Here is a 51062-nt window from a genome sequence, read left to right as displayed (position 1 = left end):
TAGGTGCTAGGTGCTAGGTGCTAGGTGCTAGGTGCTAGGTGCTAGGTGCTAGGTGCTAGGTGCTAGGTGCTAGGTGCTAGGTGCTAGGTGCTAGGTGCTAGGTGCTAGGTGAACAAGATTTTATTGGGGGTGGGATAAAGCAAGTGGTTAAAAGCAATTTACTAACTTCTAACCACTAAATTCTGACATCTAACTTCTGAAGTCTTATATCTATCGTCTGACCTCTGAAATCTAATATCTAACCTCTAATATCTAATATCTTCTTTTTAAACCGCTTTTAAATGTCGCTCTGCTGGCGCTACCATTTCGGTTACAAAATCAGTGAATTCTTCACCTAAGTTTTCGTCACGCATGCTGTATTCAACAATCGCCTTTAAGTAGCCAAGTTTGTCACCGCAGTCGTGAGCACGACCACTCATGTGGAATGCCTCAACGATTTCGTGCTTCATTAACTCATCGATAGCATCGGTAAGCTGAATTTCGCCACCTGCACCCGCTGGTGTTTTAGCAAGTAATGGCCAAATCGCTTTAGAAAGAACATAACGGCCTACAACTGCAAGGTTAGATGGTGCTTCTTCAGCTTTAGGCTTTTCGACCATGGTTTTAATTGGCGCACTCTCGCCCGCTTTAATTTTAACGCCGCCGATGTCAGCAATACCATATTTATGTACGTTTTCTTGTGGTACTGGCTCTAGCATGATTTGGCTTGCTTTAACTTCATTAAAGCGCTTAATCATAGCAGCAATATTTTCGGTTTTTTGATCTGCTGTATAGCTATCTAAAATAACATCTGGCAGTACTACAACAAAATCGTCATCGCCAACAATTGGTTTTGCACACATAACAGCATGGCCTAATCCTTTAGCCTCGCCTTGGCGTACGTGCATAATGGTTACATCTGATGGGCAGATAGAACGTACTTCTTCAAGCAAGGTACGCTTTACGCGCTTTTCTAGGGTTGCCTCAAGCTCAAAGCTCGTATCAAAGTGGTTTTCAATAGCATTTTTTGAACTATGAGTAACCAATACAACTTCTTTAATACCCGCAGCAACACATTCGTTTACTATGTATTGAATAAGTGGTTTATCAACCAGTGGCAGCATTTCTTTAGGAATAGCCTTTGTCATCGGTAACATACGCGTACCAAGGCCTGCAACAGGAATGACAGCTTTCATAATGTTTAGTCCCTTAATTATTGTGGTAAGAATAAATAATTACAAAGTATGAGTTATTAACTCATTTTGCGCAATAGTAAAAAAAGATTTATAACCAAGTTAGCAGTAATAATATTGACGGAGGATGAACAAGAACCGATAGGTTCTAGGATTTAGGAGCTAGGAGCTAGGAGCTAGGAGCTAGGAGCTAGGAGCTAGGAGCTAGGAGCTAGGAGCTAGGAGCTAGGAGCTAGGAGCTAGGAGCTAGGAGCTAAAAGATGCTAGTGGCTAGGGTGCCACTAGCAAGGGTTTAGTTATAAAAATTAACTAGAGTAGTAATAAACTGTTCAACTTGTTGTTGCTCTAGTTCATTAATACCTGCCGCTGCTGCGCGGCCGCCGCCGGTGGCAAATTGACTGCACACATCAACAGCGCCTTGTTTATTATTAAGTGGCGCTCTTACACTTACGGTATAGCTTCCTTTATTATTATAGGTAAGTACTGCATGGGCTTTATTAGGTGCTTGGTTTGCAAGGTCGTTACCTAATACGCCACTTACACGGCGCGCCCATGGGGCGTCATCAAGTAAAATAACCTTAGCTGTATCGCAATTATGTAAAACCTCAGCGTCAGCCGCTTTTTGCATATCAGCTTTGTAAGCTTTTTCTAATACGTAATAAACCGACTCTTGGTCGTTAATGGCATCAAGCGGTGACTTATATTTTAGTAGCTCGTTGAATAAGTCTGCTGGCGCAAAGTGCAAATCGGCTACCTCACTGCCATAGCCGTTATAGTTAATATAAGTGCCAAATGCTTTAAGTTGTGACTTTTCGAGGTCTGTTAAACCTAGTTTATCGGCTTCGCTGTCAGCTTTTGCAAATAAATTATCGCCATAAGCAGCTGTTATAGCCCATAAATGATACTGCTTATCGATAAGATCGCTCACAATTAAGCTAGTACACATGTTTGCATCTAAATCGATATGGGCAAATAAGTTTGCATGGTTTGGAATATCACCCGCTTTATGATGATCTACATACATAACACGTGCACCTACGCATAGAGCATCATGCAACTCTGCCATGTTTTTTTCCATCGAAATATCAAGTACACGAATATTATCACCGGCTTTTGGGGTAATTTTTTTTAGTAGTTGAATATCACGTTTAACGCCTGTTACTTTAACGCTCTCTGTTGGGTTGGCGAGCTGTAACTGTAAAAGTGCGATGATGCCATCGGCATCACCGTTAAAAATATCGTAGTTCATAAAATCTCAAAGAATAATAGAAGGTAGAGATTAGAAATCAGATTACAGATGTTAGAAGTTAGACGTCAGAGATTAGATATCAGATTTTAGACGTCAGGTTTCTGGCTCTAGATTTCTATAATCCCTGCTTCGCGTAAATAACCAATAATTTGTTCAACACTTTGCTCAATGCTTTGCTCAGCTGTTTTCACGTGAATCTCTGGTTGCTCTGGTGCATCAAACGCAGAGCTGATACCTGTAAAATTAGGGATCTCACCTGCACGGGCTTTTTTGTATAAACCTTTAGGGTCACGGCTTTCGCAAACCTCTAATGGTGTATCAATAAATACTTCTACAAATTCACCCTGGTTCATAATGCTGCGAGCACGAGCACGGTCTTCTTTAAACGGTGAAATAAACGCCGTTGATACAATTAAACCCGCATCAACAAACAACTTAGCTACTTCGCTAATGCGACGAATATTTTCAATGCGGTCTTCATCGCTAAAAGTAAGGCCCTTGTTTAAGCCCATGCGTACATTGTCGCCATCAAGCAGATAAGTATGGCAACCTAATTCAAATAACTTAGCCTCAACCGCATTCGCAATAGTCGACTTACCAGAGCCACTTAATCCCGTATACCAAAGTAATACCGGCTTATGCCCTTTATGTTGTTCTTTTTCAGCACGCGAAACAGTTTGATCGTGCCATACAATGTTCTCGGTCATGGTACCTCTTGGGTTCAGATTTCAGATTTCAGATTTCAGATTTCAGATTTCAGATTTCAGAGTCAAAACGATTCTTTAAACTTGTCAGCATAGCAGCTAACTCTTTTGACTCTGCAATCCAGCTTAAAGCAACTTCACGCTCTATATAACCAACCTCTGAACCAATGTAAATTTGAGTTCTAGCTTCAGCTAAAGAAGCTCTCGCAATATCAATAAAGCGACTCTTTTCTTTAAAGCTGTCTCTACAGACTCCCTCTGCAATATTACTTGGCACTGAAAGGCCTGAACGAGTAAGTTGGCTCCTGAAAGCATAATCATTTAATTGAGAAGTGGTTTTATAAATTTCTGCACTTAATTTAACAGCTCTTTTCCAAACATCTAACTTTTCAAAATTCATCGCAGCTCAGCTCCTTCTGATATCTGACTTCTAATATCTTACCTCTATAAAGTTCGATTTAAAACGTAAAACACAGTGCATTTACTTTAGAATACTGAGAGGTATGTGATAAGGAACGATGGGCAGAACTTTATATTTGTATATGTCACATGCTAATCGTGATGACTTCTTCCACACATCCATTTGTTCAAATTTCATAATTAGTCCCTTCGCCATTAAGTGAAATCCATTCACCACTAAACCTTATCGCAAAATAAACCTAGCGCCTAGAGCCTGAAGACATATTTCTACCTTACGCCTAGCGTCCTAGCATCCTAGCGCTTAGCGCCTATTACCTAGCCCCTAGTACCTAGCGCCTAGTACCTTATACCTAAAACGGAAAAAACACAGGTATCAGGGTCAGTACCACCAGGCTGTAGGTGATTGAGATCGGTAGGCCGAATTTTATGAAATCGGTTAGCTTGTAGTTGCCGGCATTGTAAACCATTAGATTGGTTTGGTAGCCGTAAGGGCTAATAAAACTGCCACTCGCGGCAAAGGCTACTGCAAGTACAAATGGCATGTAACTTACGCCTAAGCCTTGAGCTATGGTAAATGCAATGGGGAATGTAAGCGCTGCAGCTGCATTATTAGTAATTAGCTCTGTAAATAATAGAGTAAGTAAAAATACACCAATAAAGGCTATATAAACGCTTTGCCCGGCAAGTAAGCCTTCGACTTGCTCGGCTATTAGTTTAGATACACCTGAATTATCTAGGGCTGTAGCTAGGGTTAAAGCGCTCATTACAATAAGCCAAAGCTCTAACGGAAAGCGTCGCTTAATTTCGTTTAGCGATAAACAACGGCAACCCACCAGCACGGCTAGGTAAAAAATAAAGCTTTTTAATAAGCTAATATCAAAAATTAACGAGCCCGCAATGGTTGCCACAAAGCCCCAAGTAACAATGCGCTCTTTTAAGCCTTTAAGCATGTTGTCGGCTTTTACGCCGCTAAGTATAAAAAAGTTTTTAGTTAAGTTAGTACGTTTTGCAAAGTCAGGGCCAACCGCAAGAATCAAAAAGTCACCACTTTGAATGGTAATATCGCCCAGCTTACCCGAGAGCTTCTCACCTTCGCGGCGCACTGCAACTACAGCGGCATCGAACCTTGCGCGAAAGCCCGCAGTTTTTAGTGTTTTACCTACCACTGCTGCACCCGGTTTAATGACTACTTCGGTTAAGTTATCGCGCAGTAAACCATCTTGCTCTGCAAATAAACTCAAACCTTCAAATTGCTGCAGCACCAGAACTTTAGTGACATCGCCCGAAAAAATAAGTTTATCGCCTTCACGGATCATCTGCGTTGGCGCTACTGGCGAAATTAAGCGGTTATCGCGAACCACTTCAACTAAAAATAGTGACTCTAAGCTACGTAAGCCATTTTGCTCTACTGTTTTACCTATCAGCGGTGAGCCAGCATTCACTTTAGCTTCTACAAAGTAATCGCTAGTAGTCTCATCTTTACATACTTTACCTTTTAAGCGGTTTATAGTGAGTGCCATTACCAATACACAAGCAGCGACGGCAGCTAAGCCTATAGGTAAAAAGTCAAAAAATTTAAAGCCCTCGGCACCGCGTTCAATCAGCATAGAGTTAACGATTAAGTTAGTTGAGGTGCCAATTAACGTGAGGGTTCCGCCTAAAATAGCGGCATAAGAAAGGGGCAGTAAAAGTTTGGTTGGGGCAATGAGTTTATTATTTTTAACTGGGCTAATTAAAGTAGCAACCACCGCGGTATTATTTAAAAAGCCAGAAGCTACAATCGTTGCCAATAAAGTTCTGACATAAGACTTAACCACAGAGCCATTAAATAAAACATTGGCTAGTTTGCGTAAAAAGCTGGTGCGCTCAAAGGCAAATGCACAAACAACCAATAAGAGGAGTGTAACCAAACCAGGGTTAACTGCATTATTCAAAAGCTGTTCGGTAGCAACTAAGTTCGTAGCAAAGCACGCTAAACAAGCTGCTGCAAAAACACGCTCAGGAAATTTTTGAAATTTAATTAAGCCTACAATGGTTGCAATAAAAATAACCAATATAAACCATTGCTGTAAAATCATTCAAATATCCTTATTCGTAGCTCGCCAAATCATATCTTCTGCCAAAACTTTAAGGTATTAAACCCCAATCGCTTTTTAACAAAATAAACCGCTAGTAAGTTTTGTAAGCTAATAAAAAATGCAGTTGCAACTGCTGCTCCAACTGCACCAAACAGTTTAGTAAAGATAGGCACGCTAATTAAAACACCAAAACCACTAATGAGAGTGACTAAACGCATATCGCGTTCATGGCCGCTCATCATGAGTAAAAAGCCAACCGAGCCTGTTACTACATTAACCGCTTGCCCAAGTACTAATATTTGTAAAATAACAGCTCCTTGTTTAAATTCATCACCAAAAAGCCCCATTAAAAATTCTGGGAACAGTAACATAAATAACACAATGGGTAATGCACTTAGTACGAGTAACCTGATAGAAAACAAAGCTGTTTTTCTAATGCCAACATCATCCCCCTTAGCATGAAAGGCCGAAAATTTTGGCGCAACAACTAAATTTACCGCCATTAGAATAAATGTTGTTAACATTGCTATACGTTGCGCTACGCTGAAAAAGGCGACACTTTCAGCTAAAAGGTAAAACCCTACAACAAGTTGCGGTAACCATTGAATAAGCTGGTTCATGACAGTTATTGACCAATTAGCCCTTGCACTATCCCAGAATAACTTCTTATCCAAACTATTGGTTCTACGGGGTAACTTCTTAATGGCTATGAGATAAAATAATAATGCGGTTAAAGTAACAGAGGAGGTGAAGAGTAAACCTATATTACCAATGTCGTTCCCAATATATACAATAAGAAACGCACAGATCATAAAGTGAACTATATTTTGACATGGTATACTCAAAAAAACTTTATGTCTTGCCTGCAAGCTCATGGCAATAATAAAAATTGCACTCACTCCAATAACAGAAGGTGAAATGCCTTCAAGTATAGCTCCCAGTAATGGCTTATTCATGTACTCAGCAACACTATTAGATGAAACATATAGTAGCAAAGCCAAAAAAATTGACAAAGTTAGCGAGTAAAGCAAAGCGTAATTTAAGATCTCTTTAACGCTCCCCCCATGATTACTTTTTTGAGAACTGAATCTAAGAACTGTCGTGGGTAACCCTAAACGTGCAATTGCAGAGGTCAGCATAATAATTGCTAAACTAAGAAAAAAAACGCCTGCTCTCTCACTACCTAACTCTCTGGCCACTATCAAATTGAACAAAAAGGCGGTCAAAGCCCCAAATATTCTAATAAATAAAGCTAATAAAGTATTTAACAACGTATGACGATGCTCTTTATCAGCAAGTAACGCTTTAATTTTAGACTTCATTCAATTAAGACTATTCAGAGGTTGCATTATTAAGATTAATCATTACCGAACAAATCTCGGCTATATACTTTAGCAGCAACATCACTCAACTCTTCAGCCATGCGGTTAGACACGATTACATCAGAGATACTCTTAAGCTCATCAAGATCTTTAATCACACGTGAGTTAAAGAATGCATCTCCCTCAAAGGTTGGCTCGTAAACTACCACTTCAATGCCTTTCGCCTTGATGCGTTTCATAATGCCTTGAATGGCCGATGCTCTAAAGTTGTCTGAGCCTGACTTCATGACTAAACGATAAATCCCCACCACTTTTGGATTACGTGCTAGGATAGAGTTAGCAATAAAATCTTTACGAGTCGTATTAGCATCAACAATTGCGCGAATCATATTATTCGGAACATCTTGATAATTAGCTAGTAATTGTTTGGTATCTTTTGGTAAGCAGTAACCACCATAACCAAACGACGGGTTGTTATAATGCTTACCTATACGCGGGTCTAGGCCAACACCTTGAATAATTTGTTTAGCATCCAACCCATGAATTTCAGCATAGCTATCTAACTCATTAAAGTAAGCCACACGCATTGCAAGATAAGTATTAGAAAATAGTTTTATTGCCTCCGCTTCAGTAGAATCAGTAAACAGAATATCAATGTTTTCTTTAACAGCCCCGTCAGCTAGTAGGTTAGCAAAAGTTTCAGCGCGTTCACTTTGTTCACCAACAATTATGCGTGACGGGTGTAAGTTATCGTAAAGCGCCTTTCCTTCGCGCAAAAACTCTGGCGAGAAAATTATATTGTCAGTACCAAACTTCTCGCTAACAGATTTTGTGTAACCAACAGGCACTGTTGACTTAATAATCATGGTTGCGGTTGGGTTGATGTCTAAAACATCTGTAATTACAGACTCTACAGTTCGAGTATTAAAGTAATTAGTTTCAGGGTCATAATCGGTAGGTGTCGCAATTACTACAAACTCAGCTTCACTAAGAGCTAAATGCTTATCAGTGGTTGCAATAAAGTCTAATTGGTCATTTTGTAAAAAATTACTTATTTCAGCATCTACTATCGGTGATTTTTTTTCACATAGGAGTGCCACTTTCTCTTTATCTATATCTAATGCAATCACTCTGTTTTTTTGTGCTAATAACATCGCATTAGACAGGCCAACATAGCCTGTTCCAACTACAGCAATTTTCATGTTTTTTCCTTAAATTTTAATACGCATTTTTATTAACAAAGCCTTTAAAAATAGTTAAAAACACTATTTTTAAATCGAAGAACAATGACCAATTTCGAATGTACTCTAGATCAAACTCTATGCGTTTTTCCATTTTATCTAATGTATCGGTTTCGCCGCGCCAACCATTTATTTGCGCCCAACCAGTAATGCCTGGTTTAACCTTATGGCGTAACATGTAACCATCAACAAGTTTACGATATTCTTCGTTATGAGCTACAGCATGAGGCCTTGGGCCTACAATCGACATTTGCCCTTGTAATACATTAATAAACTGAGGCAGTTCATCTAAGCTCGTTTTACGAATAAACTGGCCTATAGGTGTAAAGCGCGAATCATTTTTTGTGGCTTGGGTTACTTTCGCGCCGTCTTCCATTACGTTCATCGAGCGGAACTTCCATACCTTAATCGGTTTACCATCAATACCGTAACGGTTTTGTTTAAAGAATACCGGCCCTTTAGAGGTAAACTTAACCGCAAGGGCTAACCCCAGTAAAACAGGGGATATCATTATTAAAATAAGTGTAGAGAGTACAATATCTTCAATGCGCTTAATTATGGCATTGCTACCATCGAGCGGTGAGTCATAAATACTTATTGTAGGTATACCCATAATGGTATCGCTACGTGAGTGCAATAACTGATAGGTGAATACATCAGGCACAATGTAAACACTTGCGGTGCTATCTGCTAACTCTTTAACTAGCCACTTACGGCGCTCATAAGCTTGTGGTGGTAGTACAATGTAAACACGATCTATGCCGCCCTCTTTGCAGTCAGCAACTAACTGCTCTAAATTACCAATAGTTTGCGCCGCAACTAATTTTTGCTTTGGTGCTGCGTCATCGTAATAACCACCAAAAACTAATCCAAAACTTGAATTAGCGATAATATTATTTGCTAGTTGTTGACCTAACGTACCTGCCCCTGCAATAACAACCGAGCGGGTATTAATACCTTGAGAGCGAAGCGCTCGTAAAATAAGGCGCAATACAACACGATAGACACACAACGAAACTAATACAGATACAAACCAGTAAAACTGAAGCCCTTCGGGGTTGAGATATTGCGGCGCTAAAAAGTTGACACTTAAAAATAAAATTGCCGCACTAACAAACCAGTGCGAAATAGTCTTTTTAAGTTCTTTATAAATAGATAGGCCACGCCAAGATATATAAAGCTTGTCGAGCTCACTAGTAAAGTGAAATAAAAACACAGCAAGTAGTGCCGCGGTTGTGTGCTGCAGTAACCAAGGCAGCCCTTGTAATGCAACGGTACCCCACAAGCAACCGACAATAATACTGATATCCAAAATTCTTTGAATAAATGCAACAATTGTTGCGTTACTTTGTAAAATCCCTAAATTCTTATGCGGCATTTTGTTCTTCTACTTGTTAAGCTTTTTTATTACAGTTTTTAGTGAGTCTTGCCAGTGACTAGCATTAGGCAAGTTTAATAAAGATAGCCTATTATCCTGCATAACGGAATATTTAGGTCGCTTTGCTGGTGTAGGAAACTGCTCGGTCGTTAGTTTATTCAACTTAGGTATTGAAAAATCGGTATTTAATTTAGCTTTAACTGCAAAAATTGATTCTGCAAACTCAAACCAAGACACAGCTTTATCGCCACAAAAATGGTAAAGCCCATAATCGCTAAAATCACCACTTTCAATTCGCGTCACTAGAGCAACAATCAAAGCAGCTAAATCACCAGCGTAGGTCGGGCAGCCATGTTGATCAGCCACTATACCTAACTCATCACGCTCGCTAGCTAAGCGCAGCATAGTTTTCACAAAGTTATTGCCGTATTCACTAAATACCCATGCTGTACGAATAACAATATGCTTTGAGGTAATCGCCTTAATAGCCTGCTCACCAGCTAGTTTTGTTTGCCCATATACCCCTTGCGGCGATGTAGCGTCAGTTGGTAAATAAGGTTCAGTCGCATTGCCATCAAAAACATAATCGGTAGATACATGAATTAACGGTATATCAAGCATAGCAGCTGCATATGCTAAATTTTCTGGACCTTGGCAATTTACAGCATGTGCCAGTTCAGGCTCATTTTCGGCTTTATCAACCGCCGTATAGGCAGCACAATTAACTATTACATTAGGTTTAACTGTATTAACTATTTTTTGCACTGCAGCTTTACAGGTAATATCAAGCTCTTTGCTCGATAAAGCAGTCAGCTCTATAGAATCACATATGCGATCTTGAAAGCAAAGGCCTAACTGGCCATTTGCTCCGGTAAGAAGTACCTTCATTTATAAGTCCTTTAATAATCCGGCTTCTAAATCTTTAGCTGATAAAGATGGCTCAAAATCAATTGGCCAATCTATGGCTAAGTCTGGGTCATTCCAGCAAATAGCACCTTCATCGCTTGGGTCGTAATAGTCTGTGCATTTATATTCAAAATCAGCTGTGTCGCTAAGCACTACAAAGCCATGAGCAAAGCCTGGGGGTACCCAAAATTGCTTTTTATTATCGCCTGTTAAAAGTACGCCTTCCCACTGGCCAAAGGTTGGCGAGCCTTTACGAATATCGACCGCTACATCAAACACTTCGCCGGTAACAACGCGTACTAACTTGCCCTGTGGCTTGGTCTTTTGAAAATGCAGCCCTCTTAAAACCCCTTTACAAGAACGACTATGGTTGTCTTGTACAAAGGCTAGTCCATCACCAATAACACTTGCATAACGCTCAGCTTGAAAGGTTTCTAAAAAAAAGCCTCTATCGTCACCAAACACCTTTGGCTCAATAATTTTAACTTCAGGTATTTTTGTATCTACAATATTCATGTTATCTATCTTTTACTAAATTTAATAAATACTGGCCATAGCCGGTCTTTTTAAGGTTATTGCCCGCAGTTATAACTTGCTCTTTACTTAACCAGCCTTTTTGTAAGGCTATTTCTTCAAGGCAAGCAACCTTTAAACCTTGGCGGTGTTCTATTGTTTGTACAAATTGGCCTGCCTCAATTAAAGAGTCATGGGTACCAGTATCTAACCAAGCAAAACCGCGCCCTAAAACATTCACGTTTAGGTCTCCGCGATTAAGGTAAACGTTATTTACATCTGTAATTTCAAGCTCACCACGAGGCGATGGTTTAATATTACGAGCAATTTCTACTACATCGTTATCGTAAAAATAAAGCCCTGTTACAGCATAATTTGATTTTGGCTGTGCTGGCTTTTCTTCAATGCTGGTAGCAATACCATTTTCATCAAAGTCAACTACGCCAAAACGTTCAGGATCTGTTACATGGTAGCCAAATACAGTAGCACCGCTGTCACGTGAAACAGCTGACGCTAATTGTGCACCAAAGCTTTGTCCGTAAAAAATATTATCACCTAAAACTAGGCAAACATTGTCGTCGCCAATAAAATCAGCACCAATAGTAAAGGCTTGCGCTAAACCATCAGGGCTTGGCTGTACAGCATAACTAATATTAATACCAAACTGGCTACCGTCAGCTAATAAACGTTCAAAAGCTGGCATATCTTCAGGGGTAGAGATAATTAACACATCTTGAATACCCGCTAGCATTAATACCGAAAGCGGGTAAAAAATCATTGGCTTATCGTAAATTGGTAAAAGCTGCTTAGACACCCCTTGAGTAATAGGGTGCAAACGAGTACCAGAACCACCTGCTAAAATTATTCCTTTATATTTTTTCATTTTATTCATCCTTTATTTTGTATTTTCGCCAATGCGGTCAAGTTTGTAGTCGCCATTTAACACACGCTGCCACCAATTTGTATTGGCTAGGTACCACTCAACAGTTTTACGCATACCTGTTTCAAAAGTTTCTTCAGGTACCCAGTTTAGCTCTTGTTGCATTTTAGTAGCATCAATTGCATATCGTACATCGTGGCCTGGGCGGTCTTTTACAAAGGTAATAAGATCTTTGTAATTAGTGATACCTTCAGGTTTATTCGGTACAAGTTCTTCAAGTAATTCGCAAATAGTGTGGACTACTTCAATGTTTTGTTTTTCGTTATGACCACCAATATTATATGTTTCGCCTACTTTGCCTTCGGTTACTACCTTGTATAAAGCGCGAGCGTGGTCTTCAACAAATAACCAATCACGAATTTGTTTACCATCACCGTAAACAGGTAAAGACTTACCATGTAATGCATTTAAAATAACATGTGGGATAAGCTTTTCAGGGAAGTGGTAAGGCCCATAATTATTTGAACAGTTAGTTACAACAATAGGTAAACCATATGTTCTACCCCACGCTCTTACTAAATGGTCAGATCCAGCTTTACTCGCCGAATAAGGGCTGCTTGGCGCATAAGGGGTTTGCTCGGTAAATAGGTCATCGGTACCTTCAAGGTCACCATACACTTCGTCTGTTGAAATATGATGAAACTTAAACTTAGCTTGCGTATCAGCAGTTAAATTTTGCCAGTGGTGTCTTGCACATTCCAACATATTGAATGTACCAATTACATTCGTGTTTATGAAAGCACCAGGTCCTTCGATAGAGCGGTCAACATGGCTTTCGGCTGCTAAATGCATTACTAAATCAGGCTTATATTGGTCGAACACTTGTTTAAGCGCTTGATAGTCACAAATATCAACTTGCTGAAAAATATAACGCTCAGATTGCAACTTACTAGGAATTGACTCTAAATTACCCGCATAAGTAAGTGCATCTACATTAATAACTGTATTATTTGTATTTTCAAGAATGTGCCTTACAACAGCGCTACCAATAAAGCCCGCGCCACCTGTTACTAAAATATTCATAACCTAAAATCCATTATTTTAAATATTTACTTAAAAGCGTTTCGTACTGGGTTAATATATTCTCCCACTGAAAGCTGTTTAAAAATTGCTGTTTGGCAGCGTTACTTTTTTCTGTTACGAACGCATCATCTAAGTATTGCTGCTCAAAAAAACTAGCCAAATGGGCTTTGTCTTTAAAATAAAAAGCCCCATCACCAGCAACCCAACGGTTAAAGTGGTTGTCGTGAGCAATAACTGCGCAACCTGCTGCTAAGCCTTCAACCAGTGACGGGTTAGTACCACCTACTTGGTGACCATGCACATAAAAACGTGCATAAAAACGTAGTGCTGCAACTTTTTCGGCCTCGTAGATAGCCCCAGGAAAAATTACATCATTATTTGCAGCTGCTAGAACTTGCTGATGATAAGGGTTTGAATCTAAAAATTTACCTAACACCACCAATTTGTGACTACGCGGCTTAGCCGAAAATGCCTCAACCACCTCTAAAATCGAGTTTTCTGGTTCAGGGCGTGCAATAATAATCGCATACTCATTTTTAACTAACCCGTAATCAGCTAACACAGCTTCGTTAGCTTCACTTACATCAGGGCCGCCGTATGGGATCATAGTGATTTTATCGCGCGATACACGCGTTGCTAAGTGATCTTCTATTCTAGGATGATCTGCCACTAAATGATTACCAAACCAGCAACCAAAACGCTCGTTTAACCAAAACCACGTTTTTGCCACTTTGCCCCATTTTTGGCGTTTCCACTCAATGCCATCCATATTAATAACATTGGTAATACCATATAGACGCTGAATAATATTAAAACACGCAGTATTGTAGCCGAGTGTTAAGTGCAAGCCCTTATTTTTTCGTGCATGCCATACCGACTTTAAGTCAAAAATAATGGTTCCTAACGGACCTTCATTTTTTACTGGTATATGAATGCGCTTAACGCCTTGCCACTCGCTTTCGTACATTTCACCTTCGCCATCTTCTTGGCAATAGACTGTTACGCTCCAACCTTTGGCAATTAAAAAAGGACATAAGTATTCAGCAAAAGTTTCGAAGCCACCATGACCTGCAGGAACACCTCGGATCCCAAGTACAATTATTTCTTTATTTATCACTTATTTCACCAAGATTAAATTATATAAATGTTGTTGATAAGACTGCTCCGAAAATCGATTTAAATATTCATTCTTTGATGCTTCAGCTAACCTTGAGTATTCATCGCTAGGCATATGAAGTACTAAATTTATTATATTCATCAAGCTAGATATTGAGTTTGGCTCAAAAAGAAAACCATTTTTTTTATCAGTCACAATTTCTCTAAGACCGCCATGATTTGCAGCTATAACTGGTTTACCAAATGCAAAAGACTCTACAGCAACCCGCCCAAAAGGCTCTGGTTTTTTAGAAGGAACTACTACCCAATGAGCCCAATCATAGTGCTCACTTGGGTCATTAGAAAAGTTATGAAATTGAACAACCTCTTTTAAATTGTTCTCTTCTATCAATTTAAAAAGGTGGGTTAGCACAGTATTATTTCCACCGAAAGTTCCACCGACTACCCTTACTTTTATTTTACTTCTGACTTCAGGTGTTAACTTAGCTATGGACTCAAGCAATAAATCCTGTCCTTTCCAATCATTGACTCTTCCGATAATCAGAAAGTTAATTTTTGAAGCCTTAATCGTTGAAGGAATTTCGGTGGGATTAGAAGGAGCTTCAACGCCGTTATAAATAACATCTCCTTTAAAGCCAAACGCATTTTTTGTTGCTTCTGAATTAAAAATAAGATGTGCTCTAGACAACTTAAGCAGCAATTTAAATACAAACATTTGTTTGCCTACAGGAATCTCTCTAACGTGACATATAACCCGTTTATTTTTTGTCAGGGCTGCTGCTATAAGAGCAGAAAACATTACGACTGTATTTATGTATACAATATCAAAACTTTTATATTTAGAGCGATAAAAGAAAACAGATTTAATTGAATCGAGCAAAAAACGAAAGATTTTTTTTACATCTTTTTTTCTTAGTATACCTAATCCATGATATGTAGGATGTATTCCGCTTTTATTAAAGCTTTCAGATAACTCACCCTTTTCTGGAAGTATAACTTCAATATCGCCTGTATAAGTTTCATCAAAATACTTAGCAATTGACAAAAAACTCCTGTCAGAGCCATACAACTCAGCCCCTTGATGCACCATTAAAACTCTATTCATCTATTTAACTTCCAAAAAAATTTATAATTCTTAAATAACTTGAGAAATCTAACGTCTTTCAGCCTTAAAACTTTTGCAATAATGAAAAAAGGAAAGTACAAAAACAGACTCAATTTATAAAACTTTTTATTCTCATGTATTATGAACTGTGCTTGCATAAGATTAGAAAATCTAAAGAACATACTTGTAAAATCATTATCTTTTGACCTCAAAGCAGAGTCATGTTCCATACAATAATCGAGCACATAAATATTGATACCACTTTTATGACAATCTAGAAAGAAACGTGTATCAACGCCGTATATTGTTAATCTTTCATCAAACACAATATTGTGCCTTTTTAAGCTATCAGTTTTTATTATTGTTCCGCTCATCATTGCTACGAGACCAAAATTTTCCTTGTTTACCTTCAAATCCCCTTTAGATAAGGTACAGCCCTTAACACCTTTAATTATACCTGGTGAGATAATATTATCAGAGTGCTCAATTATTGGAACAGCCACTTCCGAAGAGCATTCCAAAAAATTAACTACTTGTAAGAAATAACTTTCGTTTGGAGTTGAATCATCATCAAGAATAATTAAAGAGCTCGAGTTTTCAAAAAAGCTAATCGCATTATTATATACTTTAGCAAGAGGCAAGTTCACTCCATCGTGATCATAAACAACCTCACCATCAAAGTTTTGAATTACTTCAGTTATAAGGTATCCATCTTTGGAGTTATCTCGAACATAAAGTTTTGGGCTAATAAGAAGCTTATTGAAATTTATTTTACAAAGGGAATTCAGAGTACTAGATTCATGTGGTGCATTCCCATATAAAACAACCACAATTGCAATATCGTACATATCTTACCTATTTTTTATATATTCTTTATTATCCATAACTAGAGCAGCTAAGAGAAACAGCACAGAAAAATAGTATAATGATCCAGCAACATGCTGCACTGATAAAACAGGAAAAAAAGCTATGAATGCAGACTGGAGAATAGGCATGCCATCTCTTTCATATCTAGAGCTTTGACCATAACTTACTGGAATCTTTTTATATAAAGAGTAGAAAAACAAAAGTAATAAAACAGCACCTAGGCCTAAATCAGCATATGTATAAATATAAAAGGAGTCGAACTTTCCTACATTCCCCCCTAGGCCTTGCCCAAGAATAGAAAAATTAGAAAACAAATAATTATATTGTAAAATTCTACCAGCAGAAGAGGCATCAAGGCTTGACTGGTTTAATATAGCTAAAACAAAAAATATTAATGGTAAAGTAAATATATAAACAAGAAATAGTGAGGGGCTTAACCTTTTAAATTTAGAAGAAAAAGAAAAAGTTAGAGCAAAAATATAAAGAACAATTGATGTTCTAACTTGTGAAAAATACATACTTAACAAAAGCAGTATCAGAATCCCCACATATACAACATGTAGGTAACTAAACTTAGTATTAACAATAACATTTGTTATCAGTATTGCCACAAAGGCAGTGAAGAAGCTAGAAGCTAAAGCCGAAACAAAAAAACCAGAAGCCCTTAAACTCTCTCCTCTGACTAGCTGGTACTGTAGGAATCTCTCATTAAATGATGAATCTTGTGCAACTTTAGCTTCAAGTAGTAAATTATATCTCCAAATATTACTGTATGAACCATCAAAATTCAAATACTCATAAATTGAATAGAGTGAATTTAAAACACAAATGAGAACTAATGTTTTTAAGAACACTTTAAACAAAACTTTTCTCTCAGCACTATTTAAACCAATAAAAATTAGCCAAGAGAAAAATACAAACAAGAAGATACTTCGCCACCCATTAACTGCTTGAACAATACCGTTATTAAAAGCACCAATTGCAAAAAAAGTAAGACTGAGAGGTAAAAGCAAAACATAAGGGCTATTAACTATATCAAGCTTAAAATGCTGTTTCATTAGAGTATTTAAAAAGAAAACTAAAAGCAATATAAATACTAGCTCTATATATAACTTCCCAACACTCAACTCGCCTAGGCCATAACCAACTTTATATAGCAAATAATCAGAAATAAACAAATAAAAAAGAGATGACACCAAAGCCAAGCGAAAATCTCTTTTATTTATTAAGAATGCATTAAAGACAACCAAGAAAAAAAGAGTGAACTCAATCAACAATTTCATATAATATCAACTATTAATATTCATAATCATATTTTGATAGGAGTTCATTAACCATACCTAAGTCAATAAAACCTTCAAGCTCTTGATTTTTATAAGCAAATGCCCTGCTACTAATTATGTTTGAGTAATCACATTTTATTTCACTCAACTGAAGAAAGTTAGCTACTTTTTTCATTTCATTCTCAGGCTCTAACAAAAAATTTTCATACTTTAAGAATAGTACATCATCATAATTATCCAATAAAACCCTTGCTTGACCCGTATATTCATCCCACAACTCTAATGCAGATGCTAAACTATTAGAACGCATTGTATCTACGAATGTACCTCTCTTGCCAAACACTTTATATAGCAAGCTGCGACTATCTAATTCTGAGGTGTTATATTGTAAATATTCTTCTCTTCGCTTAACTAAACTTAGAGCAACATCAAGTCCATGTCTCTCTATTATAATGAGCTTAGCTTTTGGATAAATATTTTTCCAAAATGGAAAAGTAAAGGTATTTCTGGGATCCTTCCACCCCCATAATTCATGGTTCTTAAAGTTATCATACTTATATCGAGCCAGTGATTTAGTCATTAGCTTAAAATACTTTTCATAACAAGCAATGACATCAGGTGAATTGAAAAGCCACTTAATTGCCTGCGGATTATCCCAATTACCGCCGGAATCATTTATTAATTTTTCATTGATCGATTTAAAAAATATTGACTCATGATTTTTCTCTAAGTCATTACCTAAGAAAACACCTAATTTTTCAATCTCCCTAGTTAGCATACTAGTACCGGCACGATGCATTCCGGCTATTATAATAGGAGTATTATTTTTCATAATATTTCCACTCTTTTGTTGAACCAGAATCTAGGAGTTTATCCATTTTTTTATTTGACTCATTTATAAATTTAACAATATGGCTAGGTACAGTAACTGGCATTTTATTTTTACTTTTCAAATTAATATTTTTTATTAGCTTTATTGCCCCCCCCATTAAGCCATATTTATTTACGAGACCATTGCTATTATCATAAAAAGATTTTTGATACTTATGAGATAGATAGTTTAAGTGAAGCTGTAACCTCATAAAAACAGGGAACTTCCCTTGATTCTCCTTTTTTATAGAAAACTCTGATGAATCGCCTATTTCTAAAAAAGAGAGTAATTTATCTTTAAATAATTCATCTGCAATCATCGACTCCATAGTACAAACAAATACATTTTCAAAAGAATTCTTCCACTTTTGTACACTTTGAGAATACATACTAAATGACAACAATTTCGTATCGCCAAACTGTAATTCCCTCTCAAAAGAGTGTATTGCAGTGCCACTCTTAACAAAGTGCAAATAAGCTGACTCCAGCCTTTTAATTGGATCTCTTACCAAGATTATTATCTTTGCATTTGGAAAGTTTTCTTTTATCCTCCTAATGGCAATGTCTGACTGAAAATAGCTTGTTGATGCATCAATGAAGTATTTACTTGAAGTTTTCTTTAAATTTTCATACGCAACCAAGATTTCTTCATCACTTGCATAAAATAATTTTTCATCCGAAAAAGGCATGTTCCTGTGGGCTATGTGATCTCCGCGCGAAAAGAGCATTGGCTCTTTTGGATCACATAACTCGATATCAGGCAATCGACCTAGAGCTGAAGCTAATGTGGTTGTCCCACACTTTTGTACACCAACAATGAAAATGGCTTCACTCATATGACTTTACATCCCCACTCCGGGAAGTTAGTACGTATATATTGGTTTAATGCAATTTCAGCTTCTGTGTAAATACGTGTTTGAAGATTAGTACTTCGAGATTCAGCGTTTGTACTTGTAATCATACCCGCACCTACGGTTACATTAGTTAACCGATCAATGATGATGAATGAACCGGTACCTACTACTTGTTTATATTGGTCAATTACGACTGGGGCAGATGTTTCTATACTACAATTAGCAATTTCGTTTAATTGTAATTCGTTAGCATCAATTTGCTCTAGGGTATTTACATCAATACGGTGGTTAATATTGCTAATTTTACCAAAAGTATTTTTAGTGCCAATTTTTAGCTCGTACTCTTTGCCTGGTTGCATAGCGGCATCGGCCATCCAGACAATCGTTGCGGCAAAGTTTGAACTAGTTGAAGGCAGCTGCTTTTGGTCAGTACTTGACTTAACAATCACATCACCTCGCGAAATATCAATTTCGTCTTTTAAAGTAAGTGTTATTGCTTGACCAGCAAAGGCACTTGGTAAATCGCCATCGGCAGTAACAATACGCTCGACAGATGATGTTTTACCCGATGGGAATGCTGTAATTTGGTCGCCAACATTAATAATACCGCTAGCAATGGTGCCGCAAAAACCACGGAAATCTAAATTAGGGCGGTTAACATACTGTACAGGCAGGCGGAAGGTATCTAAGTTTTTATCGTCACTAATGGTTACTGTATCAAGTAATTGCATTAATGTAGCACCTGGGTACCAATCTAGGTTTTCGCCTTTATCTACAACGTTATCGCCTTTAAGCGCCGAGATTGGTACAAAGCGCACATCAGGAATATCTAATTGCTCAGCAAAAGCTTTGTAATCGGCTTTAATTTGGCGGTAAACGTCTTGACTGTAATCAACTAAGTCCATTTTATTAATGGCTACAATTACGTGTTTAAGGCCAAGTAGTGATGCAATATAGCTGTGGCGTTTAGTTTGTGTTTGTACACCTTTACGGGCATCAATCATTACAATGGCTAGGTCACAGTTAGATGCACCGGTTGCCATATTACGCGTGTATTGCTCGTGCCCTGGGCAGTCAGCAATAATAAACTTACGCTTTTCGGTTGCAAAATAACGGTAAGCTACGTCAATAGTAATACCTTGCTCACGTTCTGACTGAAGACCATCTACCAATAATGCTAAATCGAACTCTTCGTCTGTGGTATTGAACTTTTTTGAGTCGTTTTTGATTGCCGCCATATGATCTTCAAAAATTAATTTTGAATCATGTAATAAACGGCCAATTAATGTTGATTTACCGTCATCAACATTACCACAAGTTAAAAAGCGCAGTAGATCTTTGTTTTCGTGTTGTTTTAAGTAACCTTCGATATCTGTTTCAAGAAGGTTTGGGGTAATTTGTTCAGTCATTATAAATCCTTTGAAAATGGAAGTTGTTAGTTATCAGAAGTCAGATTTCAGTCGCTTTCGCTTAGAAATAGCCTTCCATTTTCTTTTTCTCCATAGAGCCAGATGAATCGTGATCGATTACACGGCCTTGGCGCTCTGATGTTTTTGTTAGTAACATTTCTTGAATAATTTCTGGTAGCGTTGTGGCGTTAGATTCAACTGCACCTGTTAGCGGGTAACAGCCTAGGGTTCTAAAGCGTACCATTTTCTTCATTGGAACTTCGCCTTCTTCAAGTGGCATACGTTCGTCATCAACCATAATTAATGTACCGTCACGCTCAACCACTGGGCGTTCTGCAGCTAAGTAAAGTGGCACAATATCGATGTTTTCTAGGTAAATGTATTGCCAAATATCTAGCTCGGTCCAGTTACTTAGTGGGAATACACGAATACTTTCGCCTTTGTTTACCTTGCCGTTAAAGGTATTCCATAATTCTGGGCGCTGGTTTTTAGGGTCCCAACGGTGGTTTTTATCGCGGAATGAATAAACACGCTCTTTCGCACGTGATTTTTCTTCGTCGCGGCGTGCACCACCAAATGCCGCATCAAACTGGTACTTGTCTAACGCTTGTTTTAAACCTTGGGTTTTCATGATATCGGTATGCTTTGCACTACCGTGAGTAAATGGGCCTACGCCTGCATCTACACCTTCTTGGTTAATATGCACCAATAAGTCAAAACCTAGCTTTTCGGCCATTTTGTCGCGAAACTCGATCATTTCTTTAAATTTCCATGTTGTATCAACATGCATTAAAGGGAACGGTGGTTTAGCTGGGAAAAACGCTTTCATTGTTAAGTGCAGCATTACTGCAGAGTCTTTACCGACAGAGTAAAGCATTACTGGGTTATCGAATTCGGCAGCAACTTCACGAATAATGTGAATAGATTCAGCTTCTAGTTGCTTTAGGTGAGTCATGCGGGCTTGGGAGATTTCCATTTTTACTCCATGAAAGTATGCTAGGTTTCGAAAGAAAGAAGCCAAATGAGAAGTCAGAGGTTAGATATCAGAAGTTAGACAAGAGATATCAGGTGTAAGATATCAGAGATTAGATATCAGAGGTTAGATATCAGGTTTCAGATATCAGAGATTAGATATCAGATGTCTGTTTCGGATATCGGTGCTTTGATTTCAGAAGTTAACTTCGATCACCGAGATTATTTAAAATTTTTTATTCAATTCTAGGTTCTTCAACACGCTTTTCGTGGTGACAATTAAGTCAAGTAGAACCTAGAACGTATTTAATTACTTATCAGATTTATATTCGTAGTTGTAGTAACCGTAGTAACCGTATGCATTGCTTGCTTTACGTACTACACCATTAAATACAACACCTTTTACGTCTATACCGTTTTGCTCAAAGCGATTACGAGTAAGTTCAATTTCACGTAAATGGTTTTGGCCAAAGCGTGTAACTAATAATGTACTGCCTGCATGGGCACTTACAATTGCAGGGTCGGTAACCGCTAAAATAGGTGGCGTATCAACAATAACAATATCGTACTTGCCACTTACCTCTTCAACCATCTTGCTAAAGTTACTATGCATTAATAGTTCAGATGGGTTTGGCGGTATTTGACCACGGGTAATTACATCTAGCCCTTCAACTTGTGACTTTTTAGTCACTTGCTCAAGGTTTAAACGGCCCGATAATAAATCACTTAAGCCGTCATCCCACTTCATACCAAACTGAGTCTGCAAGTAACCTTTACGCATATCGGCATCGATAATCAGTACCTTTTTGCCGCTTTGTGCAAGTACGGTTGCCAGGTTTACCGAAATAAACGATTTACCAACACCTGGGCTTGGGCCAGATATAGCAATAATGTTGTTTTTAGCCTCCATCATTGCAAAGTGCAAGCTTGTACGCAGGCTGCGTAGCGCTTCTACCGATAAATCTGCAGGGTTATCTACTGCTAGTATCGACTTAGGTTTATCTTTAACTTTACGTGCACGGTTAAAGCCAGTGAGCTTATCTTGAAAATCTGAATACGGTACCGATGCATAAACAGGTAAGCCAATACTTTCGATCTCGGTTGGGTCTTCAACACCGCGGTGCATTGCTTTTTGAATTAGTACTATTGCAACTGCTAAAAAGCCACCAAGCAAAGTTGCTACCACAGCAATCAGTGCTTTTTTAGGCTTAACTGGTTCTGTGGTATCTACCGCTGCTGCATCAACCACACGCACATTACCTACAGTACCAGCACGTACAATATCTAGCTCTTGCGTTTTACCAAGTAATAAGGTGTAAATTTGGTTACTTACTTCTACATCGCGTTTTAAACGCAATAGCTCTTGCTGAGTTTCTGGTAGGTTACCAACTTCGCCAACCAGTTTTTGCTTTTGTTTTTCAACCGCTTCAATTTGCTCAAGCACACCTTGGTAAGTTGGGTGGCTTTCTTTAAATTTACGGCTTAGCTCTAAACGTTTTAGCTCTAGCTCTTGTAATTTAGTTTCAAGCTCGACTACCTGCTCAAGTACACCTTGTGTTTCTAAACTTATGTTGATTGATTGACGTTTAATTTGGTAGTCGTTAAAACGCTCTTCTGCGTATTCAAGTTGCTTTTTAACTTCAGGTAACTGTACTTCTAAAAACTCAAGTGACTTTTGCGCTTCGGCACTATTACGCTCTACATTACGGCGTACATAAATTTGCGCCACTTTATCAAGTACCTTTTCAGCGTGGATAGGGCCCTTATGCTCATAAGACATAGCAATTATGCCTGAGTCTTTACCTTTTTCGCTAGCAGCTATCTCTTGCTGTAGCTCAATAATAGTTCTGTAGCGATTCTTTTTAACAAGAACAAATTCTGTGCCTGCGCGAGCATGTAAATCGCGTATAGTTAATTCGTAAAAGCCAGCGCTTTCATCTTTGCCTACAACGCCTTTTAAAACAGAGTCACCTTCCGGGTTAAAAAGCTCATAGCTTTTATTATCACCAACAACTAACTCAAAACCTTGACCTTCAAACGCTTTTGGTACGTTAAACCTAAATACATTAATAGTCTCGCCGCCCCATGCATAGCTACTCAGACCTAAGAAAGGTTCAGCAATGTCGCCTTCGGATTCAGCAACAAAGCTGCGGTAAACTTTACCACCAATAATTGGGAATAATTTAGGTTCTGCAACTATATCAAGCTTTAGTGTGTCGACGGCTTCACCAATCACAGAGCGTGACTTTAAAAGTTCGATTTCGGTTACAGCGGCACTGCTACTTTCGAACATACCTGCCATATCATCAAGGCCAGGTACAGACGGGCTGCTTTCTTCAACTTGTACAAGTGCTGTTGCTTTATAAATTGGCGTGCTTAATACCGCAACGGCTACACCAATAATGGCAAATACAGCGGTTACAAAAATGATGAACCATTTACGGTCGAGTAAAGTACCTACTAATGCGAGTAAGTCTATTTCTTGTGATTCTTGACTTCTATTTTGATTTTTATTTGCTGCTAATGCAGTGGGCTGAGCATTCATCTACTACCCTTTCCTTATAAATACTTTTGCCAAGCGCTACACGCGCTATCGATTAATGCGTAAACGTGCTCAAAAGCCTCTTGGCTTTGACGGTATGGGTCAGGTATTTCTTTATCACCAACCCATTTACCTAGCAAAAATGTTTTACCACGCGCTTGCGGGTAGCGAGAGCACAAGTCATTTATATGACGCTGCTCCATCACTAAAATAACACTGTGCTGTGCAACAAGGCCTGAGCTTATTTGCCTGCCCTGATGCTCGCTCATATCAATACCATGTTGTATCGCAATTTGCTGTGCTTGTGCATCTGCGTGCTTGCCTTCAAGGGCCGTTAAGCCCGCTGAAGACACGCTAACATTTTTACCTTGAAGTTTACTTTTTAATACATATTCAGCGGTTGGGCTTCGGCAAATATTGCCTGCACACACAACCAGTACAGAATCAAACATAACATTTAACCTTTAGTTCGAAGTTGTAACGTCATTAATTGAGTCAACTGTACTTACCGAAGGTAGTAATAAGCTGATTACACGGTTCCAACGCGCTAGCGGTGCTGAAGTTACATACACAATATCGTGCGGCTGTAATTCAAATTGCTCTGCAAGCACTAATGCTGCAACATTTTTTGCATGTAGTTGGTATACATCAGCGATGATGCCATCGGTTTCTAAGTTGCGTTTACGTAATACAAATACGCCATTTGCATCTGCTGTATTTTCGTTTAAACCACCTGCATCACTTAAAGCTTGCGCTAAATTTAAACCATAACGATTAACGCCCACTGTACCAGCGCGTTTAACATCGCCTAACACAAACACTTTTTGCATGTCGTTACGATTAACATGCACAATATCGCCATGTTTTAATAAACGGTTTTGCGAGATATCGCCATGTGCATAAAAGTCATCTAGCTGGATCACTTCGGTTTTGTCGCCACGGGTAAATGTAACAGTGCGCCAATCAGCGGCATCTGTTAAACCGCCCGCTTGGTTTAGTGCATCAATTAGAGTAAGCGGCACTTCGGTTACAGGGAGTACCCCTGGATTGTTAACCTCACCTGTTACATAGGCTTTTTGGCTTCTAAAGCCAACAATTTTAATATCTACTTGAGGGTCTTCGATTACGCGGCTTAAGCGCTTAACAAGCTCTTTATGAACTTGTTGTACTGTTTTACCAGCCGCTTGAATATCTGGAGCGTAGGCAAAGGTAATGGTGCCGTCGGCTTGTACACGGAAGCCGTCGAACTCAGCAGTACGTTGTACCGCAGCAGGAATTGTTAATTCAGGATGATCCCATACGCCGATCGTGATTACATCGCCAACACCTAATTTGTACTGGTAATCAGAGGTATCGATGCCATCAAGGCTTGATGGTAATGCTGGTTTCGCTTTACTTTGCTTTTGTTGGTTAATTAGAGAAGAGTCGATGATTTGGATATTAACTTTATCGAGCTCCTTCTCAAGATTATCTATTTGTTCGCCCGATTCGATTCCTTCAAAATGGCTACCGGGGATGATTGTACAGCCAGTCATTGCTAGTAACGCAAATGACGTTACAATTGTTTTACAGCTAAGCGCCATTGTTATTTCCCAAATAATTATTCTTAAAACGTCCAGTTAAAATAAAACCACAACTGTTTATTTTTACGCTGCCTAATTAAAGCATGGCATTACAAGGTTCGCAAGACTGAGTGTTTAGTAAACGCTCACTTGTGACAGGTTTTTGCAAAATAGTTAATGAATACTTCTAGGTTCTAGGTTCTAGGTTCTAGGTTCTAGGTTCTAGGTTCTAGGTTCTAGGTTCTAGGTTCTAGGTTCTAGGTTCTAGGTTCTAGGTTCTAGGTTCTAGGTTCTAGGTTCTAGGTTCTAGGTTCTAGGTTCTAGGTTCTAGGTTCTAGGTTCTAGGTTCTAGGTTCTAGGTTCTTCAAGATTATAAATCGTTGCTTGTGTGTGCTTGCAAGCGGTATAGCGTTATTAATACAAAAGTACACTGCGCAGGAGGTGTTTTAACGCCGAACATTTTTCCTCATTCACGGCTAAAGCCGTTCCTACGGGATTGGCGCGAGGCCATCACCGTGCATTCCATTTTGTAGGCGTGAAATTTATTTCGCGCGAATTATTAGCAGCAGAGCCGCGCTTGAGACGCGCCAAGCAAGCGTGACGCCTACGACCGAAGGAGGCGTTTTAACGCCGAACATTTTTCCTCATTCACGGCTAAAGCCGTTCCTACGGGATTGGCGCCAGGCCATCACCGTGCGTACCATTTTGTAGGCGTGAAATTTATTTCGCGCGAAGCATTAACAACAGTGCCGCGCTTGAGACGCGCCAAGCAAGCGTGACGCCTACGACCGTAGGAGGCGTTTTAACGCCGAACATTTTTCCTCATTCACGGCTAAAGCCGTTCCTACGGGATTGGCGCCAGGCCATCACCGTGCGTACCATTTTGTAGGCGTGAAATTTATTTCGCGCGAAGCATTAACAACAGTGCCGCGCTTGAGACGCGCCAAGCAAGCGTGACGCCTACGACCGTAGGAGGCGTTTTAACGCCGAACATTTTTCAACCATTCACGGCTAAAGCCGTTCCCACTGGATTGGCGCGAGGCCATCACCGTGCATTCCATTTTGTAGGCGTGAAATTTATTTCGCGCGAATTATTAGCAGCAGAGCCGCGCTTGAGACGCGCCAAGCAAGCGTGACGCCTACGACCGTAGGAGGCGTTTTAACGCCGAATATTATTTCCCATTCACGGCTAAAGCCGTTCCTACGGGATTGGCGCGAGGCCATCACCGTGCATACCATTTTTTGTAGGCGTGAAATTTATTTCGCGCGAAGCATTAACAACAGTGCCGCGCTTGAGACGCGCCAAGCAAGCGTGACGCCTACGACCGTAGGAGGTGTTTTAACGCCGAACATTTTTCCTCATTCACGGCTAAAGCCGTTCCTACGGGCTTCTCGCTTCTCGCTTCTCGCTTCTCGCTTCTCGCTCCATCTTGAAAGCAAAATTATTTGCTTGTCTAGCCCTTCGGGCACGCTTCCGTTCCAGTTCGTCGCAGAGCTCCTCTCGCTCCATCTTGAAAGCAAAATTATTTGCTTGTCTAGCCCTTCAGGCACGCTTCCGCCCCTAGGTTGCAGTTCCTACGTACTGATTTTATTATCATTTTTGTTTTTTACGTGTAAAAGCTTAATACTTTCACTGTAGGAGGTGTTTGAACGCCGAACATTTAAACCTGTTCACGGCTAAAGCCGTTCCTACGTTAATGTCGCGCGGAATCACGACTTATAAATTATCCGTTCCGTAGGAAGCGTTTTAACGCCGAACATTTAAAACATGTTCACGGCTAAAGCCGTTCCTACGTTAATGTCGCGCGGAATCGCGACTTATAAACTGATTTCTTTATTATCTACACTTACGGTGACTTGTTTGTTCAATAAATTAACTAACAAAATGCTACGCATTTCACCATCTGACTCTTGGTAAATAGCTTGAACATTTTTAAATGACTCTGTGTTTAGGTAAACAACATCACCGGCTTTTGGTAGCGAAGATGTTACCTCACTCATATCACTCATAGATTTGAGTTGAGCAATTAACTGCTCAGGTACGATTTGAAATTTATGACCATAAGCAACAAAACCACTTACTCCACGGGTATTTTTTACCGCAGAAAAGTTACAGTTTTGCGAGTCTAGCTTTATAAATAAATAACTAGGGAAAAGAGGAGATGTACGAATTGAACGGCGACCCTTTACGATTCGCTCGATTTTATGTTCGGGAAAGAATACTTCAAAACCTTGGTTTTGAAGGTTAGTTTGAGCTCTTAGCTCTTGTTTTGATTTACAAAAAAGTAAGTACCAACTTTCCATAGTCACACCTAAAATACTCATTTTCCTTAAAACCAATCCAAAAGGACTGGTTTTTATGAGCCAGCGATTATACGCAGAGAATTTAGGCGTGTCTATTACAAAATTGTTATTACCCCAAGTGAGTACTAATCACTACCAAACAGGTCTCTGGTGTACACTTTTTCTGCAACATCATCGAGCTCAGTTACCATTCTGTTGGCAATAATTACATCTGCAGAAGACTTTAATTCAGCTAGGTCATGGGTCACTTTAGAGTTAAAGAAAGTTGCTTCATGTAATTCAGGTTCATAAACTATCACTTCAACACCCTTAGCTTTGATTCGCTTCATGATGCCCTGAATAGCGGATGCTCTAAAGTTATCAGAACCAGCCTTCATGATTAAACGATGAATACCCACTACCTTTGGCTTTCTGGCGAGGATCGACTCTGCAATAAAGTCTTTACGAGTAGAATTTGCATCTACAATGGCACGGATCATGTTGTTTGGTACGTTTTGATAGTTAGCCAACAATTGCTTGGTATCTTTAGGTAAACAATACCCACCATAGCCAAAAGAAGGGTTGTTGTAATGACCACCTATACGAGGGTCTAAACTTACCCCTTCGATTATTTGTTTAGAATTTAAACCATGACTTTCTGCGTAGCTGTCAAGCTCGTTAAAGTAGGCTACGCGCATAGCAAGATAAGTATTTGAAAACAACTTGATTGCTTCTGCTTCAGTTGAATCCGTAAATAAAACTTCAATCCCTTCTTTAATAGCCCCTTGAGCTAGTAAATTTGCGAATACTTCAGCACGCTCGGAACGCTCACCCACAATAATACGTGATGGGTGTAAGTTGTCGTACAGCGCTTTACCCTCTCTTAAAAATTCTGGAGAGAAAATAATGTTTTCTGTATTAAACTTTTGCTTAATGCCTTCAGTAAAGCCAACAGGTACAGTTGACTTAATAACCATGACTGCTTTTGGGTTTATTGCTAAGACATCGGCGATAACAGCTTCAACTGACTTAGTATTAAAGTAGTTGGTCTCTGGGTCATAATCGGTAGGTGTAGCGATAATGATGAAATCTGCATTTTGATAAGCCAACTGCTTATCTGTAGTGGCAGTAAAACTCAGTTTCTTATTAGCAAGAAAGTCTTCGATTTCTGTATCTGATATTGGTGACTTCCCAGCATTTAACTGTGCAATTTTTTCTTCAACAATATCTAGAGCCAGTACATTGTTATGTTGGGCCAATAACATGGCATTAGATAAACCAACATAGCCGGTTCCAGCTACAGCAATTTTCATAAACTCATCCACTTTTATAAAACTAAACTCAGATACTAAAAGATAACTCATAGTATGCGAAGTGCATAATAACGTATTTTAGTTTTATCTCACATATTAATTTCCATATAAGAAAAGTGAATATCAATCTCAATTTCAATATATGTAAATTGAATTTTATAACAAGTTCAAGGGCACTGCAGTGTTAACAAATAATTAAAAATGTAACTAAATGACGAAAGTTTGATTTACTTTGTAACCAAGGTACATATTTAAATTGCAGTACAACTATTAATCACATATTGTTTTATTAAAAAACACTTAAGAAAAATTTAAAATGAAGCAAGTTATTGATGATATGTAGTGATTTAAAGTACAATTGCTGTCTGAATTAAAAGTCTGTTCATTAATCCTTCAAACTAAAAAAGAAAGTAGCGTGCGTAAAATTTTATCTAACTCCTTCATCTGTCACTTCCTAGGTTTATGCTTTGTAGCACTCATTGTTGCTGTTTTTTCTTTTGGTCAGCACGGGCAAGATTCTGTAAAAAACTCTGCAATTCTAATTAGTCTATGCTACTTGGTCACAGCATTTACATTACCGCTAATTGCTCGATTCTTATTAGTCGAGAGAAAGTACTACATTATTCCTATTATAGTTGCTGTATATAGTATTGCACTTTTGATTATTGCACTTTTTAGGATTGATTATTCTGTTATTGTTACTTTTATAGGTGCGGTGTCTAGTTTTAGCTGGTTATTCGCCACAGCTATATTAAGAACAGATCAGAAAAAGTTAACTTTGCATTTAATTGATAATTTTGACTACTCAGAATTAACAGCCCACAAAAACCTTAATGTAATAGCTTTAAGCGAGCCATATAAAGAAGCAGATATCAAACAAGGGCTTGTAGTAGACTTACATAAGGGGCTTTCAGCTTATCAAGAAAAATTTATTGCTGACTGTAGCCTTCACTCTATTCCCGTTTTTCATGCTGAAAGTATAAAAGAGATGATAAGTGGCAAGGTACAAATAAAGCACCTGTCAGAGAATTCAATCGGTACACTTCAACCTAATCCACTCTATCAACGTTTTAAAAGGATTTGGGAGTCACTTATTATATTACTGACGTTACCTGCATCACTTTTAATTATGATAGTCACAGCAATACTGATCCGTTTAGAGAGCCCAGGACCTGCTTTATTTACTCAAGAACGGGTTGGACAGTCAGGTAAAGTCTTCAAAATTTATAAGTTCAGAAGCATGACTGTAAAAGATGAATCAAACAGTGACAAATTTGCAACTGAAGAACAAGCTAGGATCACAAGAGTTGGCAAGTTCATTCGAAAGTTTCGTATTGATGAATTACCACAGTTTTTTAATGTTTTAAAAGGCGAGATGGCGTTAATTGGCCCAAGGCCAGAGCAAGAGTCTTTTGTTAAATTATTTGAGAATGATATTCCATTCTACGGCTATCGTCATATGGTAAAGCCAGGTATCACTGGATGGGCGCAGACAATCCATGGTTATGCTGATGATGAAGACTCGACAAAAGAGAAACTAGCTTATGATCTTTATTATATAAAGCATTTATCACTTTGGCTGGACATAAACATTGTGTTTAAAACATTAAGAACTATGCTGACTGGGTTTGGAGCAAAGTAAGTTACTTTGCTCTCCTGCAAAGTTTTAGCGTCTATTTAATTTATATAAAATAAATAAGGCGCGGCTTGGTAAAAGCCTTGGGAATGATCTAATTAAGAAGTAGTACCAAGCTTTTGCTTTGTATTGAGGAAAAAGCTTAGTTTTAACTTTCGTTAAATTTGCTTCATATGTCACGTACTTAAAACCATTCCTTCTAGAAATCATAGCTTTACCTGTACGCGCTGCAACAAGAGGCTGTTGAATATTATAGCCTTTAAAACCTTTCTCAAGCATTCTTAACCATAAGTACCAATCTTCCATCAATGGCATATCTTGGTAGCTACCAGAATTAACCACAGCAGACTTTTTAAACATAATAGATACATGGTTAAAAGGGTTTTTGCCGATTGAAGATGACAAGATTTTTGGGTGATACTCTGGTACTTTTCTAACAGAAATAAGCTCTTCAGTTTCTGAGTCAATTTCGTCGATATTTGAACCGCAGATTGATAATTCAGGATCTGAAGCGAAAACCTCAAGCTGCCTAGCAAAGCGTTCAGGAAAGCATATATCATCAGAATCCATTCTTGCGACCAGATCATAATTACAATGTTTCAGGCCATGTTTAAGTGCTAAACCTAAACCAACATTCTTTTCTAGCTGAACTTTGACTATATTAAGAGGAGATTGCCACTGATCAATTACCCCATGTAGCTCCCCACTTATTGGCCCATCAATAACCAGAACAACTTCTGTTGCCTTATGAGTTTGTTGAAATAAGCTTGCTAAACATGCATCTAAATAAGCTGGCGTTTCTCTATGGTAGACAGACATTAATACAGAAAAATTCATCTTCAACCCTTTTCTACTAAATTTGAAACTTCAAACAGGTTAGTAATTTTATTGAACTCACTCGATGAAATCGGTTGCTCTGAGAAGTAGTCACAGTTGACTAAGTAACTATGAATATATTTTTTCATTAGTTCATAATTAAAGTTTGTATAGATAGCACGACCCAATACAGTTAATGGTTTATTGTATATTAGCGCTTCTAAACCGACTGTAGAGTTAATAGTTACAATTTTATTTGCCTTCTTTATTAACTCTGTAGTGTTGGCATCAACTAGTTTAAAGTTTAACTCATCACGAAGTACTTGATACCTTTTAAGCATTTCAACATCAGTTTCTGCTGGGTGCACTTTAACATAAAGTTGGCAGTTTCTTTCAATGGCGATCTCAGCGGCTTTCCTTATCGCTTGTTCATTATTTACATCGCTATTAAGGATAAGCTGTGAATCAAAGCGAACCTGGGTTGGGAAAAACACATAATCAGTACTTAGATCATAGCTATCTGTTGACAAGCTTAAACTTTTCTTCGATTTAGATAAGCTCAAAGTTGTCATTATCTTAATAAGTGGATTTGTAAGATTCTCTTCTCTGAGCCCCTTACCAAGTAAAGAATAAAGGTAATCTCTAATATAAGCCTTTATAAATACACCTTTAAGCTTACCTTGTGGAATTGGCGATTGTTTGTATTCTTCGTATTCATGAATCCATTTTGAATGAACATCATCTTCAACACTTGGTAGTTTTTCTAAGATACTCGGTGATTTATATAATATCGATTTAGCATTTACACCTTGTGCATCAAATAAAACTTTGTTGGGTAAATTACTAATCTCAGAGAACATTGAGCCAATACCATGATCCGCAAAAAACTTCACAAATGCTTTCTGTGAAGCAGAGTTACCATTAAAAACTAGCGCTAATCGAAACTGTTTAATCGGAAGGCTAAGCTTTTTAAGGTATTGCAAAACATTGCGGTAGATGAATTTAGCATGCTCCTGTGACTGAGTTCCACGGTGAACATAAGTAAGCTCTTGTGTATTAGATAAGCTTTCGGTTTCAGTTACATCACTTTCTTTACTAATTAAAAATACAAAATGACAATGCTTACTTAGAAAGTTATATACTGAATGTTTAGTTGTGAAGAAGTAGCTCTCCTCTTGGCTTGCTTTCGCTAACCTCAAGAAGAAAGTTGCTCGCTCATAATTATCTACATAAATAGCTATCATAATAAACTCTATAAACGCCCTACTGCTGGAGGGGCTTTCTCATACTCTTTGTGGAGCAATTCAACCACATTCAAGGATAATGTTTCAGGCGTAAGTGACTTTGAAGACAATACACCAAATACAATTATATTTTGTGGTAAGGCAAAAATTAAAAATAACGAAAGGTAAATAAACAGCCTATTAATTTTACTTCTGTAGCTTTGGATACCTAAAAGTACTATTGGCAAAAAGAAAAATAAGCCGAAGTAAATATACCTTTCGTTAAGTGTTCTTGAGAAGACTGCCAAAAAAGCAATTGGCATGATATAAAAAGCGGTATTATACAGCCGACCAATTACTAATAACAATTTTTGATTGGGGAATATTCTTTCACTATCTAAATTATAAAAGCACTTTTTTATTCTTATCATGCAGAATATTAAAATAGAAAACTTCAAAAAAGCTATAATAAAAAATTCAAAATCCCTTCGTTCAACATATTGGCTCCACGGGCCTGTTAAGAAAAATACTAGCTTATTTTGGATGTGGACAATAAAAGAGCCGATAAAGCTTAGTGGAAATAAAGCAAACATAACAATAACTGAAAATGCAGAAATTGAGAGTAAGGTTTTATATTTGTAAAAACGACTGAAAAGTAGTGCAGGAAGCATCATCGCAGAGTACAAAATAGCTGCAGGATGAACCAGTGGAGCCAGCACTAAGAGTAACAAAGAGCGCTTCTTTTTACCTACACAAAACAAGTACAGTGCTAGATATACAAGAGTAAATGAAAACATTGACTCATAGTTGCCAATTGCAGTACTGGGGTATAAAAGCACAATCAAAATAAAAGCTAATATAAAATCAACTTTTCTTCTTTTTGAAAAGATATCAACAAACCTTAAGCTCACAAATAAGATAGCAAAGAAGTTGAGGAACAGCGTGATCCCTGTATAGAGCTGAGGTTCAAATCCAAAAAAAGAAATAAACTGAAATATTAGATAACGATAAAGCTTGCCCAAGACTAGGATATTTATATCTGGCTGATAAAAAGTTAAGTAATACCTAGAGTAATCCCCTATGTATGAAACGGGATCCATTGCCATTCCATAAAAGAGGAAGAATAGCGAAAAGATAAACGCTATAACAATATAGTTTCTTCTATTTAAGAAAAATATCGAAAAAAACGATATAAACAATGATGTCTGTACTGGAAAGAAAAAAAGAGCAACTAAGTAAAGTACACTCCCCAGAACAAAAAAATGCTTACTTTTTGAGTACATAAGAACTAACAGCTTTAAATAAAAGCAACTCAAATGTATTTAAGTCGTCAACTGGAGCAATACTTCTACATTTACTGTAGAGGGATATCCTATTTTTAAGCATGTACCAGCTTTGTTTAGGTGTAAGGCTATATTTATCTTTTATATAACTATTAAACAAACAAAAGGCATTGTAAGCACGTAAATGCTGCTCTGTTGTTTTCAAATCTGTAATTTGACCATGACCATGATCTTTGTTCCAAATAGCAACTTGCTCATCAATGAAGAGTACATTAAATTCTTTTATTAGTTCTAGGTGAAGCTGAGTATCTTGAAACTTAGGTAACTTTTCATAAAATTCTAAAGTATTAAAAACACTTCTTCGGATCAGAGAGCCATTAGTATGTAGCCCTCCTATCGAAAAGAAATCTGTAACCTTTTTTTCATGCTGTAATGATTTACGCTCTGTACTGCCAAGCACTTTACCGAAGATCGCATGCATCTCAGGGTATTTATCAAAATAACAAAGAAGCTGTTTTATCTTATCCTTACTGTATGTATCATCGTCATCAAGGAAGCAGACAAACTGACCTTTTGAAGCTTTAACACCAATATTACGTGAAGCTCCCCCTCCCATCCTCTTGCTATTGTGGATTAAAGTTATTGGTAATGAGTACTCACTTTTATCAACAACAACCTTTGAATCTGAACAATCATCAACGATTATCAGCTCAACATTACTATAGCTTTGCTCTTCTACAGATTTAATTGCATTGCCTAGCATCCCACTTCTATTTAGAGTAGGTACAATCACACTTATTAATGGTTTATTCTGCATTTACTAGACTCTTTCTCTGTAATGTTTGCCGGTAAAAAACGCAAGAGATGTATATTTTAGTTTTTGCACATCTTTTGACGAAATCGTTTGATAGGCAAGTCTTAATATGTAATATAAAGATTTAGCTAACGGGAAATAGTATCGCCATTGAAGCCCTACATCATAACAACGTTCTTTTTTTCTGAAGTCTGTTACAGCTTTCTCTTCAGTTTCTAATCTAGATAACGAGTGCTCTATATAACTTAATAGCTGGATATCTTTGTTAAAATTTAGCTGTTTAATTCGATAGAAAAATGTTGTATCAATTCCATATAGATAAAATTTTTCATCGAAAATATCACCAAATTTACTTTTTATTGCTTCTAGCTTTTTGCATCCAACGGCAAGCCCACTTCCGATACTTAATATAAAATCATCATCTTTAAGTACTTTATAATCTTCACCAATAACTTTGCCATTTACCTTTGGAGCTTCAATTTTATTGTAAGACTTGATAAAAGGAACACCGATACTAGAGCTGTCGGTTTTGAGTAGTGACACAAGGTAGTTTTCGCCTACAACTGAATCATCATCCAAGTAGACAAAAACGCTTGCTCTAACCATTGAACTAAACCGATTGTAAACACTTGATAATTTTATATTATTTAGCGTTTCAACAATTTTTATATCGAAAGGCGCTTCATTAACCGAATGAGTCGCTTGCTCTGAAAACTCTTTAGGTCCATTGTTCCAAAGCACAATCTGGCAGTTTGTTTCAGGTTTTAAACTAGCCAACAAACTATTCAAGGTCTTAGATTCATAGATATCTTTTTTATAATAAAGAATTAAAATAGCAAAGTCGTAATCCACTAAAACACCTTATATATATAAAACATCACAACTGATGAAACTAACATTGGTAGCATTTTGAAGAAGAATTTACCTAGGGACTGCTTAAAAACACAAATGTATAAAATTATATAAACTTGAAAAAAGTTTATATAAATAGCAATAACTAGCATTTCACAAATTGCGTTAAGGCTTTCTAAATATACCCCGTAAACTATCGCTGAAATCATAGTGAAAGAAGATAGCAAACCACTCACAAACAATAGCTTTACTCTATTTAAGGCTTGAAAAAAGCCGCCACTAGTTGATGAAACCACTTGCGCAGGAATTGAAATAGCCAGTATAGCAAGAATCGGGCTTACGCTTTGCCAATCATCACCAAGCAAGATAGTCACGATTAAATCTGAAAAGGTAAAAATTCCAACCGAAACTAAAATTCCTAAAAGGGACAACTTGAATGTAAAATCTCGATGAATGGACTCGACCTTTGCTATGTCTGCTTTGTGCTTTCGTAAGTATGGCTGAATCGCTGGAGCCATAGAAAACGTCAGAAGCATTAAAGGGTATCTCATCAATTGATAAGATTTATCATAAATACCTAAGTAAAAAGGCCCCAAATATTTACCAATTAGTAAGCTATCAAGGTTCCTAGAAAAGAAGTTTATAAAATTAAAGCTAAATTGATACAGTGAAAAGCCAAATAAAGGCTTAATAGCTGAAAGCTTGCTGCCAATCCTTGGACGACCAAATTCATTTTGAGCTGAAAAATAATACAAACAAACAAAGTTAACTAATGAACTCACTGCATATTTAGATGCTAATGCGCTTATCTCTGATGTATATGAAAATAGTATAACTGTCGTTATAGTTGATAAAACTTCGGCGGCAACACCGGCATTAGCTATTCTAAAATGAGACTGCTGTCTGAGTAATAATGCATTTGGTAATATTGAAGCTGAAAATAAAAATATTGCTATAGACAAGTAAGGAATCACTTTACCAATAGCATCTTCGTTATAAAAAGCCACAATTACATCAGACATTGCTAAGAATGCGCTGCCTAATGCTATTCCTAGTAAAAGCGTAACAGAGAATACTCCATCACGCTCTTTACTATCGAAGCTATCAAGATTAATAACGGCAGGTCCAAGCCCTGCCTCAGAGAACAATTTAAAGAAAATGTAGACTACGAATACAGAAGCAATAACACCATAAACATTAGGCGAAAACATCCTAGCAAGGATCATTAAGGATACTAAGTTGCAAAGATAAACCGAATATCGGCCAGCCATACTACGCGCTACGGCTGAGTATAATCCTTTGTTAATTATCATTTTGAGTTACTTTTAAAAAAGTACCTTACTATGAAAAATAGAATAGCGCCGGTTAAGCCTAAAAATGTTAGGGCTATACATATAAGCGCTCTTCTTGGCTGGCTTTTTTCTTCTGGAACAATTGCCGGATCAACTGTTTTAAAGACATACTCATCTCTAATTTCAGAAAACATGATCGTTTTTGTTTGTTCTTCGATTAAATCAAATAAAACAGACTTAATTTCTGCAACTGATGTTTTCTCAATTTGCTGAGTCAGAAATTGCATGCTTTTACCAGCTTCACTAACATCACGCTCTTTCATCTCGCTGTTTATATCCTCAACAAGATAATCGACCCATTTCTTTGCTACAACTGGTGACAAGTGTTCGATACTAATAGTAATCAAACCGGTATCATCATCTTTTTTAATATCAAACGCTTTCTTAAATGCTTTGGTTGCTTCTTGAATCGATGGTTTTGGCTTCTTCGGAAATTTAACCTTTCTTACCCACTCGCGTTTATCAGCATCATAAAGCTCGGGATCTAAAACTAATGTATTTGAGCTTTGCTCCCATTTATCGACAGCCATTAACTCAACGAGTATGTCCCGCTTCGTAATGAACTCACCAATAAACTTTCTTGATTGAATAATTTCAAACGCTAAATCTGATGAAGTTGACGAGCTACTTCCTACGTTAATTCCAGCTAAACTAGCAAGCCCACCAAACTGGCTTGCTAGTGCAGAAACACCACCTTCCGCTTTATTCTCTGCGGGTACGACAAGCGCTTCAGAGGTATATTTGTTTGGTAATGAAATTGCAATTATTACAGAGATGACAGCAAACAAGCCTGCAACCAAAATTATCCAAAGCTTCTTACTCCAGACATAACTACATAACTCTCTAAAGTCTACTTCTTCTCTTTCAAAGAACTGTTCTAATTCAGACATATTCTCTTTCATTTGAAATTTACACCTAAGCTTGGCTGTTATTGGTCTTATTGCTAAATACTACTAATTGCAGCTAACGCTACACCTAACTGATAAACAATCTGTGTTGCTGTGCTCCACAGTGTTAAGTTATCCATGTAGTCAGAGTTCATAGGTACAACAATCGTATCGCCAGCCTCTAATAACTTAGAGTCATTCACAGCGAACCAGGTACCCGTATTTGGTATAGTTACAGAACCATTAGCTTTTATGATGTAAATTCTGTCTTCGTCTGCGCGCTCTTTTAGACCACCACTTAGGTCAATATATTGATCGACACTCACTCCAGGCTTATATAAATGTGACGTGGTGTAATTTACTTCACCAATTACACTGATTGAGTCTCGTAGACTCGGAACATAAAGCGTATCACCGTTTTGTAGCACTAGATTTTGTTTATCCTCTGCAATGAGGGGTAAGTCAATGACTAAACGACCTACGGCTTCAACATTTGCCAAATCAAGTAGTAGCTTATTCATTTCATCATAAGAAAGTCGCGTGCTACTAACTGATTTTTCAAAGCTTTTCGTTGCAATATCTCTTCGTAAATCCTCTGCTAGTTTAGCTAATTGCTTTTGCTCTTGTTGACGAATTGACTCACGTGTAAAAATGGCAGCATCTGGCTCTGCAAACTCAGAGAAGCCACCTGCTCGTTCTAATAAGTTAGTTAATGTTTCTCCACGACGAATGGTATAGATACCTGGGAATTTAACTTCACCTTTGAGCTCAACTTTTACATTTTCTTGCCAATTAGGAATTGAGAAAATATTAATGCTATCTTTGCTTCTCAGGACTTTGTTTTCCGAAGTTTTACCAACCATAGCCTGAGCTAAATTAAACTTAACATGCTCAACTTTAGAGCCTTCACCTGCAACAACACGGGTTATTTCAGCTTGCTCAGTGTAAGCAGACTCCAATAAGCCTCCTGCTGCCGCAATAAGCTCATTGACTTCACTACCTACAGTTAATGGATAAATACCTGGATATGTAACATGACCGTTGATTTCAACTAGTTGCATAGCCTTTTGCACAGAAGCTTGTTGCTTTAATTTAGCAATAATAGGCTTTAACAAAGTGTATCGGCTAAATGCAGCGTAATCTTCAGGCTTAAGCTCTTGCTCTTCTTCTTTTGCTTTTCTTTTTGAAATCTCAGCAATGCTAAGCTCTTTCTCTTCTTCTTTGAATGGATCTTCTGGCTTTAAAACACCTACGTACCTTTCAAACTCTTTTCTTTGATACTCATGCCATTGCTTAACTTTAATCTGTTGTTGTTGCTGCTCAACAGTTAAAGCCATATTAGCAAGTGCAGCTTCTTCTGCCTGCTTTTCCTGGTAACGACTAAACACAAATAACTTATCGTTAGCTTTTAGCTCTAAGTCATGCTCAGCAGCTTTAACTATCGCTTGTGCAATATCAAATTGAAACACTTCAATATCGCCCGCAATGTTAATTTCTCGCACGAGTAAGCCATAACCCAAATCAGCTTGAGGCAGTAAATCACCACGCACTGAAGTTAAAACGTCAGAAATATGCTTACCTTCAAACCACTGATAATGGCCAGGGCGAGCTACAGCACCGATTAAGCTGATACTGTTTTGATATTGAAAGCTTACAGGATTAAAACGAATACGGTCGCCATCACGAGGAATATAATTAATTTGATTACCGCTAAAGTCCACTGATAACACTTCTTTCATATTATTGTTATTGAAGCGTTCAACAATTGCTTTTTTAGCGTAAGCTTGCGGTTTTAAACCACCCGCCATTTTTAATAACTGTGCCGCTGTTTCACCTTTTTTTAGCTCAAAAATAGCAGGACGTTTTACTAAGCCTTCAACAGCGACTTGAGAACCAACTGATGGGATAAACACAACATCACCCGGCTTTAAGATGATATCGTTGCTGCTATCACCATTGATTAGTAGATCGTACAAGTCAAAATTTGCGACAACTTTACCAGCGCGTTTTATTTGAATATTTCGTAAAGAGGCAATATCTGATACCCCACCACTTACGAAAAGTGCATGTGAAACTGTCGCAAGAGAAGAAACGCTATAGCTGCCGGGCTTATACGCTTCACCTAAAACCAAGATACGAATACTACGTAGCCTACCAACAGACACAAACGCTTTAACACCGATCACTTCTTGTTCAACTTTAGCTTTAATGAGCTCTTTGACTTCCATAAAAGTTAAACCAGCCACCTGCACAGGGCTTAAGTTCGGTATATTAATACGGCCTTCACGATCTACAGTTAAATCGTAACTTTCACTTTCTTTACCGTAAAAGTTAATATTTAACTCATCACCACGACCTATTAAATAGGTATCAGGAACAGCCGCATTCTCGGTAGGCATAAATGAAGTTGGCTCACCGGCGAAGATATCATAACCGAAAGGCTCTACTTCACTTTCTTTAGGGGCGAAACGCTCTTCATCTGTTAGTTGCTCTTCCTCTTTCTCGAGTCGCGGTTGGATTGTAGATTCAACTTCAAGAGATTCTTCACTAGTTGTTTTACCAGTGATAGTTGATAGGTCAACACCATACTGCCTTGCAAGCGCTTCTTGTTGAGCCTTTGGAAGCTTTTTGAATTGCTCAATTTGAGCTGCAGTAGGAGTAAATGCCAATACCGATGAAGTGGTTAGAAACAAAAAAGTAAGGAATAATCTTTTAAATAACATCACAAGTAGGGATATCCATAGTTCTACAGTCAAAAAGATTGTGTATTCTACCTGAAACTCAAGGAAATAAAAAAGGGACTTTCGTCCCTTTTTGTCATTAAATTGTCAACAAAACGATTTATTTAGTTAAAAACTGTAAACTAGCGTTAGTGACGTTTCTGTATCTGTGTTTTCTTTATCATCAGCAACATCTGAGTTGTGGGTGATGTTGTAAGCTACTTTCATTTGTAGTGAGCCGTTGATTTTGGCAAGAATTGCAGACTCTGAACGCGTTTTAGTATTGGTATCACCATATTCAACTGATACTAATTGAGTAAAACGTGCGCTGTCTGAAATCTGCCAGTTATAATCTACTTTACCTAGTGCGATTACTTCACCTTCGCGCTCACCGGCAAGTGAGTTGCCGTTGTCATCAACTTCAGTGCTGTCATCAGGATATTGGAAATACTTATAACCCGGACCAATTTCTGCGTTTAGCCACATATCAGAACGGTCAATTAGGCGTAAACCATAACCCGCTGAGATAACTGATTCGTTACGGTATGCACCAAAGTAATCAGATACGTGCGAGCCGTAGATGAATAAATGTGAGTGCTTTTCGTTTAATTTATAGTTACCTTGCGCTGAGATTGAGTACTTTTCGTTGGTACGCTGTGTTTCTTTTACACCTTGGTCGTTTTCGATCTCATCTTCTTTGTAGATGCCGTCTAACTTGTACTCGTTATTCCAGTTTTCTAAGTTATGTAAAACCTTAACACCACCTTTAAGTGTTGTTGTTTCAGTGTTACCACTTGTAATAATGGCACCTAGTTCACTGGTTACATCCCAAGTTTTGGTTTCATCTGCTGCGAATGCGCTAGTTGCAGCGCTTGCTGCAACTAGAATTGATAATGCTTTTAATTTCATTAAAAAATAACCTTTACTACTTGTACGTTAGACTTAATTAGTCTTCTTTGTGCAAATGAACATCCATTTGCGGGAATGGGATTGTGATGTTGGCATCGTCTAATGCGATCTTAATGTTTTCCATTAAATCGAAATACGTTGGCCAATAATCAGCAGAGTTAACCCAAGGGCGAACTACAAAGTTTACGCTTGAATCTGCAAGCTCAGATACCGCTACTGTGTATGCTGGGTCTTTTAGTAAGCGCTCTTCTTTATCTAAAACTGATTTAAGAACTGCTTTTGCTTCTTTAAGATCTGCATCGTAACCAACACCGATTACTAAATCGATACGACGAGTTGATTCACGAGAGAAATTTGTAATTGGGCTGCCCATAATTGATGAGTTAGGCATGATAATTACTTTGTTGTCTGGTGTACGTAATTCTGTAGAGAAAATTTCGATTTTCTTAACTGTACCCGCTTTACCACCTGCTTCTACATAGTCACCTGATTTGAAAGGACGAAGTAAGATGATTAAAACACCTGATGCAAAGTTAGATAGTGAACCTTGAAGTGCTAAACCTACTGCTAAACCAGCCGCACCTAAAATAGCAATGAATGAAGTAGTTTCAATACCTAATTGAGATAGTGCCATTAAGATTGTTGCAGCAAATACAATTGCATAGACAATACTAGCAACAAATGAACCTACAGCTTTATCGACTTTCTTTTTATCAAATGCTTTTTCAGTTAAGCCTTCGCAGAATTTAGCGATGCGACCACCGATGAAGAAAATGATTAGCGCTAGAACCGCCTGAACGGCGTAATGTATGATTAAACCTGAATTCTCGTTGATCCAGTTCATTATTGTATCCATGTTCTCTCCTGAAGTTCATTTGTAGCATCACGCTGTACAAATTATATATGATCTTTGGTTAAAAAATCATTAAATTACGCGTAAAACTACGAAATGAGTATTTGCTCAATTACAAAAACCGCAAGTCTAATCTGCGAAACTGAACGCGAGCTGACCAGTGATGGTTTTCTGAATTTTCTGAGGTAAATAAGTTTTTTCTACTTTTTTCAATTTAGGGCTTCACAAGCCAACCTTAATTATGTAATATGCGCGCCACACCAAACGAGGTGTATCTCAGTGGCGGCTGTAGCTCAGTTGGTAGAGCCCCGGATTGTGATTCCGGTTGTCGTGGGTTCAAGCCCCATCAGTCGCCCCACTTCTCCCCCCTTTGTAAATTATTTTATTTTCTACTTTAATCTCAAGATTTAGTTTTATCTTCACTACCTGTTTTCAATTCAAAAAGCCGTCAGCTTTCAGCTGTCAGTTTTGAGCCGAACTGTGTTGTTTGATCGCAATACATTCCCCCTTCAGATAGGTGTTGAATGTAAGACGCGCCAAGCAAGCGTGACACCTACGATGTAGGAAGTACTCTAGTGCCGAAGTCTCTAAGATAATTCACGGCTAAAGCCCTTCCTACGAGACAAGAGATGCGAGGTGCGAGGTGCGAGATATTTATTGTAGGCGTGAAATTTATTTCGCGCGAAATATTAACAGCAGTGCCGTGTTTAAGGCGCGCCAAGCAAGCGTGACGCCTACGATGTAGGAGGTACTTTAGTGCCGAAGTCTCTAAGATAATTCACGGCTAAAGCCCTTCCTACGAGACAAGAAATGCGAGATGCGTGATGCGAGATGCGAGATGCGAGATGCGAAATATTGTAGGCGTGAAATTTATTTCGCGCGAAATATTAACAGCAGTGCCGTGTTTGAGGCGCGCCAAGCAAGCGTGACGCCTACGATGTAGGAGGTACTTTAGTGCCGAAGTCTTTAAGGGTAATTCACGGCTAAAGCCCTTCCTGCGAGACAAGAGATGCGAGGTGCGAGGTACGAGGTGCGAGGTGCGAGATATTGTAGGCGTGAAATTTATTTCGCGCGAAATATAAACAGCAGTGCCGTGTTTGAGGCGCGCCAAGCAAGCGTGACGCCTACGATGTAGGAGGTACTTTAGTGCCGAAGTCTTTAAGGGTAATTCACGGCTAAAGCCGTTCCCACGAGACAAGAGATGCGAGGTGCGAGGTGCGAGGTGCGAGGTATTGTAGGCGTGAAATTTATTTCGCGCGAAAGCCTAGCACCTAGCCCCCTAATACCTAGCCCCTAATTTTTTCAAACCCCAAACAAAAAAATGCCACCTTTCGGTGGCATTACACACGGGATTATTTCTATTTACTAGAAATGCTTTTCAAAGTTCAAGGCGGTGCGCTTTACACCCAACCTCAAACTCATAATTACTTCCAACTTTTCATCTTATGACCTTTAACAGCATAGAAAAGTATGAATAAATAACAAGGCAACATCACAATATAAGCCATTTGTTGTGCTTCTGCGCTTTTTACGCCGCCACTTGCTAAGCCCCAAAATAATGGACCGAACGCTCCACCAGCAATACCCATAACGAGCAGACCAGAGCCTACACTAGTTAGCTTGCCTAAACCAGATAATGCTAACGGCCAAACTGCCGGCCATACAATGGCATTAGCAAAGCCTAGCACAGCAATGAGCAATAAGGTATCAGGCAGTACCGATTTTAGGCCAAATAATGTTGATATAAATACAGTTTCATTGCTACCTGTAACAATCGCTAGAGTTAACACACAACCCAATACCGCTGAAATTGTCAGCGCTGTTTGCTGCGATAACACTCTTGGGATAAGTAAAATCCCTAAAAAGTAACCTAGTACCATACAGCCCATGGTGTATGATGTCATAACACTGTATTTTTCAACACCTAACGACAACGCAAAGCTACCAATCGTATCACCTGCAATTACTTCAACAGCTACATAAACAAAAAGTGCCACAATCCCTAAGGCAAGACTCGGATGACTCAACGCTTCTTTTACCTGCCCCGGTTTTTGTTCATCAACATCGTCATCAATTAACTCTGGTAATGGCATTTTAGTAACTGCAAAGCCGAGTATACCAATAAAAATAGCCATCCCTAAATACGGTAATATTAAGCCATTGGCCATTGCATCAATATCAGTTTGGCTGAGCTCTTTACCTACAAAGCCTTTAAAATCGCTGAGTATCAGTGCAGTAAATACAATCGGCGCAACAACACCTGCACCTTTATTTAATATACCCATAATACTAACGCGAACCGCGGCTGATTCTTCTGGGCCGATTCTTACTACGTATGGGTTAACCGCTGTTTGTAATAACGTTTGCCCAGCTCCCATAACAAGTTGAGCGAATAAAAACAGTGCAAAAATTTGCGTTTTTGCAGCAGGAATAAACAGTAAACCTGCCACCATCATGGTCGCCATACCCAGCGCCATACCGTTTTTATAACCTACCTTTCTGATGATCATCGCTGAAGGTAGAGCCGTAAAAGTCACTGCGATATAAAACGAGAAAATAATCAGCGATGCCTGAAAAGGTGAAAGCTGCAAAATTTGCTGTAAAAATGGCATCAGTGAGCCATTTAACCATGTAGCAAAACCCAGTATAAAAAACAGCGTGGCAACAATCGCCATAGGCACAACACTGCTTTGTTTATTCATTTCAGACATAACATTTCCCATAACAGCACAGTTCGACTCTACAGCGCTGCTGATTCAGATGATTATATAAAATAGATATTAAATATTTATAACACTATCGCAACAAAAATGACAGCGCTGACATACTTTTTAGATGCCGTAGGCGTGTAGTTTATTTCGCACGATGAATTTGGATTAGCCGTCAGCTTTCAGCTATCAGTTTTGAGCCGAACAGTGTTGTTTGGTTGCAATACATTCCCCCTTCAGATAGGTGTTGAATGCAAAACGCGCCAAGCAAGCGTGACGCCTACGAGATGCGAGATGCGAGATACGAGATACGAGATACGAGTTGCGAGTTGCGGGGTGCGAGATACGAGATGCGAGGTGCGAGGTGCGAGATGCGAGATGCGAGGTGCGAGATACGAGATGCGAGATGCGAGGTGCGAGGTGCGAGGTGCGAGGTGCGAGATGCGGGGTGTGAGATGCGAGGTGCGAGATGCGAGGTGCGAGGTGCGGGGTGCGGGGTGCGAGGTATTGTAGACGTGAAATTTATTTCGCGCGAAGTTTTTAGGCCGCCAGATTTTAGTCAGACGCGCACGCAAAAATGACGCCTACACTTTGCTGTAGGCGTCACATTTATTCATCACAAAGCACTACTCACCAACAACTGTGACGCGACTGGTTTGCTGTGCGTTTAAGCGGGTGCGTAGCGCAACTTTTGCATTGCTATCAACTTTTACAGGCTCGGCATAAGTTTGCCAGCTTTGGCCGTTGTCTAGGCTGTATTCAATGCTCAAATAAGCAAATGCGCTGTTGGCATACAGCTTACCATTTTCAATCACACCACCTGGTACCGGTAAATGCAGATCAATGCCATCTTTGGCTAACTTATCAAGCTCTTTTAAACCGACTGCACTTGAGAACTCAGCCCAGTCTTTTGCTTGTTTTTTACTATCGACGTTTTCGCCTTCCCAATCGGCTTTATGCCATGCGCGCTCTGCCACTGACAGAATACGCGGGAAGATCATGGCTAATACTTGCTCTTCAGTACGGATTGTTTCTGACCATACCTGACCTTGCATACCCAAAATATTCTCTGGCTTTTCAAGTTTAGGTAACGGGCGACCCACCAACGCTTCTAAATTAACGATTGGCTCACGGGTGCGGGTGTAATCAGCATTGGCATACACGTCATCAGGCATGTAATTAAAGGCTTTTTTAGTATCTGTGTAACGAGTGGCCCAGTAATAACCACGCTCTTCAGGGCTTGCTTCGTATGGGTGGTCAAAGTACAAATGCGTACCGTGTGATAACACCACTTGATAACCAGCATTTGCTAGGCGGTATGCTCTATCGGCAACGCCCCATTCCCAAATGTTATCCCAAGTATTAACGGTGAAGGTTTTGTTAGGGAACTCATCACGTTTAAACGAGTTTTCACGGTCGTACATGATGCCATCTTCCCAAATCCCCGGAGAAATACCGCGTTTTTCAAGTAAGGTTGCAACACGTTGTGTGAAATAAGGTTTTAAATCAGCCGGGCCAGCTACACCGTTATTAGGATCAGCAAATAACGCCTGACAGATTGGCGAGCCTATCCACGAACCAGCACCGACTTCATCACCACCAATATGCAGGTTCTTTAACTGCACACCTGCTTCGCGGTACATCTGCTGAAGTTCATAAGTTACTTTATCTAAAAATGCGTAGGTAGAGTCCATACACACATTCATTGAGTTATCTTTGTAGTTTTGTACCGTCATGTACACAGAGGTATCTTTAGGATCGGTAAGCAAGTATTGCGTTGCCGGCCCCATATCTATGTGTTGAATTTCTTTGTTTGCAGAGCGCGTTTTAATGTTATTTTTAGCGGCTTTCTCAGCTTCTTCTAACATGTTGTGATAACGCGCTTCCATCGCTTTGATTGAGGCTCGCGCATGACCTGGGCCTTCAACTTCAGGGATGATTTGAATGTGGCGGTCTTTCGCAAACTTTAATAGCTCAACAAACTCATCACGTTTCAAATAACCGTTGCCAGAGCCTGATTTAAATGGCCCTGTGCCAAGCTGAGTTAATAAGCACTCGCGCTCTTCTAAATCAAAGCAGCGATAGCCACCAACGTCTGTGAGCTCTGGTAGACCTGGGATCTCAAGTCGCCAACCTTCATCTTCTGAAAAGTGCCAGTGTAGCTTATTCATTTTATAGCGAGCCATTTGCTCAACCAGCTTGAACATGGCTTCTTTGCCATGATAGTTACGACCATTATCGTAATGCATACCACGCCAGCCATAACGCGGTGAGTCTTCAAGTTCTAACTGCGGTAAGCTGGCACTGCCTTGGCTATTTGCAGGAATGAGGTTCAATAAGCTTTGCATCGCATAAAACACACCGGCGTTATCGCTACCTACGATGGTGATCACTTCGTCATCAATCTCTAGAGTGTAGCTTTCTGCTTTTGCATTATTGAGTTTAGGGTCAACTTTTAAGCGTATTACTTTGTCTTTGCCGACATTGATATGATCTGGCTGTGCTTTAAGGCTAATGCCATAGTCATCTTGTAAGTCTTGCATAAACACCATAACTTCGTGCTTAAGCTGGCCTTGATAACTGATTTGCCAATTATTGTTTAACGTTGCGCTACCTCGATTAAAATCGACTTTACGAGGCTTCGGAATAATACGCTTTAAAGCATCGTCTTTACTAACCGACACCTTATCAGTGCTATTACGCTCGAAACGTACTTTTGCCGTTGCTAAAACCGATAAATCTTTTGGCTCATTGTAACGGCGTAACTGATTTTCACGGGTAAATGGCGTCACAAACTGTTTAAAGTCTTCAGTGTCGGTGTTGGCAAATACGCCTGGTTTATTCTTACCCGAAACAAAAAATGCCCGTGGCATAAAGTCACTGTAAGCAACAATCCATACTTGCGCATCAAACGGCAACTCTAAACTTTCACCTGCTGCTAAACCTTTAAACGAGCTCGTTGGTACGATGCGATGAAGGTCACCATTAACGTGCTCTATGTTTAGGCCCGCAACATGCTCGGTTGAGATTTTACGAACAGAGTGAATATAAAGCTGCCAGTCGCTCTCGCCTGCAGGCAACGCCACATCAGAGCCATTATTGAGGGTAATTTTTCCTAAAAAGCCCGCATCTTTATTACGAAAGTTATCTTCTACCGAAAACAGCAGTTCGGTACCTTTCGCAAACTGATCAACTTGCGATTGAGTTAATGCTGCACTAGCCATTAAAGGCGCAGTCGCTAGCATTACCGCGAATAGTGACTTCTTAAAATCCATTACTTTCTCCTCGTTTAAGCCCTGAGTGTACGGTATTTCTGCGTACTATTTTTCATTTTTGTTAATAATTCGTTCCTATCATATAAAAACTAAAATGACAGCGCTATCATTTTGTGAAAAATAAAAGGTGAGGAGTTAGCTATCAGCTATCAGCTATCAGCTATCAGCTATCAGCTATCAGCTATCAGCTATCAGCTATCAGCTATCAGCTATCAGCTATCAGCTATCAGCTATCAGGCTGACGGCTGACGGCTGACGGCTCAAACCTTAACACAAAGATACTTCTCTTCTAGATACTCATCTAACCCTTGGTGACCGCCTTCTCGGCCTAAGCCAGACTGTTTAACGCCGCCAAAAGGCGCTACTGGGTTTGAAATAAGACCTTCGTTAATACCAATCATGCCGTATTCGAGTGCTTCGCTTACGCGATAAACTTGCTTGATGTTTTCACTATAAAAATACGCAGCTAAACCGTAAGGTACGTCGTTCGCAAGCTGAAGTACTTCTTGCTCATCATCAAAGGCGATTATGCTGACTACAGGGCCAAACACTTCATCATGATAAATGTCCATCTCTGGGGTCACATCGGTTAAAATTAATGGCGCTTGAAAGCTACCTTCAAGCTCGCTGTTGTCACCGATTAACGACGCCCCTTTATCAACCGCATCTTGCACAAGCGTTTGAACTTTCTCTTTTGCCTTAGGGTAAATTAATGGGCCAATATCTACCCCGTCATCAAGACCATTACCTACCTTTAACTCAGCTACTTTGTCTGTGAGTTTTTCGAGCACCGTTTCAAGCACTGAGCGCTGAACAAAAATTCGGTTAGCGGCAACACAGGTTTGTCCTGCGTTTCTAAATTTAGCCCCCATAAGGCCAGCAACCGCCTCATCTAAATCGGCATTATCAAAAATAATAAACGGGGCATTGCCGCCAAGTTCCATCGATGTTTGTTTAATTGTTGAAGCGCACTGCGATAGTAACTGCTTACCTACACCGGTTGAGCCTGTGAATGTGAACTTACGGACACGCTCCGACTCGGTCATGATCTCACCCACCATTTTTGCGTTTTCAGAGACCACTACGTTCAGCGCACCTTTTACAAACCCTGCTTTATCAGCAAGGTAGGCTAAGGCAATAGCGCATAATGGCGTATGCTCCGAAGGTTTAATCACAAAACTACAACCCGCGGCATAAGCGGGTGCCACTTTACGGGTGATCATGGCAATCGGGAAATTCCAAGGGGTAATACCAGCCACCACACCGATTGGCTGTTTTATCGTTCTTAAACGATGCTTGCTGTCAGTAGCAGGAATTGTGTCGCCATAACTGCGCTTTGCTTCTTCGCTAAACCACTTAATAAAGCCCGCACCATATTCCACTTCGCCCAAGGCTTCTTTTAAAGGCTTCCCCTGCTCTTTGGTCATTAGTTCAGCGAGCTGTTGCTTGTGCTCAATGACTAAGTCGTACCAACGGCGTAACGTTTCACTACGCTCGGTTGCGGTTGTTTGCTTTAATTTGCTAAATGCCTCGTCAGCACTTTTTATTGCTTGCTCAACGCCAGCTTCATCAATATCAGAGACATGGGTGATCGCCTCTGCGGTTGCAGGGTTATCTACACTAAAACGCTGGCTCGTAGAGTAAAAGTCACCGTCGATAAACGAATCAGAAAAAACCAAATCAGACATAGAACCTCCAAGTAAAAGCTATCAGCTATCAGCTATCAGCTATCAGCTATCAGCTATCAGCTATCAGCTATCAGCTATCAGCTATCAGCTATCAGCTATCAGCTATCAGCTATCAAAAGCTTAAGAAAATCGGGAAATAAATGTAAAGCTATTGCTGTTCAAAAACACTAATAACTGAACCACCCTCTCGTTCTGCTAAAAACTGACGGCTGAAAGCTGACAGCTCTAAAAAACAAAAAACCGCTGTAGAGACCAAGCAACTACAGCGGTTTTTACGAAATCAAAGCCGTTAAAAATTAATGCTCTTCATTAACGATATTGAGATTATACTTTGGAATTTCAACCACTAAATCTTCATCTTTGATCACCGCTTGGCAACCAAGGCGTGACTCAGGCTCAAGACCCCATGCTTTATCTAGCATGTCATCTTCTAGCTCATCGCTCTCATCTAAAGAGTCAAAACCTTCACGGATGACTAAGTGGCATGTTGTACACGCACATGATTTTTCACATGCATGTGGAATGCTAATACCATTCTTTAGCGCTACATCTAATACAGTTTCACCTGCAGGAGCTTCAATAGCAGCGCCTTCTGGGCATAACTCTTCGTGTGGAAGAAAAATAATTTGTGGCATACCTTACCTCGTTAAACTTCGTCTACTGACTGCCCTTGCAGCGCTTTTTTGATTGATGCATCCATTCTGCGAGCAGCAAATTCGCTACTTGCATTGTCTACAGCTTCAATCGCTGCTTTAATTTCTGAAGGTGTTGTTGCGCTTTCACGTACGGCAACAAGTTTAGCAATTTCTGCTTTTAACGCACCTAATTCTTGTTCATCAAGTAATGCACTGTCGGTTGCCAATGATGCTTCAAGCGCTTCAACTACACGTAATGCTTCAACTTGCTGCTCTTTAAGCATACGCG

Annotated in this window: 41 protein-coding genes and 1 tRNA gene (1 of these 42 only partly in view); 2 read left to right on the top strand and 40 right to left on the bottom strand. The window is 39.0% G+C overall.

Annotated features, from left to right (window positions below; translation table 11 throughout):
• Nucleotides 1–266: 266 nt before the first annotated feature.
• The 25 genes from galU to AOG26_RS16820 form a co-directional block, all read right to left on the bottom strand.
• The gene (galU, locus tag AOG26_RS16945; protein ID WP_054563589.1) at nucleotides 267–1175 is read right to left on the bottom strand and encodes a UTP--glucose-1-phosphate uridylyltransferase GalU; all 909 of its coding nucleotides are present in this window, start codon (nucleotides 1173–1175) and stop codon (nucleotides 267–269) included.
• Nucleotides 1176–1464: 289 nt separating this feature from the next.
• Nucleotides 1465–2421, bottom strand: a complete 957-nt coding sequence (locus AOG26_RS16940; protein WP_054563588.1) for a DHHA1 domain-containing protein — start codon at nucleotides 2419–2421, stop codon at nucleotides 1465–1467.
• Nucleotides 2422–2528: 107 nt separating this feature from the next.
• On the bottom strand, nucleotides 2529–3128 hold the full coding sequence (gene cysC / locus AOG26_RS16935; protein ID WP_054563587.1) for an adenylyl-sulfate kinase: 600 nt from the start codon (nucleotides 3126–3128) through the stop codon (nucleotides 2529–2531).
• 49 nt (nucleotides 3129–3177) lie between these two features.
• The gene (locus AOG26_RS16930) at nucleotides 3178–3525 is read right to left on the bottom strand and encodes a four helix bundle protein (protein WP_054563586.1); all 348 of its coding nucleotides are present in this window, start codon (nucleotides 3523–3525) and stop codon (nucleotides 3178–3180) included.
• A 370-nt stretch (nucleotides 3526–3895) separates the two neighbouring features.
• Complete coding sequence (locus tag AOG26_RS16925) at nucleotides 3896–5623, bottom strand: SLC13 family permease (RefSeq protein ID WP_054563585.1); 1728 nt, start codon at nucleotides 5621–5623, stop codon at nucleotides 3896–3898.
• Between the two features lie 29 nt (nucleotides 5624–5652).
• Entirely contained in the window at nucleotides 5653–6945 is a 1293-nt protein-coding gene (locus AOG26_RS20600; protein WP_082401725.1) for an oligosaccharide flippase family protein, read from the bottom strand.
• A gap of 35 nt (nucleotides 6946–6980) precedes the next feature.
• Nucleotides 6981–8147: a nucleotide sugar dehydrogenase gene (locus tag AOG26_RS16915; protein ID WP_054563583.1), complete on the bottom strand. Its 1167-nt coding sequence runs from the start codon at nucleotides 8145–8147 to the stop codon at nucleotides 6981–6983.
• Between the two features lie 16 nt (nucleotides 8148–8163).
• A complete protein-coding gene (locus tag AOG26_RS16910; RefSeq protein ID WP_054563582.1) occupies nucleotides 8164–9564 on the bottom strand; it encodes an undecaprenyl-phosphate glucose phosphotransferase in 1401 nt (466 codons plus the stop codon).
• Between the two features lie 9 nt (nucleotides 9565–9573).
• Nucleotides 9574–10452 carry a dTDP-4-dehydrorhamnose reductase gene (rfbD, locus tag AOG26_RS16905; protein WP_054563581.1) on the bottom strand — a complete coding sequence of 293 codons (879 nt, stop codon included), beginning with the start codon at nucleotides 10450–10452 and terminating at the stop codon, nucleotides 9574–9576.
• On the bottom strand, nucleotides 10453–10986 hold the full coding sequence (gene rfbC, locus AOG26_RS16900) for a dTDP-4-dehydrorhamnose 3,5-epimerase (protein WP_054563580.1): 534 nt from the start codon (nucleotides 10984–10986) through the stop codon (nucleotides 10453–10455).
• Nucleotide 10987: 1 nt separating this feature from the next.
• Entirely contained in the window at nucleotides 10988–11866 is an 879-nt protein-coding gene (gene rfbA / locus AOG26_RS16895; RefSeq protein ID WP_054563579.1) for a glucose-1-phosphate thymidylyltransferase RfbA, read from the bottom strand.
• Nucleotides 11867–11878: 12 nt separating this feature from the next.
• Nucleotides 11879–12946, bottom strand: coding sequence for a dTDP-glucose 4,6-dehydratase (gene rfbB, locus AOG26_RS16890; RefSeq protein WP_054563578.1), 1068 nt, complete (start codon nucleotides 12944–12946; stop codon nucleotides 11879–11881).
• Between the two features lie 13 nt (nucleotides 12947–12959).
• On the bottom strand, nucleotides 12960–14063 hold the full coding sequence (locus AOG26_RS16885; RefSeq protein WP_200907874.1) for a DUF1972 domain-containing protein: 1104 nt from the start codon (nucleotides 14061–14063) through the stop codon (nucleotides 12960–12962).
• A complete protein-coding gene (locus AOG26_RS16880) occupies nucleotides 14064–15167 on the bottom strand; it encodes a glycosyltransferase family 4 protein (RefSeq protein ID WP_054563577.1) in 1104 nt (367 codons plus the stop codon).
• Nucleotides 15164–16015: a hypothetical protein gene (locus AOG26_RS16875; protein ID WP_054563576.1), complete on the bottom strand. Its 852-nt coding sequence runs from the start codon at nucleotides 16013–16015 to the stop codon at nucleotides 15164–15166. Before AOG26_RS16875 ends, AOG26_RS16880 begins: the two co-directional genes overlap by 4 nt.
• A 3-nt stretch (nucleotides 16016–16018) precedes the next feature.
• A complete protein-coding gene (locus tag AOG26_RS16870; RefSeq protein WP_054563575.1) occupies nucleotides 16019–17317 on the bottom strand; it encodes a hypothetical protein in 1299 nt (432 codons plus the stop codon).
• 13 nt (nucleotides 17318–17330) lie between these two features.
• Nucleotides 17331–18149 (bottom strand): sulfotransferase, encoded by an 819-nt coding sequence (locus AOG26_RS16865; RefSeq protein ID WP_054563574.1) that lies wholly within the window; start codon nucleotides 18147–18149, stop codon nucleotides 17331–17333.
• Nucleotides 18139–19023 (bottom strand): sulfotransferase family protein, encoded by an 885-nt coding sequence (locus AOG26_RS16860; RefSeq protein WP_054563573.1) that lies wholly within the window; start codon nucleotides 19021–19023, stop codon nucleotides 18139–18141. The genes AOG26_RS16865 and AOG26_RS16860 overlap by 11 nt, the downstream gene beginning before the upstream one ends.
• Nucleotides 19020–20450 (bottom strand): sulfate adenylyltransferase subunit CysN, encoded by a 1431-nt coding sequence (gene cysN / locus AOG26_RS16855; RefSeq protein WP_054563572.1) that lies wholly within the window; start codon nucleotides 20448–20450, stop codon nucleotides 19020–19022. The genes AOG26_RS16860 and cysN overlap by 4 nt, the downstream gene beginning before the upstream one ends.
• A gap of 61 nt (nucleotides 20451–20511) precedes the next feature.
• Nucleotides 20512–21426, bottom strand: a complete 915-nt coding sequence (cysD, locus tag AOG26_RS16850) for a sulfate adenylyltransferase subunit CysD (RefSeq protein ID WP_054563571.1) — start codon at nucleotides 21424–21426, stop codon at nucleotides 20512–20514.
• A 306-nt stretch (nucleotides 21427–21732) separates the two neighbouring features.
• Nucleotides 21733–23967 carry a polysaccharide biosynthesis tyrosine autokinase gene (locus AOG26_RS16845; protein ID WP_054563570.1) on the bottom strand — a complete coding sequence of 745 codons (2235 nt, stop codon included), beginning with the start codon at nucleotides 23965–23967 and terminating at the stop codon, nucleotides 21733–21735.
• Nucleotides 23968–23981: 14 nt separating this feature from the next.
• Nucleotides 23982–24416 carry a low molecular weight protein-tyrosine-phosphatase gene (locus AOG26_RS16840; RefSeq protein WP_054563569.1) on the bottom strand — a complete coding sequence of 145 codons (435 nt, stop codon included), beginning with the start codon at nucleotides 24414–24416 and terminating at the stop codon, nucleotides 23982–23984.
• A gap of 12 nt (nucleotides 24417–24428) precedes the next feature.
• Nucleotides 24429–25547 (bottom strand): polysaccharide export protein, encoded by a 1119-nt coding sequence (locus AOG26_RS16835; RefSeq protein WP_054563568.1) that lies wholly within the window; start codon nucleotides 25545–25547, stop codon nucleotides 24429–24431.
• Nucleotides 25548–27344: 1797 nt separating this feature from the next.
• The gene (rfaH, locus tag AOG26_RS16825) at nucleotides 27345–27830 is read right to left on the bottom strand and encodes a transcription/translation regulatory transformer protein RfaH (protein ID WP_054563566.1); all 486 of its coding nucleotides are present in this window, start codon (nucleotides 27828–27830) and stop codon (nucleotides 27345–27347) included.
• 125 nt (nucleotides 27831–27955) lie between these two features.
• Nucleotides 27956–29122, bottom strand: coding sequence for a nucleotide sugar dehydrogenase (locus AOG26_RS16820; protein WP_054563565.1), 1167 nt, complete (start codon nucleotides 29120–29122; stop codon nucleotides 27956–27958).
• 415 nt (nucleotides 29123–29537) lie between these two features.
• On the opposite strand from AOG26_RS16820, the gene AOG26_RS16815 reads away from it, so the two are divergent.
• Nucleotides 29538–30764 (top strand): exopolysaccharide biosynthesis polyprenyl glycosylphosphotransferase, encoded by a 1227-nt coding sequence (locus AOG26_RS16815; protein WP_054563564.1) that lies wholly within the window; start codon nucleotides 29538–29540, stop codon nucleotides 30762–30764.
• Between the two features lie 24 nt (nucleotides 30765–30788).
• Here the strand turns inward: AOG26_RS16815 and AOG26_RS16810 are convergent, their stop codons facing one another.
• From AOG26_RS16810 to AOG26_RS16765, 10 genes are all read right to left on the bottom strand, one after another.
• Complete coding sequence (locus AOG26_RS16810; RefSeq protein ID WP_054563563.1) at nucleotides 30789–31595, bottom strand: glycosyltransferase; 807 nt, start codon at nucleotides 31593–31595, stop codon at nucleotides 30789–30791.
• A gap of 2 nt (nucleotides 31596–31597) precedes the next feature.
• Nucleotides 31598–32818 (bottom strand): capsular polysaccharide export protein, LipB/KpsS family, encoded by a 1221-nt coding sequence (locus AOG26_RS16805; protein WP_054563562.1) that lies wholly within the window; start codon nucleotides 32816–32818, stop codon nucleotides 31598–31600.
• A gap of 8 nt (nucleotides 32819–32826) precedes the next feature.
• The gene (locus AOG26_RS16800) at nucleotides 32827–33897 is read right to left on the bottom strand and encodes a hypothetical protein (RefSeq protein WP_152966985.1); all 1071 of its coding nucleotides are present in this window, start codon (nucleotides 33895–33897) and stop codon (nucleotides 32827–32829) included.
• Between the two features lie 166 nt (nucleotides 33898–34063).
• A complete protein-coding gene (locus AOG26_RS16795; protein WP_054563560.1) occupies nucleotides 34064–34897 on the bottom strand; it encodes a glycosyltransferase family 2 protein in 834 nt (277 codons plus the stop codon).
• Nucleotides 34898–34900: 3 nt separating this feature from the next.
• Nucleotides 34901–35746: a glycosyltransferase gene (locus AOG26_RS16790; protein ID WP_054563559.1), complete on the bottom strand. Its 846-nt coding sequence runs from the start codon at nucleotides 35744–35746 to the stop codon at nucleotides 34901–34903.
• A complete protein-coding gene (locus AOG26_RS16785) occupies nucleotides 35746–37059 on the bottom strand; it encodes an oligosaccharide flippase family protein (RefSeq protein ID WP_054563558.1) in 1314 nt (437 codons plus the stop codon). The genes AOG26_RS16790 and AOG26_RS16785 overlap by 1 nt, the downstream gene beginning before the upstream one ends.
• Nucleotides 37056–37988, bottom strand: coding sequence for a Wzz/FepE/Etk N-terminal domain-containing protein (locus tag AOG26_RS16780; protein WP_235575513.1), 933 nt, complete (start codon nucleotides 37986–37988; stop codon nucleotides 37056–37058). Before AOG26_RS16780 ends, AOG26_RS16785 begins: the two co-directional genes overlap by 4 nt.
• Nucleotides 37989–38041: 53 nt before the next feature.
• Entirely contained in the window at nucleotides 38042–40708 is a 2667-nt protein-coding gene (locus AOG26_RS16775) for an SLBB domain-containing protein (RefSeq protein WP_152966986.1), read from the bottom strand.
• 126 nt (nucleotides 40709–40834) lie between these two features.
• Nucleotides 40835–41614, bottom strand: a complete 780-nt coding sequence (locus AOG26_RS16770) for a DUF481 domain-containing protein (protein WP_054563555.1) — start codon at nucleotides 41612–41614, stop codon at nucleotides 40835–40837.
• A 37-nt stretch (nucleotides 41615–41651) separates the two neighbouring features.
• Complete coding sequence (locus tag AOG26_RS16765; protein WP_054563554.1) at nucleotides 41652–42470, bottom strand: mechanosensitive ion channel family protein; 819 nt, start codon at nucleotides 42468–42470, stop codon at nucleotides 41652–41654.
• Nucleotides 42471–42749: 279 nt separating this feature from the next.
• Between AOG26_RS16765 and AOG26_RS16760 the strand changes: the two genes are divergently transcribed.
• Nucleotides 42750–42825: transfer RNA gene (locus tag AOG26_RS16760), tRNA-His, on the top strand.
• Between the two features lie 1066 nt (nucleotides 42826–43891).
• Here the strand turns inward: AOG26_RS16760 and nagP are convergent.
• From nagP to hscA, 5 genes are all read right to left on the bottom strand, one after another.
• A complete protein-coding gene (gene nagP / locus AOG26_RS16755; protein ID WP_152966984.1) occupies nucleotides 43892–45178 on the bottom strand; it encodes an N-acetylglucosamine MFS transporter NagP in 1287 nt (428 codons plus the stop codon).
• Nucleotides 45179–45801: 623 nt separating this feature from the next.
• Nucleotides 45802–48450 carry a family 20 glycosylhydrolase gene (locus AOG26_RS16745; protein ID WP_054563551.1) on the bottom strand — a complete coding sequence of 883 codons (2649 nt, stop codon included), beginning with the start codon at nucleotides 48448–48450 and terminating at the stop codon, nucleotides 45802–45804.
• 260 nt (nucleotides 48451–48710) lie between these two features.
• Nucleotides 48711–50138: an NAD-dependent succinate-semialdehyde dehydrogenase gene (locus AOG26_RS16740; protein WP_054563550.1), complete on the bottom strand. Its 1428-nt coding sequence runs from the start codon at nucleotides 50136–50138 to the stop codon at nucleotides 48711–48713.
• 296 nt (nucleotides 50139–50434) lie between these two features.
• A complete protein-coding gene (gene fdx / locus AOG26_RS16735; RefSeq protein ID WP_054563549.1) occupies nucleotides 50435–50773 on the bottom strand; it encodes an ISC system 2Fe-2S type ferredoxin in 339 nt (112 codons plus the stop codon).
• Nucleotides 50774–50784: 11 nt separating this feature from the next.
• A protein-coding gene (hscA, locus tag AOG26_RS16730) for a Fe-S protein assembly chaperone HscA (protein ID WP_054563548.1) crosses the window boundary here: on the bottom strand, nucleotides 50785–51062 show its 3' portion. 1585 nt of this gene lie beyond the right edge of the window; only the last 278 of its 1863 coding nucleotides appear in the window; the start codon falls outside the window, past its right edge; the stop codon is at nucleotides 50785–50787.

The organism is Pseudoalteromonas sp. UCD-33C (assembly GCF_001306895.1).
GTDB lineage: Bacteria > Pseudomonadota > Gammaproteobacteria > Enterobacterales > Alteromonadaceae > Pseudoalteromonas.
The sequence above is the reverse complement of the archived record's forward strand: the minus strand, read 5'-3'. Positions and strand labels throughout refer to the sequence as shown.

Bases quoted from the DNA above. Each gene is read 5' to 3' on its own strand.
- galU (WP_054563589.1), bottom strand. From the start codon at position 1,175: ATGAAAGCTGTCATTCCTGTTGCAGGCCTTGGTACGCGTATGTTACCG.
- AOG26_RS16940 (WP_054563588.1), bottom strand. From the start codon at position 2,421: ATGAACTACGATATTTTTAACGGTGATGCCGATGGCATCATCGCACTT.
- cysC (WP_054563587.1), bottom strand. From the start codon at position 3,128: ATGACCGAGAACATTGTATGGCACGATCAAACTGTTTCGCGTGCTGAA.
- AOG26_RS16930 (WP_054563586.1), bottom strand. From the start codon at position 3,525: ATGAATTTTGAAAAGTTAGATGTTTGGAAAAGAGCTGTTAAATTAAGT.
- AOG26_RS16925 (WP_054563585.1), bottom strand. From the start codon at position 5,623: ATGATTTTACAGCAATGGTTTATATTGGTTATTTTTATTGCAACCATT.
- AOG26_RS20600 (WP_082401725.1), bottom strand. From the start codon at position 6,945: ATGAAGTCTAAAATTAAAGCGTTACTTGCTGATAAAGAGCATCGTCAT.
- AOG26_RS16915 (WP_054563583.1), bottom strand. From the start codon at position 8,147: ATGAAAATTGCTGTAGTTGGAACAGGCTATGTTGGCCTGTCTAATGCG.
- AOG26_RS16910 (WP_054563582.1), bottom strand. From the start codon at position 9,564: ATGCCGCATAAGAATTTAGGGATTTTACAAAGTAACGCAACAATTGTT.
- rfbD (WP_054563581.1), bottom strand. From the start codon at position 10,452: ATGAAGGTACTTCTTACCGGAGCAAATGGCCAGTTAGGCCTTTGCTTT.
- rfbC (WP_054563580.1), bottom strand. From the start codon at position 10,986: ATGAATATTGTAGATACAAAAATACCTGAAGTTAAAATTATTGAGCCA.
- rfbA (WP_054563579.1), bottom strand. From the start codon at position 11,866: ATGAAAAAATATAAAGGAATAATTTTAGCAGGTGGTTCTGGTACTCGT.
- rfbB (WP_054563578.1), bottom strand. From the start codon at position 12,946: ATGAATATTTTAGTAACAGGTGGCGCGGGCTTTATTGGTAGCGCTGTT.
- AOG26_RS16880 (WP_054563577.1), bottom strand. From the start codon at position 15,167: ATGAATAGAGTTTTAATGGTGCATCAAGGGGCTGAGTTGTATGGCTCT.
- AOG26_RS16875 (WP_054563576.1), bottom strand. From the start codon at position 16,015: ATGTACGATATTGCAATTGTGGTTGTTTTATATGGGAATGCACCACAT.
- AOG26_RS16870 (WP_054563575.1), bottom strand. From the start codon at position 17,317: ATGAAATTGTTGATTGAGTTCACTCTTTTTTTCTTGGTTGTCTTTAAT.
- AOG26_RS16865 (WP_054563574.1), bottom strand. From the start codon at position 18,149: ATGAAAAATAATACTCCTATTATAATAGCCGGAATGCATCGTGCCGGT.
- AOG26_RS16860 (WP_054563573.1), bottom strand. From the start codon at position 19,023: ATGAGTGAAGCCATTTTCATTGTTGGTGTACAAAAGTGTGGGACAACC.
- cysN (WP_054563572.1), bottom strand. From the start codon at position 20,450: ATGACTGAACAAATTACCCCAAACCTTCTTGAAACAGATATCGAAGGT.
- cysD (WP_054563571.1), bottom strand. From the start codon at position 21,426: ATGGAAATCTCCCAAGCCCGCATGACTCACCTAAAGCAACTAGAAGCT.
- AOG26_RS16845 (WP_054563570.1), bottom strand. From the start codon at position 23,967: ATGAATGCTCAGCCCACTGCATTAGCAGCAAATAAAAATCAAAATAGA.
- AOG26_RS16840 (WP_054563569.1), bottom strand. From the start codon at position 24,416: ATGTTTGATTCTGTACTGGTTGTGTGTGCAGGCAATATTTGCCGAAGC.
- AOG26_RS16835 (WP_054563568.1), bottom strand. From the start codon at position 25,547: ATGGCGCTTAGCTGTAAAACAATTGTAACGTCATTTGCGTTACTAGCA.
- rfaH (WP_054563566.1), bottom strand. From the start codon at position 27,830: ATGGAAAGTTGGTACTTACTTTTTTGTAAATCAAAACAAGAGCTAAGA.
- AOG26_RS16820 (WP_054563565.1), bottom strand. From the start codon at position 29,122: ATGAAAATTGCTGTAGCTGGAACCGGCTATGTTGGTTTATCTAATGCC.
- AOG26_RS16810 (WP_054563563.1), bottom strand. From the start codon at position 31,595: ATGAATTTTTCTGTATTAATGTCTGTCTACCATAGAGAAACGCCAGCT.
- AOG26_RS16805 (WP_054563562.1), bottom strand. From the start codon at position 32,818: ATGATAGCTATTTATGTAGATAATTATGAGCGAGCAACTTTCTTCTTG.
- AOG26_RS16800 (WP_152966985.1), bottom strand. From the start codon at position 33,897: ATGGATCCCGTTTCATACATAGGGGATTACTCTAGGTATTACTTAACT.
- AOG26_RS16795 (WP_054563560.1), bottom strand. From the start codon at position 34,897: ATGCAGAATAAACCATTAATAAGTGTGATTGTACCTACTCTAAATAGA.
- AOG26_RS16785 (WP_054563558.1), bottom strand. From the start codon at position 37,059: ATGATAATTAACAAAGGATTATACTCAGCCGTAGCGCGTAGTATGGCT.
- AOG26_RS16780 (WP_235575513.1), bottom strand. From the start codon at position 37,988: ATGTCTGAATTAGAACAGTTCTTTGAAAGAGAAGAAGTAGACTTTAGA.
- AOG26_RS16775 (WP_152966986.1), bottom strand. From the start codon at position 40,708: ATGTTATTTAAAAGATTATTCCTTACTTTTTTGTTTCTAACCACTTCA.
- AOG26_RS16770 (WP_054563555.1), bottom strand. From the start codon at position 41,614: ATGAAATTAAAAGCATTATCAATTCTAGTTGCAGCAAGCGCTGCAACT.
- AOG26_RS16765 (WP_054563554.1), bottom strand. From the start codon at position 42,470: ATGGATACAATAATGAACTGGATCAACGAGAATTCAGGTTTAATCATA.
- nagP (WP_152966984.1), bottom strand. From the start codon at position 45,178: ATGTCTGAAATGAATAAACAAAGCAGTGTTGTGCCTATGGCGATTGTT.
- AOG26_RS16745 (WP_054563551.1), bottom strand. From the start codon at position 48,450: ATGGATTTTAAGAAGTCACTATTCGCGGTAATGCTAGCGACTGCGCCT.
- AOG26_RS16740 (WP_054563550.1), bottom strand. From the start codon at position 50,138: ATGTCTGATTTGGTTTTTTCTGATTCGTTTATCGACGGTGACTTTTAC.
- fdx (WP_054563549.1), bottom strand. From the start codon at position 50,773: ATGCCACAAATTATTTTTCTTCCACACGAAGAGTTATGCCCAGAAGGC.